The organism is Rubritalea marina DSM 17716 (assembly GCF_000378105.1).
Classification (GTDB): domain Bacteria; phylum Verrucomicrobiota; class Verrucomicrobiia; order Verrucomicrobiales; family Akkermansiaceae; genus Rubritalea; species Rubritalea marina.
Window position 1 is genome coordinate 56,954 of sequence record NZ_KB899255.1, and the last position, 57,671, is coordinate 114,624.

The window sequence follows — 57,671 nt, forward strand, 5'->3', positions numbered from 1 at the left end:
CGGCGTTGTGGCTGTTTGTTCCTGAAATTGCGGGCATCCCTTTGGGGCGCATTTCTGAGAGGCTTACTTGACAGATACCACCTATGGCGTAGCCGTGAACGATCTTTGGAGTGAATTGAGGCGGTAGTTGTTTGTCCATTATTTCCGGATCGATTCTAAAATTGAGAAGGATTCGGTGGTCAATGATGCCGGTAACTTCTTTTGCCATAGTTTTAGTAAAGATCTTAGGAATGCCTCATCGTCTACCAATGCGGTGGCTAAGGCTTGATTCTAGGTTGTTTTCTCCCTTAGTAGTTTCATTATTTGTTCACTTCGTCTTCGCGTACACTGGCATGAATTGCAGGATGGCGAGAACCGAGAGGATGAAGCCCAAGAGCTGCATGCTTGGGTAGGCTTTGCCAATGAGGAACATGCTCAGCAGCCCTGTCAGCTCGGCGAAGGCGAGGCCAATGATCATCACGGGAAGCTGCGCTGCGAGGCTGCTCTGGCGCGGGAGGATGAACCAACGGATGAAGGAAGCGATGATGATGCCACTCATGCAGATCGCTACCATGCCGCTGGAGACTGGAGAACTGGCCGGCCCTGTGTGGAAGCCCCCCACGATGAATGTCTGAAGGATGAAAAGGCCCGTAAGGATCGCAAACCAGATGATCCAGAGAGTGATGGCGGGCATGGGAGCTTGGGATTGTTGCATGTTGTTATTTGTTAGGTTGAGGCTAGCATAGAGAGATTCGCTCTGATGGAAAGGAAATCTTGAGCGTGCTCGCCTAGCTCCGATTTGTATTTTGGTATTCTTTGCTTATAGTGTTTTCATCTTATGAAGGCATATCTTTTCCTACTCGTTGCGATCCTCGCGGAGATCATTGGTACCTCTGCCCTGAAGGCCTCAGATGGCTTCACCAAGGTCGTGCCCTCATCGATTGTGTTGGTCGCCTTCAGCGTCGCATTTTATTTTTTATCGCTGAGTCTGCGCAGCATCCCAGTCGGGGTGGCCTATGCCATTTGGTCTGGAGTCGGGATTGTCTTAATTTCTATCGTCGGTTGGGTCGTCTTCAAGCAATCACTGGACCTTGCCGCCATGCTGGGTATCGGGCTCATCGTCGCTGGCGTTGTCGTGCTTAATTTCTTTTCCAAAGTGTCGACCCATTAGTCGGCTGCGCTTTTGGATGATCGTCGTAGCGGTACTTTGTTATTGTAATGGTCTTAGAGATGGGTGATTATGTTAGTTGATCGTCTATCTAACTCCCACATTATCTACTATGAGAAATTATACAATTTATGCTGGCTGCTTAGCCTCTGGCCTTATGCTGAGCGCTGTGAATGCTGCAGTTCTGGTAGCTGCCGATGGCCAGGACACGGCCTACACAGTCCTCACCAACGACCTGCTCGAAACTAATCTATCGAATGCGATCGATGCGCTCACGCCGAATGCTGGTGAGAATACAGCTGCAGGTGGTAATGACTTCACGGTGCTAGCCAATGGTGCTTTTGGTGATATTTCTACCGATGGTCGCTTTGAAAGTTACGTGATCCAAGATGGCGTGGTGACCTATGAACTTGATGTTAGTACCAACACGCTGGGCTACGACATTTCCTCCATTATCACATACGCAGGGTGGGCGGACAACAACCGCGGCACTCAAGCCTACACGGTCAGTTACTCCGTTGTTGGCGACTCTGGCTTCACAGACATCACTACGGTCAACAACACTCCCGATCTCTTTACCCAAGAAAGAACCACCATCACTGAAAACAGTACTGGTATTCTAGCAACGGGGGTGGATGCCGTGCGATTTACTTTTGGTACCCAACAGTTCTCCGGTGTGGGTTATAAAGAACTCGATGTGGTGGGCTCCGCCACTGTACCAGAACCAAGTTCTAGCGCCCTCATCGGGCTAGGTTCTCTAGCACTCCTTGCTCGTCGTAAGCGAAGCTAGAGACGGTAGGAAGTAGTAAGTTTTAGCAAACAAAGCCACGCTCGATAAGCGTGGCTTTTGTTGTTTTGTGAGCGTTTGTTAGCGTCAAAAGGCTCTAAAGGAGCCAAAGATACCAGCATGGGGTGAAGCGGGAGCGCCACCCCATGGAATAGATAAAGAAACAGCGAGAGCTGAAGGCTCGACAGATAGGCTAATCCCAAACGTATTTTTCATCCCATTCGATTCCATATTTTCTGAGAATTTTTCGATACTCATCTTGGAATGATTGTTGTCGGTGATGTTCCTCTTGCTTGTCGATGTAGCGAAGCAGAGCATCGAGATCTTTCGGGCTCAGCGAAAACGCTCCGTATCCCCGTTGCCATTGAAACTGTTTCAACGAGTTTGATTGCGACTTGAACCATTTTGAAGAACTAGATTTCAGTTCACGGATCAAGTCTGATACTGCCAAAGTGCGCGATAGCCGAACCGCTATGTGCACATGGTCATCGACCCCACCCACACGATAGCATTCACAATCGTGATGCCTCACGGATTGCGCTAGATAAGCATGTAGAGCCTCGCGATGTTCTGAACAAATCCATGGCCGACGCTCTTTGGTGCTAAAGATTACGTGAAGCAAGTTGTGCGAGAGAGATTGGGGCATTACTCCATCTTATCTCACGAGCTTTCAGCTCTCGATATTTATTTTCACCGGGATCATGGGGTGGCGCTAGCGCTTCACCCCATGCTGGTATCGGCCACACCTTTGGTGTGAGGGGGTAGGCTTGAGCCATGATTGTGTCTGGCATATTAAGTATCCATGATTTCATGCAAAGCTGCGGTTGTCATTAGAGATGTGAATATTGGTGAATTAAATGCTTGAGATGAATTTGTGAAAATAGTTATCTAACAAATAAATTTAATATCGATTCGCAATGCCTAAAAAAATTGAAATAGGAAAGACAAACTTCTCGGACTTGTATCAAATATTAAAGTTAGAAAGTGTTGAAGCATTAGACTCGAAGAAAGCGAGATTATTCCCAAGTGGTAATTCTGAGAATGAGGTCTCGACTACTTCCATTTTCTTAGCCTCATTAAGTGCTATCAAAGAGTACCGTGAGGAGTTATTTGGAGAAATTGGGATTTCTAGGCTTGGCGCAAGAAACGCTCAACTTCACGCTTACACTGAAGTTATTAGTGATACTAAGGAAGACCGTCCTGATGGATTACTTGTGATAACAAGTGGGAAGAATACTCCCATCATAGAGTGGGCTGGATTCGTTGAAGCTAAAGTGAAAGATAACCATCTTGATGCTGAGCAGGTTGAACGGTATTCGAACTTCGCAAGGGAGATAGGAATTAATGATATTATTACTGTTTCTAATCAGCTTAGTTCTAACCCAAAAGAGTCTCCTATTAGTCTGAAGAAAAGAAGTTTTAATCTCTATCATTGGTCATGGACCTATCTTAAGGTGACTGGATCTAGACTTATCCGGACTAATAAAGTGGAGGATGAAGATCATGTATATATTCTTAAAGAGCTCAGGCGCTATTTTGATAATCACAAGAACCTGAGTGGTTATGTCAACATGGGTAAGTATTGGAAAGATTCTGTAAATGCTATTCACGGATACTCTTCAGATCAAAAAATAGAATTTGATTTGTTAAATAAAATCACAGATTCGTATATACAGGAGGAGAAGGATATAAGTTTGCAACTCACAGATCGATCCCAATTCCATGTCGAATTGGTGAATTCTTCCAAAAGACGAGATGAGGTCGAGGAGAGCTTAAATAGTAAGAAATTAATTACATCTGAGTATATGGTGGATAAAGTTCGTAAAAACACTTTCACTATAGAAGTTGATTTCATCCGTCAAAAAGTCACTTGTACGACCACAGTGCAAATTGAGAAGGGAAAGGCAAAAGGGCAGACTTCCACTTTAATTAAGAAGTTTGAGGATATTGGAGCAACCTCTCATATTCTGATTAATGCTGTTTATTTGAGAAACAGATCTAAAGGTAATAATGTGCCGCTCTCTCAATTAATCGATGAACGCACTCAAGATGTGCCATATTCGGTTCTTGAGAAATCATATGGAGACACGGTGAAGCATTTTGAAATTAAAACTGAAGATCTACTTGGAAGGGACTTCCAGAGTGTGAAAAATTTCATCGTGAAATTAGAATCTTCGAGTAAGAGGTTTTTAGAGCAGGTAGTGGCAAATAAATAAGAGAGCTTCCAATTTTCAAACACTTCTAACTCCTCACTTTCCCGTTAGGGCTCCGGCGATGAATGGTGCGGTTTGTGACTTCTTGTATTTGGCGATTTGCTCGGGTTTGCCTTGGGCGACGATGGTGCCGCCTTGGTCGCCGGCTTCTGGTCCCATGTCGATGATGTAGTCGGCTTCGGCCATGATGGCGGTGTGGTGTTCGATGACGACGACGGTGTGGCCTTCATCGACGAGGCGGTGGAGGACGTCGATGAGCTTGACGATGTCGGTCTGGTGGAGGCCGATGGTGGGTTCCTCGATGAGGTAGAGGTTGTTGTGCTGGGGCTTGACGGCGGTGACGGACTTGCGGCCTTTGGTGAGTTCTGCCACGAGTTTGAGGCGCTGGGCTTCGCCGCCTGAGAGGGTGGGTGAGGCTTGGCCGAGCTGGAGGTAGCCGAGGCCGGTGTCTGCGAGTAGGCTGAGGGTGCGTTGCAGTTTTGGATGGTTCTTGAAGAACTCTGCGGCGGTGCTGATGTTCATCTGCAGCACTTCGCCGATGGTCTTGCCTTGGTAGAGGATCTCGAGGGTGGCGCGGTTGTAGCGCATTTGGTCGCAGCTGGTGCAGGGGACCCAGGTGGTGGGGAGGAAGTCCATTTCTAGCTTGATGCGGCCATTGCCTTTACACTCTGGGCACTGGCCCTCGTTGTTGTTGAAGCTGAAGCGCGACGCGGTGTAGCCGCGCATTCTGGCCTCGGGGACTTGGGCGAAGAGTTGGCGGATGGTGTCGAAGATTTTGACGTAGGTGGCTGGGCAGGAGCGCGAGGTTTTGCCGATTGGGCTCTGATCCACCTCAAAGCAATGCTTCAAGGTGTCGAAGTTTTGTGACTTGGCAAAGGTGTCTGAGTTGAGTTGCTTTTTCTTGGCATTGGCAAGCTCGAAGGCGTGCGGCAGGGTGCCGCGCATGAGTGAGGATTTACCACAGCCAGAGACACCAGTGATGGTGGTGAAGCGTCCGATCGGGATGCGCACGTCGATGTCCTTGAGGTTGTTGTAGCTACACTTGCTAAGCTTGAGCCAGGCGTCTTTGTCGCCGACCTTTGGTAGAGCACGTCGCTTGCCGCGCAGCGGGTGCTGGAGCGGGCTGGCGATCGCCTCGAGTGTGGGTGACTCTGGGAAGCTATTGGTCGCGCTGGTCTGGGTGCTCTCAGCACCGGGCAGGTTTGCCACGATGGTGCCTCCATTGACGCCGGCGCCGGGGCCGAGGTCGATGAGCTGGTCGGCGCGCTCGATGGTTTCCTCGTCGTGCTCGACGATGAGCAGGGAATTGCCACGTGAGCGCAGGGTCTCGAGGGTGTCGAGCAACTTGACGTTGTCGCGCGGGTGGAGACCGATGGTGGGCTCATCCAGCACGTAGAGCACGCCGGTGAGGTTCGAGCCAAGCTGGGCGGCGAGGCGGATGCGCTGGGATTCACCACCAGAGAGAGTGTCGGCGGAACGGTCGAGGGAGAGGTAGTTGAGGCCGACTTGTTCGAGGAAGTGCAGGCGCTGCACAATCTCTGGCAGGATGTCGCGGGCGATGATGCCATCGCGGCCTTCAAATTTCCAACCAGAGAGGAGCTCGGCAGCTTCTGTTACTGGGAGTTTGCTGACGTGGGCGATGTTGTGGTCGTGGAGGAAGACGAAGCGAGCATCGCGGTTGATGCGGTCGCCTTGGCAGTCTGGGCAGACTTGCATTTCGCTATCTTCATCATTGGCTGAATGTTGGATTTCCTCGGCAATCTCCGCTTCGGCGGCGGAGTTGAATTCGTTGTCCTTGCCGCGCTTTTTCTTACGTTTCTTCGGCGCGCTGGTGGCAATCATGCCGAAGCCGCGGCAGCTGGGGCACCACCCGCGAGCGGAGTTGAAGGAGAAGTGGTGTGGATCGAGCTCGGGGAACGAGCGCCCTGTAACGGGTGAAACTCTAGCGGTTGAGTAGGTTTCTAGGGCCCAATCGCCAGCTGCGCCCTCGACTGCTGTGCCGCACTGGCCTTTGCCCAAGCGCAGGGCTTGGTCGAGCTGCTCGTCGTCCGGCAACACCCCATCGCTGATGACGGCAAAAATATCGTGTTCTTTGTAGCGTGCGAGCGCCTGGAAGTCGGCGGTGGCGGTGAGTGTGCCATCGACTAATAATTGTTCGATGCCCTTGCGACCGGCGGCCTCGGCGACGTCGGTGTGGAAGCCTTTGCGGCCGCGAATCAATGGGGCGAGTAGGAGCCTGCGTTGCTTCGGCTTATGGCTTTCCTTGAGTTGCTCAAGAATGGCGTCGGAGGTCTGTGAGACCACGGGCTCGCCGGAGTCTGGGCAGTATTGGGTGCCAAGCTTGGCGTAGAGTAGGCGGAGGAAGTGGAAGATCTCGGTGACGGTGCCGACGGTGGATTTGCCGCCGCCGCGCGAGACCCGTTGCTCGATTGCCACTGTCGGTGGGAGGCCCTCGATCTTGTCGATCTCCGGTTTTTCGAGTTGTCCAGCGAACTGGCGAGCGTAGGGGGACATCGAGTCGAGGAAGCGACGCTGTCCTTCGGCAAAGATGATGTCGAAGGCTAGAGTGGATTTTCCTGAGCCTGAGAGGCCGGTTAGGACGACCATGGAATCGCGAGGGATGGAGAGGTCGATGTCCTTCAGGTTGTGCTCGCGTGCTCCACTAATGACGATGTTGTTAGAATGTGTTGGAGCCACTTTATAGCTTTCTTCGTCCTCTGCGACTTTGAGCGAAGTTTGGTTCAATCCGATGGCGTCCTCTTCTGCGAGTAGAGCCTTGGCAGTCTCGGTGTCGGATTTAAGGATTTGCTCAGGGGTGCCAGCGAAGGTGACTTGGCCGCCCTCTGAGCCCGCCTGTGGGCCCATTTCGATGAGGTGGTCGGCGTTGCGAATGACGTCGAGGTTGTGCTCGATCACCAAGAGAGAGTGGCCGGCATTGACGAGTGACTGGAACACGCCGAGAAGGCGTTCGATGTCGCGGAAGTGGAGTCCAGTGGTAGGTTCATCGAGGATGAGAAGCTTGCCCTGCGCTTCGACTTTACCGGTTTTGCTGAGCAGGCTGCAGAGTTTGATGCGCTGGGACTCACCACCTGATAGAGTATTGAGTGGCTGGCCGAGTCTGAGGTAGCCAAGGCCCACGTGGACCAGTGGTTGGAGTGTGGTGAGGACCTTGTTACAGAGGTTTTTTTCCTTACCTTTCGGTGCGTCATCGGCGGGTTTGAAGAAGGCGATCGCCTCGTTGATGGTGAAGTTGAGCACATCGGCGATCGATTTACCGCGCAGCTTGTAGTTGAGAGCGGCGTTGTGGTAGCGCTTGCCATCGCATTCTGGACAGGTGATGAAGAGGTCGCTCAGGAATTGCATCTCGACTTTTTCAAAGCCATTACCCCAGCAGCGGTTACAGCGTCCCTCGCCGGAGTTGAAGGAAAAGTATCCGGCTTTCTTGCCTGCGGCGTAGGCGTCCTCGCTGAGGGCGAAGAGCTCACGAATGGCATCGAAGGCGCCGGCGTAGACTGCCGGTGTGGAGCGCGGGGTCTTGGCTAGTGGGGATTGGTCGACGCGCTCGACACCGCTGATGTAGTCGGCGCCGGTGATTGATTTGATGAAGGCGGGGTCTTCGTCCTGCGGAATGAGGAAGGTTTTGAGTAAATTGCGGTAGATGACCTCATTGGCCATGGTGGATTTCCCTGAGCCTGAGACGCCGGTGAGGCAGGTGAAGCTGCCGATCGGGATCTTGATGTCTTGGTTAGAAATGTTGTGTTGGTGGGCACCTTTGATGATGAGGTGGCGCTTGGCCTTGCGGCGCTTCTTCGGCTGTTGGATTTTGCTAGAACCTGTGAGGTAGGGAAGGGTGCAGGACTCTGGGTTCTGTTTGAGGGTTTCCTCCGCTGCGGTTTGGGTCGCCGGGATCGGCCCTTGGTAGGAGATATTGCCACCGTGTTCGCCGGCTTCTGGCCCCATGTCGATGAGGTGGTCGGCGTGTTTCATGACTGCTTCTTCGTGCTCGACGACGACGACGGTGTTTCCTTTGTCGCGCAGCTGGTGCATGATTTTGACGAGGCGATGGATGTCGCGTGCGTGGAGGCCTACGGTGGGTTCATCTAGGACGAAGAGCGTGTTGGTGAGAGCAGCGCCTAGGCAGGTGGTGAGGTTGACACGCTCGATTTCGCCGCCAGAGAGGGTGCGTGCTGGGCGGTCGAGCGTGAGGTAGGAAAGTCCTACGTCGCAGAGATAGCCGAGGCGGCTGGTGATCTCGCTCAGGGCGTGTTTGAGGGAGTTTGACTGCTCCAATAAGTGTGAAGTGTGGAGTGAGGAGTGCGAAGTTTTGAGCTCGTCGAACCATTCTTTTAGCTCGCCTAGGGTGAGTTGCCAGAGATCGGGGAGCGATTTGTCATTGATTTTGAAGCAAGATGCCTCGGGCTTGAGGCGGGTGCCATTGCAGCTCTGGCAAGTGGTGTAGGCGCGGTAGCGCGAGAGGAAGACACGCACGTGCATTTTGTATGCCTTGCTTTCCATCCAGTCGAAGAAGCCTCGGACGCCGTACCATTTCCCTTGTTTCCAGAGCTTGTCGGCATTGCCTTTTTCGCCCTGCAGTACCCAGTCGCGGTCTTTTTGTGGCATGAGGTGCCAGGGTGTGTCGAGCGAGACGCTGCGCTCGTGCGCGGCGGTGATGAGGTCGCTTTTGCACTCGGCACCGCGCTCGCTTTCGAATGGTTTGATCACGCCTTCACGGATGGTGAGAGTCGGGTCTTGGATTGCCTTGTGCAGGTCGATGCCGATGACGCGACCAAAGCCACGGCATTCCGGGCAGGCACCGAGTGGGGAATTGAATGAGAACAGCGAGCTGCTAGGAGCGGGAAGTGAGAACCCGGTCTCTGGATTGTCCCACTTGTTGGAAAATTCTTTGATCTGCCCCTGATGGTGCTGCACCGAGCAATGGCCTTTGCCGAGGTGGAGCGCGGCCTCTAAGGCCTCGCTGAGGCGCTTTTGGTTGGAGGCGGTGACTTTGATGCGATCCTGGATAATGGTTGCTGAGGTGGCCCCCCAAGCACCGTCATCGGGGGCGTCGTCGGTTCGCATCACGGCTCCGTCGCGCAGGAGGCGGAGGTAGCCTTGTTGGTTGAGAAAGCTGGTGACCTCGGCGCTGGTTGCTTGTTCAGAGATCTGGATTGGGAAGAGAACGAGGATGTTTTCTCCTTCGCAATGCTCGAGCACCCAGCGGCTGATGGATTCTACGGTGTCGGGCTGGATTTGCTCGCCTGTCTCTGGGTCATAGGCGCTGGCGAGGAGTGGGTAGAGTGTCTTGAGAAAGTCGTTGAGCTCGGTCAGCGAGCCCACGGTCGAGCGCGTGGTGCGGATGCTATTCTTTTGCTCGATGGCGATTGCCGGCGGGATGTTGTCGATGTGGTCGACCACCGGCTTGTCCATGCGGTCGAGGAATTGGCGCACGTAGGGTGAGAAGGTCTCGACATAGCGGCGCTGCCCTTCGGCGTAGAGGGTGTGGAAGGCGAGGGAGGATTTGCCGGACCCTGAGGGGCCAGTGATCACGGTGAGCTGGTTGCTCGGGATTTTAAGGTCTAGGTTCTTGAGGTTGTGTTGCCGGGCCCCCTGGATGTTGATCGACGTTTTTTCCACGACGGAAGCTTAAGCGGGTATCATCTCAGTGTTAAGTTTTATGTGCGATGATTTTAAGGATATTCCTGAGAAGGTTTTCTTAAATGGGGAAGAGGCGCAAGACTGCTATATGGAATATCAAATCTAAAATTAAAAATACGTGCTGAGTTTTTGTTAGTGGAATTTTTTTTATCCCCAATTGAAGGTGTGAAGCAAAGTTGATCTTTAATGTTCAAATGACTATGTAATCCTAACACTGATAGGCATTGCAGCTTGCTTCATACTAAATATTAAACCAATCATATTGCACGCGAAGCACAACATGTGGTATTGTGAATAATTTGTTTATGCTATATGGGCAAAACTACGTTGACCAATTCTACTGCTAATCATAGTATGGTGATGTCCCGAGGGGAATAAACGAAAACCGCCTGACGTTGCAGCGTCAGGCGGTTTTAAAACATGTTTGTTATCTTCTTGAGGACATATAGTCCCGTACTAGGAAGAAGTATAAATACTGTAAACAAGCATACTGTGTATATGTATGAATACAGTGGGCTTCATCCCGGGTCAATTAAATTAAACCTGAGAACATCTACATGACAATTCAAGGAGATGGATACCCAGAAAATAGACCAGGATATAGGAAGGTATTCCGTAGATGGATTACCTGCCCTAAGACAGGTCGACGCATTTATCCTAAAGGTAAATGCTTTGTGTTTTGGGTTCCTGTAGAAGAAGATCCAAGATCGTAAACTAAGAGACATACTTCTTAATCACTCAAGTCACTCGTGTACACAGCGAGTGGCTTTTTTACTATCTACTCAGCCGCAGGTGGCTACAAATACGGAGAGAGGAGGCGAGCGGCGCCGTCGCGGAGCTTGACGAGGAGGGGGCGCTGGTAGAGCTGTTGGAGGGAGACCTCTTTGGAGCGCTCTAGCTTGGCCTCGGCAATCTTGAGGAGTTGGGTGGCGAGGGTGACGTCGTAGCATTCGAGGTTGTACTCGAAGTTGAGGCGCATGCTTCGGGCGTCCCAGTTGGTGGAGCCGATGAGTGACCAGATGCCATCGACGATCATGAGTTTGGTATGGTCGAAGGGGGCGGGGCTGACGCGGATGTTGCAGCCTTTTTTGATGAGGTGGCTGAGCTGCGGGGTGGCTGCCCAGTCCATGATACGGATGTTATTTTCCTCTGGTAGGAGGATGTCGACTTGGACGCCGCGCATGGCGCAGACGGCGAGTGCATCGAGGATGGAGTCGGAGGGGAGGAAGTAGGGGGTGATGATGGTGACGCGCTTTTGGGCGACGGCGAGTGCGCCGAGGATGATTTCGACGATTTTATCGAGGTCTTCATCGGGGCCATCGGGGACTCCCCGGCTGAAGACGGAGCCTTTGCGTTCGAGTTTGGGGAACCAATCTTTGCCCTTGAGTGCTTCGTCGGTGGTGAAGCCCCAGTCGATGGCGAAGGCTTCTTGGAGCTCGGCGACGACGGGGCCTTCTATTTTGAAGTGGAGGCAGGCTACCGGGAAGTCTGGATCGAGCTTGAGGCAATGGCCTTCGCGGATGTTGGTGCCTCCGGTGAAGCCGGTTGTGCCATCGACGACGAGGATTTTGCGGTGGTTTCGCAGGTTGGCAAAGACCATGGCAGCGGGATTGCGCGAGGGTAGGAATTCTGCGACGGTGACGCCAGCGGCGCGGAGGCGACTGACCATGCTGGGCTTGGAGTATCGCGCACCTACGCCGTCGATGAGGACGCGAACGATGATGCCGCGATCGTGGGCCTTTTTGAGGGCGGTGAGGAATTGTTCACCTGCGCGGTCACTGTCGAAGATGTAGCTATTGAGAGCCACGCTGACATTGGCCTCATCGATGGCGCGGATCATTTCGGGGTATGCTTCGTCGCCATTGATGAGGGGGGTGACTGCATTGCCAATGAAGAGAGATTTGCCCGTGAGCTTGGTGCCGAGCGAGACTAGGCCGGTGAAGTTTGCGTGATCGACTTGCGCTTGGTGGATGCGTTGGTGGTCTTGTGCATTGGGTTGGAGTTCACTATCGTGGTGCCAGCTGGTGGAGAGCCCGAGTGAGACCCCTTTGCGTTGGATGCGGTTGATCCCAAACATGAGGTAGGCGGCGGAGCCTAGGAAGGGGGAGAGCCAGGCGATGCCGATCCATGAGATGGAGGAAAGTGTCTCTTTTTTGCGCAAGAGCACGTGCACAGTGACCGCGCTAGCTCCTAGCACATGGATGCATGTGGCGAGGAATGGCCAGAGCGCTGCGAGTAATTGTTGGGCCTGGGTAACAATTTCCAAAACTAAGTTCTAACATACACCTGAGACTTGTTGTTTGGCAAGGTGATACGCGCATTGACTCTGGGCTTATTGCTGGGTGTTGGGTGGTGGTAGTAATTCACTGGGACCCCAGGGCCACTGACCGCGCCGCCATAGGAGTTTATCGCCCATGATGCGGCGTTGGAGGCGGCCTACGGCGCGCTTGGGGTCGACACCGGAGCGTAGGTTGGCGCGTTGGCTGGTGATCTTCCCTTGATCGTCGAGGTTGAGTTTCCAGATGAAGGGGGGGAGTTTGACGGTGCCTTCGTCGTTGAGAATGCCTTCGAAGCGCATGTCGACGAAGTAGATGCTTTCGCTGTCGTTCTGGTCTTGGAACACACGCCAATAGCCTTTGCTGAACCAGTCGAGGGTTTGGAAGCTTTTGTTTTCTAGGAACGGTTCGGCGAGCTTGTGTGGATTGCTGACGATTTCGACCTGGATCGGCTGGGTGTCGAAGTGGGACCAATAGGCGATGGCGTAGGCGTCTTTTCCTTGGTACTCGACCTTGGCGAGCATGCGCCAGAGGATGATGTTGGTGAGAGTCGGGGAAACTTCTAACTTATCAGCTTCGACCCCCTGAGCTTGGAGTGCCTCACGGAAGTGATGCTTTGCCATCGCCTGGCTGATAAAGCTGAGGGTGCTGTAGAAGCAAATCCAGATGGTGCTGGCCCAAACGATGCGGCTGCGCGCTAGGCTCTCACGTTTGAAGAAGAGGCAGAGGAGGCAACCTAGCAACATTGGGATGGTGAAAAAGAAGTCGATGATCGACATGTTGCTGAAGGCGAAGCGATTGTCCGAAAAGGGCTCGAAGATCTGGGTGCCGTAGCTGGTGAAGCAATCGATGAGGACGTGGGTAAACCATGCTAGCAATACGAATCCGGTAGTGCGTTTGAAGCTTACGCTTTTGTGGAGCTTGGCTAACAAGAGCCCAAAGAGCGGGCTCATGGTGAGCATGAGGAAGAGCGAGTGGGAGAGTCCGCGGTGGTTGCGCAGGCCCTCGATCGGGTCAAGCCACGGTGACATCAAGACGTCTAGGTCTGGCAGGGTGCCAAAGAAGAAGCCCCAGGCCATGCCTTTCCAGCCGATTTGGCGGCGCAGCACGAGCTCGCCACAGAGTGCACCTAGGGTCGCTTGAGTGATAGAATCCACAGGTTCAGACTATGCTTAGTATTTGGTGTTGTGGAAGAGGAAAATGCTATGGTGGATGGGCTGCGTTAGTTTTTGCGCGGGGATGCGTGGTGAATTGTGCTGACATCTTGGCGTGGATCTGAAAGCCTACAGGCATGCCAGATGCTCAACCACAATCGAACGATCCCTTGCACGGGGTGACCTTGGAAATGATGCTCAATGAGCTGGTGGATGCCTATGGCTGGGATGATATGGCGGCACGCATTCGCATCAATTGCTTTGCGAATGATCCGAGCGTGAAATCGAGCTTAAAGTTCTTGCGCAAGACGCCATGGGCGCGTGCGAAGGTGGAGGCGCTATACCGCCACTACCGATCAATTTCCTGATCCAGTGAGTTGGTCTTGTGAGACTTCTGCTAGTTCGGTAGCTGAGGTGCTTTCTTCGGAGTCTTCTTCGAGTGCTTCTGTTTCCTTTTCTTGAGCGAGCTCCGTAGGTTCTGGAGTTTCTTCTAGTGGGTCGACTTCATCCGCAGGGGTGCTTGGTTCGGCAGGTTGTATGGGGGCAACTGGCTCGGGCTTGTTCAGCGATTCGACAACGATGGCATTGAGCGAGAGGGCGTGCCATTTTTGCTGTGATTTGTTGCTGCTCTTGATGTGTACAATCAGCTCTTCTGGTTGCCCCGGTGAATGGCTTTTGAGGTCGACGCTGAGGCCGTAGGATTGAGTCGTGGCGGCGGCGTTGAAGCTTTTTTCAAAGAGTGGTTTTTGCTGGTGTGCTGAGAGGACCTGCAACGTGGTGTCACAGTGCCAGCTGGTGTAGTGGACGGTGAGTTTGACCTCATTATTCGGTGGGTGGATCGTGACTGGGATTGTCCATGCTAGGCTTGAGTTTTCGCCATGGATGCGTTGCTTTGGCTGGATTTGCCTGCGGGTCATGGTGTCGAAGAAGTTGAGATTCCCAGGCGGGTAGTGATCGACGTTGTGGTCGCCTTGGGTCGTGTAGCTGCCGATCCATGGTTGGCCGAGTGATGCGCTACTGGCGGTGATGCGAGGGGCGCTGTAGACTCGCCAATCGAGGTAATCCGCAGATTCGAGTCTGGTGAAGTCTTGTGGGTGGCCGTTGGAGGTGGCGACATTGTAGTGCACTTCGCTGTTGCTGATGCTAGGTGGGGGGCTGTCGGTTTTGTTGAGTGTTTTGGCGATGCTTGCTGGGGCTGTTTTGCCGAATAGTTCAGGCTTCTGGGAGTAGAGCAAGTAGGCGCCGCCGGCGAGTAGGCAGAGGATGATGAAGAGCGGGAGCTTCGCTCCGCTGCCTGCGTAGCTTGGTTTTGGGGTGCTGATGCCGTATTTGTTGAAGGCGCTCAGTGAAGCTTGTTTTTGAAGTTTGTAGGACTTCAGTGAGGCGTTGGGTTTGAGGCCAAGTTTGCTGGACGCTGAGTTTGATTGATTGAGGCTGAAGCGTTTGCCGAATGTGCCACCACCCGCTTTGAGAGTGACTTGGGCGCTGGGACTTTTGGCTGTTTTGCTTTTGGCTTGTTTTAGCGAGGGTGCTTCCTCTGCAATCTCATTTGTTATGGCTGAGCCACTGAGGAGTTCGGTGAGTGCTAGTGTGGCCTGCTGGATGCTGCTGGGGCGTTGCTCTGGAGCGGTGGATGTCATCATGCGCAACCATTCCACTAGGGCTGGATTGAGCTCAGGGCGGTAGTTGCTGATGGCAGGTAGTGCGCCATTGCTGTGGAGTTGGGTCGAGACCTCAACGCCGTGGAATGGGGACTCGACGCCATAGAGTAAGGAGGCGTATACGAGATGACCAATGCCGTAGCAATCGGTGCGTGTGTCGATCTTTTGGCCGAGGAAGTGCTCAGGGGCTAGGCTCTGGTAGTCGTAGATCTTGGTTGTGTCGAGTTGGTCTTTGAACAGGAATTTGGCAATCTTGGTGATGCCGAGGTCTCGAACGATAAAGTGCGGCCCTTCTGGTTTGTCGATGACCCAGACGGAATCGATACTGATCGATCCATGGACCATGCCTGCTTTGTGTGCTTCGCCGATGCCTCGGAGCACTTGTTGGATCATGACAAAGGCGTCGGACTCGCTGAGTTCTTTTTTATCGAGCCAGTCTGAGAGCTTTTGTGAGTGGAGAGTCTTTGGGGTGCGGGTGACGAGATACGGGCCCTCTTCATCGACGCCTGCATCGAGAAGGCGAAGTAGGTAAGGATTCTGAATTTTGAGCAGAATCTTGCATGTGCTGAGAAATTCGGGCTGCCACTGCGTTTCGAGAAGGTCGCAGTTATCCTGGTAAAATCTACGGATGGCGACCACGCGATCGGTGTCGGTATCAATAGCATTGTAGATGCCGCCAGTGGCGCCTTTCGCGATGAGCGACTTTATCTTGTACTTTGGGGGTGTCATTGATCAAGGGGGTGGGGTTCAATGTTGGGTGTCCCGTACCATCGCTGGTAAAGGAATGAGGTGATTTGAAGATGCTAACATGGAGTGGGGGAGAATCCAATGAGTTTCCTCAATAGATTAGCGCAAGCCTACCGCGTGTCTCACGCGATCGAGTACTTTTGCTGATTCTTCCCGAGCACGATCTGCGCCATGTTTGATGACTTCTTGAATATAATCGAGATTATTCTCAAGTTCTTCACGCTTAGCGCGTACGGATTCAAATTTATCCCAGTAGGCATCGAAGAGGGTTTGCTTGAAATGACCGTAGCCGAAGCCGCCAGCTTCGTGTTCTGCGATCATTTGGTTGACGGCTGTTTCATCGGCGAAGAGCTTGTAGAGTGCGATGACATTGGAGCCGTCCGTGGGCTTGGGGTCTTCGACTGGGGTGGAGTCGGTGACGATGCGCATGATGTTCTTGCGGATCGCTTTTTTGCCGCCGGTGAGTGGGATGGTGTTTTCGTAGCTTTTGCTCATTTTCTGTCCATCGATGCCAGGCACGACGGCGGTGTCCTCGCGGATCTGAGCGTCGGGGATGACGAGGGTGCCTTCGCCGAACTTGTCGTTGATTTTTTGAGCGAGGTCGCGAGTGACTTCGAGGTGTTGCTTTTGGTCTTTGCCCACGGGGACGAGATTGGCGTCGTAGAGCAAGATGTCTGCGGCCATGAGTGCCGGATAGGCGAAGAGTGCGTGGTTGGCAGAGAGGCCTCTCGCTACTTTGTCTTTGTAGGAATGACAGCGCTCGAGCAAGCCCATCGGGCAGACGGTGGAGAGAATCCAAGCGAGTTCGTTCACTTCAGGGATGTCGCTCTGGCGGAAGATTGTAGCCTTTTCGGGGTCGAGTCCGCAGGCGAGGAAGTCGATGGCGAGGTCCTGGACGTTGCTGCGCAGGGTGGCGGCATCGCTCATGGAGGTCATGGCGTGGTAGTCGGCAATGAAGTAGAAGGCGTCGCCTTGATCCTGGAGTTGGATTGCTGGCTGCATGGCGCCGAAGTAGTTGCCAATATGGAGTTTGCCGCTGGGCTGGAGGCCGGTGAGGATGCGCATGGTCGTAGGGATGTCTCGTTTGGTGGGTGCTGTCGTGTAGCGATACTCAGGAATTGCTCAAGAACAATTATTGTTGAGGGATCTGAGTTTGTGGCACTTGGGTGGGAGCCATTTGATTGTTGGCTGGTGCTGGGTTCGGTGTGGGAGCGTGGTCTTCACCGTACCATGGCTTGCCCTGGGCGCTATTGGCGACCCCGCTACCAAATGTTTTGATGTCGTTGCCCATACCATTGAAGGTGTTGCAAGAGGCTAGGCTTGCAGAGAGTGCAGTAAGGATGAGAAGTCGCATGTTCATGGGCGGGATGATGAGGCCGATTACCTATAGAATCAAGGATTTCTAGAAGCGTTGACGCATGAGAGAGTGGCGTTGCGCGCACGCAAATTCATCCGTGATTGGCATTTTATTGTTCTGGGTGGTTGTGCCGCGCGGTGATTCTCGTTAGTAGGTAGGATAGTTTATGGATGGACCGATCGAGCAAGCAAAAGCACAGTCAGGGATAGCCGGCGTGAGTCGGTATTCTGGCGGTAGCGATTTGGAGAAGCTCGGTGAGGAGGATCGCGTGCGCCGCTATACCGAGTACTACCTTGAGACTCGGCCAGCCTTGAAAGCTTATTTGCACGCGTATTTGGGGGCAAATGATGCGGCCATCGAAGATTGTATTCAAGAGACGGGTATTGTGGTCTGGAACAAGTGGGACGAAGCTTGGGATCTCGATGGCTTTCAAAAGTTTTCTTATGTGACGGCGCGCTTCAAGGCGTTGAGTTGGTTGAAAAAGCATAAGCCGGCGAAGCACATGACCTTGTCGCCCAGCGTGATGGATGGGCTGGCGGAGCGCTCCTCCGAGATGGGGAGAGATGATCGATTGGAGAGTTTGAAGTATTGCATGGAGAATTTGAGCCCGGAACACCGTCAGGTGCTCGAGGCGCGCTATGAAAAGGAGAGCAGCAAGGCGCTAAGCCAGCTAGCGGCGAAGATGGGGCGTTCGGTGGATGCCGTGTACAAGCAACTCGAACGCCTGCGCACGATCCTCAAAGATTGTGTGGACAAGCGCTCGCGTGAGCAGCAGAACTTGGAAGGAGGAGTGCATGAGTGATGATTTAGAAATCCAAGGGCCGGATGAGTCGCAGGTGACTGTGGAGTTGCGCGAGCTGGTTGATAAGTTTATCGACGGCCGCCTGAGCGAGCAGGAAAACCAATGCCTAGAGAAGCTTTTAGCGGAGGATGATGCGGCTATGGATTACTGCGCGCAGCGGATGCGCTTCCACGCCGAGATGGAGGAATGGATGTCGCCGGTGCGGGTCGAACTCACGCAGAAGCGCCACCTTGTGGTGGAGACCAAGAAGGGCTTGGCCACCGTATCCAAGGCGGTGAGTAATGTGGTGAAGGTGGAGAATACCAAGCACGGTAAAAGCATGGAGTTGCCACCGGGCTTGAAGTCGCCACAGCAGGTCATGCTCTATGCTCTTGGGCTCGGTGGTTTGGTCTTGGGGCTTGTGCTGGCGGCGATCTTTTTGCCAGGGGCCGGAGGCTCTGAAGAACCGCCGCGTTTGGCGTTCCGCAATGCTTCTTTCGAGGAGCTTAAGATCAAGGAAAATAGCCCTCCATTTATCTACACGATTCTCGATTGGCAGGATTACTTTCAATCAAGCGAGGTGCGAGTTTGCGATGTGAAGCGGGCCAGTGAAGGAGCTAAGCAAGCGCGCCACGGTGAATACGCGGCGCTGATGGCGGGAGGCTTCTTGACCCAACGCTTAGCTTATACTGATGGTTCCCCCTTCATGGCGCGTCCGGGGTTACGCCTCAACGTGTCTGGCTGGGCGATGCTGGAGTCTGCTGGGGAAAGCACAGAGTTTTCTGTAGCTTCACGCGTGGTGGTCAGTGCCTATCCGTCGATGGTCCAGGTCCAGCCAGACGTGAAGCGAGTGCGAGTGACCGATGCCACATGGCAGCCATTTGAGGTAGTGCTCACGTTGCCGAAAGAGCACTTGATGATGGCGCCCACGATTTTCCAGGCATCAGCAGCCGAAAAGCAACCATCGATTGTCGATGAAGTAGATATCACTGGCCTTCAACTAGCGATCTCGATCGACAACAAATCTATGGTGCCCCTGTTCCTCGATGATTTGAAAATCGAGGTTTTAACCGACGAGTGATTGTTGCCATTGACTAAAAATAATCATTTTGTGTCAGCAATCTGCGACTGTGGAAATAACTTAGTGAACAACGAAATGGTGGGGCATGGTCTCGCCGCTGGACACTATGAAGAAAAACCTTATTCAACAATGGATGCAACGCTCTGGCGTGGCACTGGCTGTGGCCATAGCCGTTTGCACGAGCACGGCTCAGGCGGAGACCAAGAAGATTTTGTTCCTAGCGGGCAAAAAGAGCCACGCCAATGGTGAGCACGAATTTGAGGCTGGATGTAAGATTCTTGCGAATGCCTTAAACGAAAGCGGGCTGGATGTGGAGGCCAAGGTTTTCCACCCAGGGTTCCCGAAGGATGAGTCGATTTTTGAGGGCGTGGATGCGTGCATCGTCTATGCCGATAAGGCTGGCCGCTTTGATGACGGCTACGCGGTGCTGGATAAGTACGTGAAGGGTGGGATGGGCATCATGTTCATGCACTATGGGGTGCACCCAAAGAAGGATGTGGGGGAGAAATACTTTTTACCGTGGATCGGTGGTTACATGGATGATGAAGAATCCGTGAATCCGAAATGGATTGCCGACCTCACACCCAACAAGAAGCATCCGGTCTCGAATGGACTGCCAGCAACATTCACAGTCTACGACGAATTTTACTACAACATGATCTTTGCGGATGGCAAACATGGTGATTGCTGTGGGGCTGCTGTGACCGGCATCCCAGAGCCAAAGCGCATGATTCGCTACATCAACATGTGGAATGAAAATGGTGAAAAGGGCTTTGGTAAACCACAGAAATTGATGTGGTACAAAGACACGCCGCTCGCTGACGGTGGGCGTGGGATCGGTTTTGTAGGTGGCCACTACCACCGCAACTGGGCAATCGATGAGTTCCGTAAAATGGTGTTGAACGCGATTCTGTGGACCGCGCGTGGCGAAGTGCCACGTGCTGGCGTGCCATCGAAGCCTGTGACATTGGCGCAGCTGAACGAAGGCTTGAAGTCTCCGATCGAGCTGCCCAGTGCGGCGCTCCTCCAGCAAAAGCCAATGGCCCTCCCAGACCTGAAGGAACGTGCCCGCCAAAAAGCGAAAAAAGACGCTGAGCGAGCAGCAACACACAAGGGGAGCCAGAAGAAGAGCGCGACAGCCGGCAAGGTTCTAGCGAAGTCTGGGGTGGTGAAGGGCACCGATAAAGTGCGCCACGTGGAAGTCTCTGCGGAGGTGAAGGGTAAGAAAAGCATCACACTCACCGCGGATAGCGTTGATCGTAACGCGTATGACTGGGTGAGCTGGGTGGCGATGAAGTTTGTGGCTGCTGACGGCAAGGCGATTGAAGTCAGTAAGAAAGATGTTTTAAGCTCAAAGGTCGGCTGGGGAACCCTAGGTTTTGATAAAAATGTGGGCGGTAAGCCCATCTCGCTCAGCGGGAAGAAGTTTGAGAAGGGATTCGGCGCGCATGCTGATGCCTCGATCGAGCTCAAGGTACCAGCCAACGCGGTGAAATTCATTGCCATCGCAGGTCTTGATGACGGTGGGGCGATTCGTGGCGGGAAGCCCACCCCAGCTTCGGCGCAGTTCTATATCTACGATGGTGCACCGAAGATGGTGGCTAAAAAGCCAGCTCAGAAGAAGCAAGGAGGGAAGGCGATTGTGGATCAGCCCGACCTCGTGCCAACTGAGTCATTTGCGACTCCTGAAGATGATAAGCTAGAAGTGACCGTGTGGGCGACCACCCCGCAGCTCTACAACCCGACGAACATGGATGTTGACCACAAAGGCCGCATCTGGGTGACCGAGGGAGTGAATTACCGCCGCGAAGGTGGTCGCCGCCCTGAAGGTGATCGGATTGTCGTCCTAGAAGATACCACTGGTGACGGAAAAGCGGATAAGTCGCACACCTTCCTACAAGATCCAGACCTAGCATGCCCGCTTGGGATTGCCGTATTTGATAACAAGGTGGTGGTGTCGCAGCCGCCGAACTTGTTGGTCTTCACTGATGTGAACCGAGATCTCAAGTTTGACCCAGCAGTGGATAAGCGCGAGGTGCTTTTGACTGGCTTCAATGCGCGCCAGCACGACCATTCATTACACTCCTTGACCGCGGGGCCAGACGGCAAATGGTACTTCAATAATGGCAACTGCGGAGCGGTATTCAAAGACAAGTCTGGCAAGGAATTCACACTCAATGGTTCCTACAAAGGAGGTGGCGGCGAATGGTATGTCGACAACAACCAAAAGGGCAAAGTATCTGATGATGGCTATGTCTGGACCGCAGGTGCTACGATTCGTATGAATCCAGATGGTAGTCATGCTGAGATTGTTGGGCACGGTTACCGCAATTCCTATGAACAGTCTGTGAACTCGCTCGGCGAGATATTCCAGAATGACAACGACGATTACGGTAGTTGTCGCAACTCCTATGTCCTCGAGTATGGCAGTGCTGGGTTTTTCACCCGTGACGGCAGTCTCAGCTGGCGTGCGGTTCAACGTCCAGGTCAAGACACGGGTCAGGCACACTGGCGTCAGGCAGACCCTGGCACCTTTGAGGCTGGTGATATCTATGGTCTGGGTTCACCTACGGGCAACGTGTTCTACGAAAATGGAGCTCTTGGCGCGCATTGGGTAGGCGCCTACTTTACAAGCGAAGCTGCGCGCAATACCATCTTTGGCTACAAGCCTAAGGTGCTGGGTGCGACTTACGAAATGAAGCGCTTCGATTTCCTCACCACCAACCTTAAGAAAGAATTTATTGGTGGTGATTCCATGAAGAAAATCAAGCGCCAGAGCGAAGCCAATGATAAGGGAATCCTGTTCCGTCCCTCTGATGTGGCTGTGGGTACCGATGGTGCGGTCTATGTGGCCGATTGGTTTGACGGTCGTGTGGGTGGTCATGCTACCATTGATGACACCTGTTCTGGTACGATTTACCGTATTGCGCCCAAGGGATTCAAGGCTGGGGCCCCAGCGCTAGATCTCGAGACGGTGTCCGGCCAGATTGCGGCACTCAAGTCCCCGGCGGTGAATGTTCGCCACCTTGGTTTTACCGGCCTCAAGGCTGCTGGCGCGGCGTCGCTCAAGCCAGTGCTGGAAGTCCTCAAGGACTCGAACGAGTTTGTCGCCGCACGTGCTATTTGGTTGCTTCCTTATCTAGGTGAAGAAGGCGTGCAGGCTTGTGAGGCTCTGTTGAAAGATGAGAACCCTAATTTCAGGATGGTGGCTTACCGTGCGCTTCGTCGCTCCGGGGCGGACATGGTTACCTTGGCTAAAGAACTGGCGAAGGATCCCAGCGCTGCAGTGCGCCGCGATGTGGCACTCTCGCTTCGCCATCTCGATGCTGAACAGGCATTGCCTGTCGTGGTCCAGCTCGTGCACGGCTATGACGCTAAGGATAAAAATTACCTCGAGGCGATTGGCTTAGGAGCTGCGAATAAAGAAAATGCTATTTGGCTAGGATTGAAGAAGTCGCTGGGGATGGATGATCCTCTCCAGTGGTCTGAGTCCTTTGTGAAAGTGACCTGGAGGTTGTGGCCGAGTGCTGCGGTCAAGGACTTGAAGGCGCGTGCAATGCATCAAGGATTGAGCCAGGAGGAGCGTGAGTTTGCCGTCGAGTCATTGGCATTCATCAACGATCAATCCGCAGCTGATGCTTTGTTGGCCGTCGCCCAGCAGTCGCAAGCGTTGAAGAAATCCAGCGTCTACTGGTTGCGCAAGAATGGGGCTGGAGCCTGGGCAAAGTTCGACGTCATGGGGATGCTTCGGGAAAGTGGCGTCTATGATCCATCGAAATTTGTGGTGAACTCGATCACTGTCCCAGAGCCGCCAAAGGAACCTAAGTTTCCAAGTGTGGCTGAAGTGATGAAGCTGGAGGGTGATGCCAAGCGTGGGGCTGTAGCGATCCAGCGATGTGTCATGTGTCATCAGGTCAATGGTGCTGGCCCCAATTACGGGCCTCAGCTGAAAGCGTGGGGGAGCACCCAGTCGCGCGAAGCGATCGTTAAAAGTATCGTGGAGCCATCCGCAGACATTGCACATGGCTTCAAAGGCAAAGAAATTATTCTGAAGGATAGCAAAGTGGTGCACGGGCTCGTCACCGCGGGAGATCCTATCTCGGTGATGTCGACTGGCGGTGTGAAGCAGGAGGTTCCGAAAGAACGTATCAAGTCAGAGAGGTGGATGAATCGCTCGCTCATGCTCTCCGCTGAGCAGCTCGGACTCAGCCCACAGGATGTTGCAGACATTGCGAGCTTCATGCAGCAATGGAAGTAGGCTTTGCATTCTCTTGAGTGCCGAGAGTGATTGTTTCGAATACCTTGTAGATATGCGATGCGCCTCTGGGGACGCGTTTTGGCCAACAAAAAAGCGAGCACCTGATAAGATGCTCGCTTTGATTTAGATTGGTGAGGAAGCTAGGTTGTTACGCCTAGGCTAGCTTTTCTTCTAGGAATCGGCCGACCCAGGCGATGTCGTACTTGCCTGACTTGAAGTCTGGGTGGTTGATGATTTCCAGCTGGAATGGGATCGTGGTTTTGATGCCGCGGATCATGAATTCCTGCAGCGCGCGGTTCATGCGTGCGATGGCGATTTCACGAGTCGAGCCAGTGCAGATGAGCTTGGCAATCATGGAATCGTAGTATGGTGGCACGGTGTAACCTGAGTAAACGTGGGTGTCTACGCGGACTCCTTTGCCACCTGGTGCGTACCAGAGGTCGATGGTGCCTGGGCTTGGTGCAAAATTGTTGTATGGGTCCTCAGCATTGATACGGCACTCGATAGACCAACCGCGAGGGGTGGCTTCGAGGACGTGATGAGAGAGCTCCATGCCAGCAGCCACACGGATTTGTTCCTTGATGAGCTCGCAGCCCATGACTTCTTCGGTCACTGGGTGCTCCACCTGGATTCGTGTGTTCATTTCCATGAAGTAGAAGTTCTCGCCGGAGGAATCGACGAGGTACTCGATCGTGCCAGCATTGAGGTAGCCGATGTTTTTGACGAGTGATACGGATGCTTCTGCCATGCGCTGACGGAGCTCTGGGCTCACGAGCGGCGATGGACATTCTTCGATGATTTTCTGGTTGCGGCGCTGCATCGAGCAATCGCGCTCGCCAAGCTGGATGGCATTGCCATGGGTGTCTCCGAAGACCTGGAACTCCACGTGGTGTGGGTTGAGGACCAACTTTTCAAGGTAACAATCGCCATTGCCGAAACAGGCGATCGCTTCTTGGGATGCTTGGTTGTAGAGGTCGACAAAGTCGTCTTCGCTGAAGGATGGGCGCATGCCGCGACCACCACCACCTGCTGTGGCTTTGATCATGACTGGGAAGCCGATCTCTTTGGCGAGTTGGAGGCCGTGGTTGGCATTTTCGAGAATGCCGTCGGAACCTGGGGTGACGGGGACACCGTTTTCGAGTGCCGTGGCACGCGCGGTATTCTTATCTCCCATGCGGCGGATGGTTTCCGCCTTTGGGCCGATGAAGGTGACGTCGCAGCTTTCGCAGATTTCTACGAAGCGAGCATTTTCAGAAAGGAACCCGTAACCTGGGTGGATGGCGTCTGCTTCAGTGATCTCAGCTGCCGCCATGATGCGGTCTGGCATGAGGTAGGAATCTTTGGATGGACCAGAGCCGATACAGACGGCTTCGTCTGCTAGTTGCACGTGCATGGAGTCGACGTCTGCCTCGGAGTAAACAGCCACAGATGTGACGCCTAGCTCGCGACATGCGCGGATGATTCGCAGGGCGATTTCGCCTCGGTTCGCTACAAGAACTTTCTTGAACATAGTGGTGGGTAGCTAAAGGGATTCAGCTAGATGAAAATGCTGGTTGGGAAGTGAGAAGCTAGGGGGTGGGGGCCCTAGCTTAGCGTTACTTGATGGTGAAGAGTGTGTCGCCAAACTGAACTGGTGTGGAGTCGTCCACGTGAATCGCGGAGATAGTACCAGATGTTTCAGCCTTGATTTCGTTCATGACCTTCATTGCCTCGATGATGCAGATGGTCTGGCCTTCGCTCACGGTGTCACCGACTTCGCAGAAGTTTGGTTCTTCAGGTGCTGGCTTGCGGTAAAAAGTACCGACCATCGGAGAGTTGAATGGCTCACCATCGGCTGCGGCAGGCGCTGCTTCAGCTGCGGGCGCTGCTGCGGCAGGTGCTGCTGGAACAGGAGCAGCGGCTACTGGGGCAGCAGCTACAGGAGCTGGCATCGCGGCGAATGCTGCTTGGATAGCGTCGGAGTCGAGGCCTTTTTTGAGCTTGAGGTTGAAGTCATCTTTTTCCAAGTGGAAGTAAGAGAGGTCGTGCTCGTCCATGAGCTCTACGATTTTGCGGATGTCGTTGTGGTCCACGATAGTTAGTTTGCTAGTTAGGTGAGATGCTGGCTCTCCATAGTTGTAGAGCAGCGTTGTTCGGGGCAGTGTACGTGTGTATGCTGGATAGCGTCAAGTACCGATGATAGATGGGGATGGTGCTTTCTGCTAGGAGGGTGGATTGGCCGTTACTCCATGAGGAAGAGCATCTCCATGGGGCTCCAGTTTTCGCCATCTTTAGCATCGGGTAAGCGGATTTGGCATGGGTCAGTTTCTTTCCACCAGCGTTGGGTTTCGGGATCGGCGGCAATGGCTTGCATGTCGCCCTCGAGGTCTTCTCCGTGGTGTTCGAAATAGTTGAAGAGGTAGGTCTTACCCTCGAGCTGGTGGCGGAAGATGATGAAGTTGTGAATGTTGGATGCTTGGAGGCGTGCGAGCACGCTGGGCCAGGCATGGGCATGCAGTTTGCGGTAGTAGGCTTCTTTCTCAGGGTGGAGCTGGATCACAGCTCCGAAGCGCTGAGTCGGCATGGCGGCGTGCTCGGCTGGGCTTGGGTTGCTCGGTCCATACTGTGGGCTGCTTGTCGGCTGGCTCATGGCTACTAGAATGGGAAGTTACTAGACTTCGAAGATGTTCTGCTTTCGTTCGGCCTGCGTAGTCCCAAGAGGTGTTCAGGTGATTGACGAGAGGAAGAATACCCGATCTTTGAGCCTTTTTTCATCATCGCTGCCGAGATTTCTTTACCTAGTTCATCGATGCTTCTACCTCGCAATAAATGTTCTTCCAACAGGTCAGCGTATTCATCATTACGTTTGGCAAGGAATGCAGATCGCCAGGCGTGCATCCATTGGATGAAGTGCTCTCCATTACCACTGCCATCAACGTGCATGAAATAATACACCAGAAGCATAGAAGAAGCATAATGGTGATATCTTAATGAGCGATTCCACTCAGGGTAGGAGAGATTAAGTACGTAGTTAGGTGGGCGGAAGTTGGCTTTTTTAACCTTATTTGCCACAGCTCTACCAGGATTGGTGAAGAGAAAGGTTCCCGAGCGGTAGGGCATCTGTGACATATATTCAGCAAAACCTTCATGGAACCAAGGAGGCATGCCAATCCAGTGGCTGGTAGCGTGGTGGGTGAGTTCGTGGATAAGAACACTGAAATCACGATTCTTGCCATCAAATACCCAATTGTTGTTTTTCTTAACAATTCCAAGTGAGCGAAAGGGGATGACGGTGAGGTTTCGGCGAGGAGAGAAGAAGCCTGCACTATTAGGCTGTCCACCCATATCTTTGTACTTTTTATGGGTGCTCACAAGAATCGCCTCGAAGCGAGGTTTATCTCCATGGGGGATGGTATCCATGGCTAAGGGGAGAGAGTTGATCGCCTCGACGATGGAGTCGAAAACGGCGACGCATTTCGAGACTGTGGCGTCGCTGATTTTTGCGTCGACAAAGAAGTCGAAGTGTTTGGTGCGGTAGAGGTGCGCCTTGTAGTTATCGTCGTATTTGATGTACTCAGCCTTTGGGGTGTTTTTGCCACGATATTGCGAAGGCCAAGAATAAGGAGGGGTGGGAGGTGCTGTGCCATGTGGATTGTTATCTAGCCACTCAGCTAGCTCTAATTGGTGCTCATCAGAGAGAAGTTTTGCCTCAAAGGTGACTTCCCTACCTCGTGCCTTTTTGAAGGTCACCATGGCGGTGTTCTTACCGTCTTTTTGTTCAGTTCGGATTTTTACGAAGCTTGCTTGGAGGCTTTGACCTTTTTGGTTGGTCCAGGCTCTGAGGCCGAGCACTTCATCGGCGGAGGCGGCGCACAAGCTCAGAGAGATCACGGATAGAAGGAGGAGTAGGCGTGAACGTTGCATCCCCTGGACTATGCCTGACTAACAGATAGTCTTGCAATCTTCAAATCAGAAGGTGTCGATGAGCGACTGGCTTAGCTTCATTGCAAGGAGTCCCAATGCCGTCAGGATCATGAGATTGCGGATGCGCATGCGGAGGGTCATGGGCGAAGCAAAACAGCCACACTCGAGAGTGATAAGGAGTTTTCGAGAGCGGCTGTAGAATGATTTTGAAGCGATCGTGTTAGTAGCTCGACTGAGCCATGGCATCGGGGTCGAAAGCGACACCCTTTTGGCGAGCAATCAGTTCTTCCACAATACGCACACCACTTGAGGTGCCAATGCGGGTGGCTCCAGCTTCGATCATGGCGATCGCTTCATCGAGGGTGCGCACGCCGCCGGAGGCTTTGACGCCCATCTCGGGTCCCACGGTCTTGCGCATGAGGGCAATGTGTTCGACGCTTGCGCCAGCGGTGCCAAAGCCAGTGGATGTCTTGACGAAGTCGGCGCCTTCTTCCTTGGCGATGTTGCAGACAGTGATGATGTCTGCCTCGTCGAGATAACATGTTTCAAAGATCACCTTGCTGATGACGCCAGAAGGCTTGCAGTGTTTGACCATGTTGCGGATTTCTTGTCGGATGATGTCAGTTTGGCCTGCTTTGAGGGCACGCACGTTGATCATAATGTCGATCTCTGTCGCACCTTTATCGATGGCGTCTTTGGTTTCAAAGTCTTTGACCGCAACGGTGTTTTGGCCGAGGGGGAAGCCGATGGCAGCGCCTACGCGGACTGGGCTGTCGCTGAGGAGTTCGGCGCAGCGTTCGACCTCAGCAGGGTTGATGGCGACCATGGCGAATTGGTACTTTTTCGCCTCGGCACAGAGTGTGTTGATCGGTTCGGGGCTACCGAATGGTTTGAGGTAGGTGTGGTCGATGATGGAGGCGACGGCCTCGGGGGTGAGTTCTGATGGATTTAGCATGGTCTTGGTGTGTTTAGATTGTGTGAAAGTTAGCTCCAGAAGCCGAGCATGTGGTCGTAGATTCGGTTGTATTCTTTTTGGCCCTTAGCATAGGTTTCGACCCATTCTGGATCTGGGGTGACGGTGTTTGAGGCTTGGCGGCGAGCGATCGCCTCGGCTCCGACATCGTCGATGAAGCCGGCCGCTTTTTCCCCGAGGAGGGCACATCCTTTGATGCCGGCCTCGGGTTCGGGTGAGATTTGCATGGGGAGATTGAGGACTGCAGCTTTAATGTTGTTCCAGAGTTGGTTGCGGGTGCCGCCCCCGACGCTCATGATGGTGGTGAGTTCGAGCCCACAGCTGCGGAAGATGCCTGCATCCTTGCCCATGGCGAAGGCGACTCCCTCCATCACTGAGCGGGTGAAATGGGCGGCGTTGTGTTCGGTGCTGATGCCGAAGTACCCACCTTTGGAATTGACGTTTTCGCTGCGGCGTTCACCGCGCATGTAGGGGAAAAAGAAGAGCCCGTCGCTTGCTGCTTCAACATCCTCGGCAGCTGCGATGAGTTGCTCGTAGGAGCATTCGCCATTCACAGAGCTCATCAGCTCCTTGCACCACTTCATGCTCATTCCACCGCAGTCTAGGATGGTGAAGGGTACCCAGCCGTCGACGATGTGGCGCATGTTTTGAATGGCTGGATCGATCACCGGTTCCGGGCTGTGACCAGCGAGCAGCGAGCTCGTGCCAGTGACGTCAGCCACCACGTCTTCGCCAATAATGCCGAAGCCTAGCATCGAGGCCGGGAAGTCACCTGCGCCGGCAACTACAGGGGTGCCCGTGGGGATGCCAGTGAGTTTCTGAGCTTCTGCTGTGACTGAACCGATCACATCGTAGGCATTGTGGAGTGGGGCGAACTTGGCGAGGTCGACACCGACTGCATCTGCTAATGGTTGGCTATAGTCCTGTGTGTTTGCGTCGTAGAGAAAGGAAAGTGAGGCCTCGGTGTGGTCGGCTGCCGCTACGCCGGTGAGCTTGAAGTTGATGTAGTCTTTGGGGACGAGGTACCAACGGGTGCGTTCGTAGGATTCAGGTCGGTGGTCTTTCTCCCAGCGCACCTTGAGTCCGGTCCAGGCCGGGTTTGCGGTGTTGGCTGCGAGCTGCATGAGTGCCTTTTCGTCATGTGCTGCGTGGAGGGCCTCAACTTGCTCGGCGCAGCGTTTGTCGCACCAGAGCTGAGCCCAGGGGGTGGTGAGTTCGCCTTCCGTGTCGATGCCTACTGGGCCGGCCATCTGGCCGCAGCACGAGACGGCTGCAAGTTGCTCAGGTAGCACGCCGGTGTCGCGCATCACTTGTTGGATGCATTGGCAGATTTCATCCCACCATTGATCGGGGCGTTGTTGCGCCCAGCCTTCATGTGGGGCCTCAAGTTCGTGAAGGGTCTGTGAGATGCCGAGGATTTCACCACCCTGACGCACGACTGCTGCACGCGAGCTTTGGGTGCCGAGGTCGATGGCTACAATGATGTTTTTCATGAATTGGGTGGGAGTGCTTTGGGGGGCTTAGTAATGAATCAGTGCTTTGATGACCTTACGATCAGCTACGGCTTGGTAGGCATCCATGATGTTTTCAAACGCAAATTCGTGGCTGATGAATTCATCGGCGTTGAGTTTGCCCTCGCGCACCCACTGGCAAAGTGGTTGTTGTGCGGTGCGTTCGCGGTGACGCGTTGGCCATTGGTGGATGAGGAGGTTGAAGTTGTATGGAGCCTTGTTTTTTTCCAGTGTGAGTTTTTCTGCTGCGATGACCCCGTATACTCCGATGGTGCCGCCCATCTTGATGAGTGGGAGTGCGCTGTTGATGATGTTCTCGTGGCCGACGGCATCGAGAACGACATCGAGTGGCTTGCCACGCAGTGCCGTGAGGTTTTTGAGGTCCTCTGAATCTGGGGTGAAGGTGGCGTCTGCGCCCATGGATTTGGCGAGTGCGTGTTTGGGTGGATTGGGATCGACCAAAGCCACGTAGGGCAGGCCCATGAGTTTGAGGAACTTGACGAAGGATAGCCCGACGGGGCCGCCACCAAAGATGAGCACGCTGTCTTCGGGGGTGATGTGGAAATCGCCAATGCCACCGTATACTTCACGCCAGGTGCAGAGCAGCGCCGCTTCTTTGGCTGAGATGTCGTCGTCCACGACATTTTGGATTTCATAGCATTCGTACCAACCATGGTCTTCGTCAGCCACGCCATCGGCAAGCATCGCCTCGTGGTCATTCACGAGGGTGAACTCGCTGAAGCCACCCCAACCGGAATGTAACTCGGGGTCCTGGAAGTCAAAGACTAAGCCACTGATAGCTCTTTGTCCGATGTGGAAGTTTTTCACCTTGTCGCCTACGGCTTCGATCAGTCCGGTACTCTCGTGGCCGAGTGCCAGTGGGTAGGTGTCGACTCCAGGGAAGCTGCCATGGACCAACTTGCTGTCTGTCATGTTGCAGAAATAGGCGGCATCAGTTCGCACTAATGCTTGGTAGGGGCCTGGGCTAGGTTTGTTGGTGGTGATGATTTCCACCTTGCCGGGCTCTTGCACCACGACTGCGCGCATTGTTTCCATTGCTTGAATGTGTCAGGTTTACTTAATCGACTCCATCGGGATCGAAGCGAGGGTGTGAGGCTTGTCGTGCTGGGTGTTGACTTTGTCTGGTCCTGTCACCATGTCGAAACAAGAAACGACAAGCTGGTCGCCAAAGACGATGGGTTCGCCAGGTTGGTCGAGTCCGCCTTGTGCGCCGTCACAGTCGTCATGTTCTGCGACGATTGAGAGGGATCCATCAGGGCGTACTTTGGTGACTCGGTTTGCTGAGAAGTCGGCCACGTAGATGTTGCTATTTGCGTCGATGCAGATGCCATCGATGGTGCGCATTTCGGGGCCCTTGGCAAAGAGACTGACTTGGTCGACCGAGTCGTCTTCTTTGAAGGTGATTTTGTGTAGGGTGCCGTCGCCAAAATTGCCAACATAGAGGTGGCCTTGTTTGTCAAAGACCAAGCCATCCAGTCCGTATTGGCAGTCGAGGTTGTGGGTCAGGAAGGATTGCAGCAGACTGGGGTCGCTGAGGTCGTTGTTCACCTTGATGTTGCGATCGGTTGCCTTAAAGCGATAGACTGCACTGGTGAGTTTGTCTCCTCCGACTTTGGGCAGTAAGCTCTGAGTCACGTAGAGGTGGCCCTTGTGGTACTTGATGCCATTGGGGTGGCTCATGCCGTGGGCGATGACTTCGTGGTTGATGAGTTTCCCGTCGCTGAACTTGAGTTTGAGGATGCGGCCTTCATTCTTGCCTTCTGGTGTGCCTAGCCAGCCTTGGTTGTCGGCCACGTAGAGAGAACCATCAGGGCCGGCATCAATACCCATCGGGGCAGCGCGGCCGGTCTTTTCTAGAATCGGGCATTCGGCAAGGACGCTGAGCTTGCGTTCTTGGTCGATCTTCACGATCAATGCTGGCTTGCTCGTGTCCGCGTAGTTCGGGCAGGTGAGGATCAAGTTGCCTGCGGCATCGAGGGTCATGCCATCGGGCGTGGGGCAGCTGCTTGGGAGCTCTAGAAAGAGCTGGGATTGTAGCGCTGCAGAAGATTCCTCGGGTTCGTTGGTGTCTGGGGTGGTTTGATCACAACTACTGAGGGTGATGCTGAGTGTGGCGAGTGGCAAGGTGAGCCAGTGTCTCCATCGATTTGACTGTTTCATAGGCAGGTTACGTGTTGTTTCTGCTAGAGCTTTCGGCAGCGTATTCGGTATTTTTGAGGGGGTGGGGTCGCCCGTGGGTATGTGGTTAAATACCTGATGGGCTGATGCGGTCGAGCTGAGGGATCGCTGCGAGCAGTGTCTTGGTGTAGTCTTGCTGCGGGTCCTTGAAGATCTCTTCTGCCGGGCCGTATTCGACGATTCGTCCCTTGTGCATCACTGCGATGTTGTCGGCCAAGTAGCGTACCACGCCTAGATCGTGAGTGATGAAAATCATGGTGAGGTTGAGATCGCGACGGAGGTCGAGCATGAGATTCAGGATCTGTGATTGGATCGAGACATCGAGTGCTGATACCGGCTCGTCGGCAATGATCAATTTTGGTTCGGGGGCGAGCGCGCGGGCAATGGCGATGCGCTGGCGCTGGCCGCCAGAGAATTCATGCGGATACTTGTGGGTGAACGCGGGGTCGAGGCCGCAGCGTTGCATGAGTGCGTCGACCTTTTGGTTGAGGGTCGCTTTGTCCTGCTTAAGTTTTGGGTGTCGCTGGGTGATTGCCTCGGCCAGTGTGGTGAAGACGGTCATGCGCGGGTTGAGTGATGCGTATGGGTCTTGGAAGATCATTTGGAAGTCCAGGCGATGCGCGCGCACTTCTTTTTTGTTCAAGTCCGTGAGCTCCAAACCTTCTAGGCTGATGCTGCCGCTGGTGGCGGGAATCAGCTGCATGATCGTGCGCGATAAGGTGGACTTGCCACAGCCTGACTCGCCAACCAATCCGAGGATTTCGCCTTGTTGGATACTCAGAGACACATCGCTGACCGCCTTGATCGAGTCGACCTGACGCTGAAAGAGTAGTCCCTTTCTGACTGGGAAGTGGGTGGTGACTTCGCGAAGTTCTAACATGGTGCTGTGTCTGCGGCGTGATTGCTTCGCCCAGCATTAATAGAAAAGCCGAAGGCTGGAAAGGATGATTGAAGGTAAATACGCCTGAGTGCTGGTCTTGGCGAATGCCCAGTTGTTGCTGTGTTGGCTGGGAAGGTCGGTGATGTTTTGCCAGAGAGACCGATGTTGCTGGCGGGATCGCATTAGATTTTGATCAACCGCTTGCCTGCGACGACCTGGCGGCCGAGCATGTTTTCGTATCGTGCGATGTATTCTGCGGCGGTGTTGTGATGGTTGAAGAACTCATCGCTTTCGCGCATGATGCGGCGGATGGCGGTGTTCTTTTGTTCATCATCCCACTTGTAGAACTTGATGGCTTCATCGATTGCCCAGCGCAGGCCGTCTGGGTTGTAGTGTTCGAAGCGGAAGCCATTGCCTAGCTTGCCATCGTAGTGCATGTGATGCACGGTGTCGTGGATGCCGCCTGTGTCGTGTACGACCGGGATGCAACCGTATTTAGGAGCCACCATTTGCGGCAGTCCGCAAGGCTCGAAGCGCGATGGCATGAGCATGAAGTCGGAGCCGGCGTAACCGAGGCGTGATAGGGATTCATCGAAGTCGGAGACAGCGACTTTTCCTTGGAGGCCGTGTTGGTTGGAAATGTCTTTGAAGTGCTGGGAGAAGGCGCCACTGGCAATGATCGCGATTTGAAGACCTTCCTGATGGTAGTCTGCCACGGTCTGGTACATGATGTCTGCAAGCAACTGGCAGCCTTTTTGCATAGGGTCAAGGCGTGATGGCCAGAACAGAATGGGGGCATCGGGGTCAATGTTTAGACCAAGTGCTGCTTGGAGTTTGGCTTTGTTGAGGGCTTTTCCTTCGACGAATGAATCGGCGTCAAAGTGGTGTTCGATGTGCGGGTCTGCGTATGGCTTGAGCGATTCATCTGGTGCGTTGAGGATCCCACTTGCGCAGCCAGCGTAGAGTTTGTTTGCAAGTTCGTTACGGATCGAGTCGGGCACGAAATCATGCCTTCCCTCGACGACTTCGTAGAGGAAGGTCGTGCTTACTGAATTGACGTGGTCGGATGCAAAGATGCCAGTGGCTAAGAGATCGACGTGGTTGTCGTAGCGTGCGTGTTCAAAATTGTCTGGTCGGTTTGCAAAGTAGAGATGGCTCCAGAAGTCTTCGACATCGATTCCTTTGTTTTCGATGTGATCCATGGTCAAACGCTCGGAGTGGATGTTGTGGCAGGTGAAGAGTGATTTGATGCCAAGTCGTTTGGCTGCTGCTGGGATTAACCCGGTCATCCAGTCATTGCAGTGGATGAGATCTGGCTGAACTCTAGGGATGATGTTGTTGATGACTTCCCGCTGGAACGCTAAGGCGGTGTCGTGATTTTGCGCTGAATCGTAGACTCTGCTGCGGTGATAGAAAATGCGGTCCTGAGCCAAGTGAATGCGGTTCTCAGGAAGTGCTTGGCTGACGCGATCAAGCTGCCGATCGAAGAGCTCCTTCATGTCGGTGTGGAACATCTTGCGGTAGTTTGGAATCGCCACATGCACGTCAGCTCCTTGTTCGTATAGCGCCTTGACTAGAGAAGCTGAGACGTCTGCCATGCCACCTGCTTTAGCACTCATCCGTTGGGCCAAGTTGCCCATCCCCTCTGGCAGGTAAGTGATCTCTGGTGTGACGATTAAGATGCGTGGGGTTTGAACGGATGAGGGTGGTACAGTCATATCGAATATAGGCTATTTATCAGATTTATTGGAGGACTACAAATAGAGAAATGACACGATTGCTTTTGAATTTTCGGCATTTTGGAGCGTTTGAGTCATAACAAATATGGTGTTAGCCTGTTAGGTTGCTTGTGTGTGGTGGGAGGATGAGGTGGGGAATTGATAGATCATGAGCACAAGACATGCCATGGTGCTTCACTGGTTGCTCTGAGATGGTGTCATGTTTGATCGTAGGGGCAATGCTGGCAATGTTACAAAAGGATAATATTTCGACGGGATTTTAGGGTGACAAAGGGTGCGAGATGTTCAGTATGGCGGTGCACATCATCCATTATGCAGACACATCCATTTATCTCAGAAACGTTTCACATTCCATGGTCGCAACTCAGCCCTGAGCATGTGGAAGCGGATATCAAGCGGGCATTGGCCGTGGCCGAGGAGCGGCTGGAGGCGATTCGCCAGCAAGACCTTGGGGCATTGACCTACGAAAATAGCTTTGGGGCACTAGAGCTGGCGGCTGAGGAATTGGAGCGTGGCTGGGGGCGTCTGAGTCATCTGGATTCGGTGGATGATAATCCGGCGCAGCGCGAGGCGATGAACAAGATGCTACCGGAGGTGACAGCATTTTCCTCTAAAATTCCATTAGATTCTGCGATTTGGAAGGTGCTCAAGGCCTATGCTGAGTCTGGGGCTGTGTCGGAGCAATCCGAGGTGCGTCAGCGCTTCATTGAAGAAACTTGTGCGGACTTCCGTCTCTCTGGTGCGGACTTGGCGGATGACACCAAGGCGGCGATCGCCGAGATCGATGCGGCATTGTCGCAGAAGACTAAAAAATTTTCAGAGAACGTGTTGGACTCCACCAATGCTTGGGACCTCGTGATTCACGAGGAAGAGCGCTTGGCGGGCTTGCCGGAAATGGTGAAAGAAGCGGCGCGGGTGGATGCGCTGGCACAAGGCCACGGCTCAGAAGACGAGCCGAAGTGGCGCTTCAGCCTACAGCATCCATCGATGGCACCGGTGCTTCAGTATGCGGAAGATGATGCGCTGCGCCGCGAGGTGTGGCTTGCGAGTGGCGGCGTGGGCCGCGATGGGGGCTACGACAACTCAGAGCTGATTTGGGAGATTCTCGAGCTGCGCCAGAAGAAGGCCGAGCTGCTCGGATTCGATTCTTTCTGTGACCTGATTTTGCAACGTCGCATGGCGAAGCGTGGGGCGGCTGCGCTGCATTTTGTGGAAGACTTGCACGATCGCATTGAAGATCAGTTCCAGCAGGAATGCGCCACCTTACAAAGCTACAAGGCGCAGAAGACAGGCGCTGCAGACGAGCCGCTTTCACCGTGGGAGGTGAGCTTCTGGGCTGAGAAACAACGTAAGGAACTCTATGATTTTGACGATGAATTGCTGCGCCCCTACTTCCCGGTAGACAAGGTGATGGCTGGCATGTTCGACATCGTGACCACGCTCTTCGGTGTGCGTATCGAGGAAGTGCCGACCTGCTTTGGCCAGGCCGAAGAGGGTAAGGTAGAAGTCTGGGCAGAGGACTGCCAGTTCTACGATGTGCTCGATGCCAGCAATGGCGAGAAACTCGGTTCCTTCTACGCGGATTGGCACCCACGCCCGACCAAGCGCGGCGGTGCCTGGATGAATTCGCTAGAGACTGGCGACCGCGAAGTCGGTGGCTCACGCAGCCCGCACCTCGGCCTGATGGTGGGCAACATGACCAAGCCACTGAATGGTAAGCAAGCCTTGCTAGACCACCGCGAGGTGGAGACGATCTTTCACGAATTTGGCCACCTGCTGCACCATCTCCTCAGCGAGGTGGAGGTGAAATCACTGGCTGGAACTAACGTGCCATGGGACTTCGTGGAGCTGCCATCGCAGATCATGGAGAACTTCTGCTGGGACCGCGAGTCGCTCAACCAATTTGCGCGCCACCACGAGACCGATGCGGTGATCCCAGACGAGCTCTTCGACAAGATGGTGGCGGCGAAGAACTACATGAGTGCCACCGCCTGCATGCGCCAGCTGTCCTTTGGGAAGCTCGACCTCGAGCTACACCTCAAGGGAGCTGAGTACAAGAGCCTGGGCCTCGACGGAGCGGACAAGGCGATCCTGCAAGGGTATAAGATTCCGACAAGCGAGTCGGCGCCTACGATTGCGCGTCGCTTCTCGCACCTCTTCTCCAGCCCAGTTGCCTATGCCTCTGGCTACTATTCATACAAATGGGCCGAGGTGCTCGATGCCGATGCCTTCACCAAGTTCAAGGAGGCTGGCGTGCTCGACCCTGCGACCGGCCGTGCCTTCCGCGATGAAGTCCTTGCGCGCGGTAATTCGCGCCCGGTGGATGAATCATTCCGCGCCTTCATGGGCCGCGACCCAGACCTCCAGGCACTCCTTGTGAGATCGGGATTGGTAATGAGGAGTTAGAAATTAGAAATTAGGAGTGAGTGCTGGAGCCGACCGAGTTTGGCGGCTCCTCACTTTCCGGGTGGCTCGAGCTCAACCCAGCCGGATGCGTCGGAGACACATCCCTGCCAGCTTCGCGTGAGGCGGTGTTCTCAATGATTCGCTTGATGTGTAGCTTTGGCTCTGTCTCGCATGAGAGTGCCTTTGAAGAGTAGCCAAATGCCAGCTGGAATGCACACGACTAGCGAACTGGTGAAAGTGACACCCCACCAAACCATGGCTCCTTGTGGAACTAGGTCATTAGGTGTTGCCCATAAACCGATCAATGCATCCGAGAAGATGAATAGTATGATCGGAGTAGTAAGGAGCAGAATTCCAATTGAAAGCAAAAGGTTGATGGTGAATTTTTGCATCTTATTGGAGATTGGTGGAAGGTGATTCACTTGGTGTGATCTGTTAATCATAACAGTTAAATTTTGATCCTCAATGCCAAGGTTTGGTGTGTCTATGGCAGGGTCGGATCTCCCCCGACTTGTCGGGGTGAATGGTCATTCACGAGCCGATCGGTGGAGGCGGCTCCTCACTTTCTGGGTGGCTCGAGCTCAACCCAGCCGGATGCGTCGGAGACACATCCCTGCCAGCTTCGCGTGAGGCGGAGCAGGAGAGGGAGCTCTCAGCTGTTCATTTGATCTGTTGGTAGAGTGCGTCAGCGATCTTTTGGTGATCGCCTAATTGTAGGCCTTCTTCGTAGCGATTTTTGAACTCTTTGAGATCACTTTCAGCCTTTTCCAAGGCTTTCTCAGGGCCATACTCTTGGATCATGGATTGGTAGCTGAGAGCATTGATACCAGTCCATAATGCTTGGTGGTCTGATTCACTCACAGCCTGAGAGGCAAGGGTATGGATTTCATCCATGAGGTCGCTTAGTTCTTCCTCAGAGAGATCCACAGAGTTTGTTGGCTGGCTCTCTGCGAGGTGCCAACCAGCCGCGAGCCCTAGCAGAAGTGTGATGACGGGGATGATGAATTTCATTGATTTGGGAGTTTTTTGCCGAGCTAACTAGTAGCCTTTCTACTGGCTACTAACTACTTTCTACTCAGAATCCTCCAGCCTCAACAGCACTCGGTGTTCCTTGAGGGAATCGAGGTGTTGCTCTGGGTCGAAGGTGGCGGCGTCGAATTCTCTGACGCGAGCGCGCGTGTTTTCGAGTTTGCTCTTGGCGCGTACGAAGCGGCGGACGTCTTCGTTCGAGCTGAGCTTTAGCTCAGGCACCATGGCGTTGTTGCCGTCTTCGTCTTTGGCGACCATGACGAAGTAGGAAGAATTGCAGTGCTTGATTTCGCCGGTCTGGATGTTCTCTGAGGTGACGCGGATGCCGACGGTCATGGAGGTGCGGCCGACGTAGTTGACGCGAGCTTTGAGGGTGAGAAGTTCGCCGACGCTCACTGGGTTTTTGAAGTCTACCTTGTTGATCGAGGCGGTGACACAATACTTCCCGGAGAATTTTGAGGCTGCTGCAAAAGCGATTTGGTCCATCAGGTTGAGGATGTAGCCGCCGTGGATTTTGCCACTAAAGTTGGAGTGTGAGGGCAACATCAATTCGGTGAGTGTGACGCTGGATTCTTCGGGATCTTTGACCATATTTAGCATACTAGGTGAGTGTTTTGAGTGGGAAGATCTTAAGGGAGTAGAAGGTGAAAGCAAGGTGATTGTGTGCTGGGTGCTTTGGTGGCCGTTTTGACTTGGAACTTGTGCTAGAAGTGCCTGTTAGCTAGCTTGTTTGGCATGAAGAAATTAGCTGCGCATTGGCAGATTATCATTGCATTGGGTTTGGCTGTGTCGCTGGGAGTGATCTTTCGTAATTTCACGCTGCAGAATGGGGTGGAGTCGTCCGTGGGGGCATTTGCAAGTCGCGCCGCCAACGTGAGCACCTTCATCGGCCAGATGTTCATGAATGCGCTGAAGATGATCATTGTGCCTTTGATCGTGAGTTCGATCATCTCTGGGATCGCTTCGATGGGTGGGGTGAAAGGCTTTGGGCGCTTGGGCGCGAAGACCGTGGGCGTCTATATGCTGACTTCCTTGTTCGCGATCTTGGTGGGGCTGATGGTGGTGAACTTGATCCAGCCAGGCTTGGTAGATGGCCAGCCAAACCAAGAGATTAAGGCGGCCTTTGATCGCTCGGCCGAGGAGGCGAGTGCGAGCTCGTTGGAGAAGGTGGAGACGGCCGGGACGCGCAAGGCCACCGATTATTTTGATTTTTTCAAAAAGCTATTCCCTCCAAACATTTTTGCAGCGGCATCGGACAATGGACAGATGTTGGGAGTGATTGTGTTTAGTATTCTTTTTGGGGTGGCGATGACGCGCCTTGCTGAGAAGCAAGTGAGTACGCTGCGCGAGATGATTCAGGGCTTGAATGATGTGATGATATTGATCACAGAGTGGATCATGAAGATGGCGCCAGTGGGTGTGTTTGCCTTGATGTTTCCGGTGGTGATGAAATCTGGAGCTCAGATTTTTATCGAGTTAGGGAGCTACTTTGCGACGGTGCTCAGTGCGCTGGCGATCCACTTTTTCGTAAGTTTGCCGTTGTTGTTGTATTTTGTAGGCAGAGTGAACCCTTTGGCACATTTCAAGGCGATGCGCACCGCTGTGCTCACGGCTTTTTCGACAGCGAGTTCTTCGGCGACCTTGCCGGTGACGATGCGCTGTGTGCAGGAAAATGCGGGGGTGAGTAAGCGCACCTCGAGCTTCACCCTGCCGCTAGGGGCTACGGTAAATATGGATGGTACTGCCTTGTATGAATGTGTGGCTGTGATTTTTGTGGCTCAGGTGATGGGGGTTGAGATGCCGATCACTGCGCAGTTTGTGGTTGTGGTGGCGGCCTTGCTGACCAGCATTGGGGTGGCTGGAGTGCCATCTGCGAGCTTGGTAGCGATCTTACTCATTCTCAAGAATTCGAACATCGATGGTGCGGAGACTGCGGTGGTGGCCTTGCTCAGTGTTGACCGTTTGCTGGACATGTCGCGTACGGCGGTGAATGTCTTTGGTGATAGTTGTGCGGCGGTGATTGTGGCTTCTAGCGAAGGCGAGCGGGTGTTGGAGAAAAGTTAGCAATTGGGCACGCGCCGTGCTGAAGTGCGCGTGATCCTATGCGAGTACCACCTGAGCTTTTGATTGCTTTGAATCAGCTGAATGTTGCGGCGTTTGAACCGAGTGTGATGGGGATGCCCTTGCTCTGGGTTTTGGTGCTTTCTGCTTTTTTTATTGGGGTGGCGAAGGCGGGGTTTTCTGGGGTGTCCTACATCTCGGTGTTCTTGCTTGCGGAGGCGTTTGGGGCGAAAGAATCGATCGGGGTGGCACTGCCAATGTTGATCACCGGGGATCTCATTGTGTACCCGGCCTATCGTAAGTATGGGGATTGGCGTAGCGTGTGGCAGTTCATGTGGCCCGCCTTGATTGGGCTTGCCGTTGCGGTGTATTTGCTGACGGTGTTCTCGAATGAGTCGATGCGTGTGGCGATCGGTCTGGTGATTGTCAGCATGGTGCTGATGCAGCTCATGAAGAAGTTCTTTCCTGAGAATTTCGACAGGCTAGCGCACTCGAAAGCCTTTGGCATCTCGGCGGGAGTGAGTGGGGGCTTGGCTACGATGCTGGCGAATGCCGCGGGGCCGATCATGCAATTGTTCTTACTCTCTCGAAATGTGTCGAAGCTCGACATTATTGGCGTGGGGGCTCGCTTCTTTTTGATCATTAATTTGATCAAGCTTCCTTTGAATGCGGGTTTGGACTTGATGACCTGGGAGACCTTGCGGTGGAATCTTTACATGATTCCGGTGGTGGCGCTGGGGGTCTGGCTTGGCAAGAAGGTGCTTCGCAAGGTGCCACAAAAGGCCTTTGAGGTGTTGGTGGTGACTTTCGCACTGATCGCCGGGGTGAAGCTACTCGTTGCCTGAACCTGCTTGGTAGGCGTCGAGTGCAAGCTGAATACCCTTTGCCTTGTGCAGCGTTTCTTGGAATTCGGCTGCTGGCTCTGAGTCCGCTACGATGCCAGCGCCTACGTGGTAGTGGATTTTATCGTGGTCGCGTACGATGGTGCGGATTGCGATGTTGAACTGGCTGGAGCCATTAAAGCCAAGGTAGCCGATGGCGCCGGTGTAGACTCCGCGAGTGACGGGCTCGAGTTCTTCGATGATTTCCATGGCGCGCTTTTTAGGTGCGCCAGTGATCGAGCCGCCCGGGTAGCAGGACTGCAGCGCCTGCAGGTGGCTTGTGCCCTCGCGCAGTGTGCCGCTGACGGTGGAAACGAGGTGGTGGACTTGCTGGTAGGGTTCGAGCTTGAGGATCTCGTCGACCTTGACCGAGCCGAACTCGCAGACGGTGCCGAGGTCATTGCGCAGCAGGTCGGTGATCATGATGAGTTCCGAGATTTCTTTTTCAGAATGCTGAAGCTCGTGGGCGCTGGCGGCGTCTTGCTTGGGGTCTTGGAAGCGTGGTCGTGTTCCTTTGATCGGGCGGGTTTCGATCGATTGATTGTGGAGTTTGAGAAAGGTCTCTGGAGAGGAAGAAAGGATCTCGTGGTTGTCGAGATTGAGGTAGGCCGCGTGGGGGGCGGGTGAGAGTTCGCGCAGTTGTTGGTAGAGGGTGAAAAGCTTGCTATTGTTTGAGGGCATAGTCTGTGCAGAGAACTTTTGTGAGAGGTTCACCTGATAGATGTCGCCAGCGGCTATGTAGTCGGCAATGCGCCCCACCTTGGCCATGTACTCAGTCTTGCTAATGGAGGGGGTGAAGGGACCAAAGCCCAGTGCGCTGGGGGATGAGTGTTCGGTTTCTAGCTGTGTGGATAGGGCGCCAGATTCAAACCATTGTTGGTCGCTGTGGCGGTAGACGAGCATCTCGTGGTAGGCGCCAAAGCAATAGTTGCCCTCGTACTCGACCCAACCGCAGAGCCCTCCGTGGGGGAGAGGGTGGTCGCTTTGTGCGTGCTCTTGGAGGTGGCTTTCTAGCTCGGAGGTGTCGCTGATGTGACCTCGAAAAACCTTGCGAGGGCGGGCTGTGATGATGCTTAGTGCTCCACCTCGATCCGATTGGATGTTTCCGGCGCTATCGAAGAAGACGAGCCCATCTAGGTGCTGTAAGGCGTGGGCCACAGCGATGGGTGAGTGCTTCAGTGAGATGGCTTGGAGGCGGCTAGGCATAGTCGGGCGATGGCAATATCTGTAGGTGGTTCTGTGTCCTTCTCAAGCGAATTGTGCGTTGCGCAGGCGTGTCATGTTTTTCTTTGGAATTGAAAATCGGTTCTTTTCATCGGTGGGAGGACTTCGCACATTAGTGCCGTTCATGGCACACTCGAGCAGTAGAATTCGCAGTAAGAGACCCAGCGCGTATCAGGTGGCTTGGGGGCTATTTGCGTGTCTCGCGGTGAGCCAGTTGATTGCGATTGGCTCTGCAATTGCGGTGCGCAGCGGGGAGGTGCGCGAGGTCGTGCGCTACGTGCGCGAGGATCCAATCGTGATTTCTGTGCCGGCGGCTCCAGAGGCGCGTGCGCCCCGTGAGGGCGAGGCGATTGCACCTCGTAGTCTTGAGCAATTGATGCTGGCATACGGAGAGGACGCGTCTGTCACTATGGAGCTGGGCCAGGCGCCGCAAGTGAGTTTGCCAGAGCAGAATGTCAAGGGTTTGAGCCAAGCAAGGCCAGCCAACGAAGAGGCCGCCATTGCACGTTCTGATGTGCGCAAGCTTGTCGAGGAGGCGGAGGCGGCGCGCAAGCGTGGCGATGCGATTCAGGCCTTGATCTTGCTTGATGACGCAGCGGCGCTCAGTGAAGAGGAACCGTTGGTGTGGTGGCGGAAAGCGGAGGTTTTTGAAGTGATGGGGCAATGGGAACGCGCGGCAGATTGCTACGAGCGCCTGTTCATTCAGGGGCCAGACATCGGGATATACTATCACAATGCGGCTTACAAGTTATCCAATGGTATCGAGCCGGAGTCTTCTAAGAATGACCAATTTGCCCTTGGGCATATTATGAAGCGCCTGAGTCATGATGGCATGCAGGTGCAGCTGCGCGTGCCCGTGAAGTTGTTGAACCAGGAGCGATTTGATCCCGAAGACATCCACTTGATTGTCCACCACTATGATTTGGTGGATAAGCATCGCGTCGAGCCGGTACCTGAGTCACGGGCTGATCAGATGAATGAGCGTTGGGTCTACGCTCCGGTGGATTGGAGTTCGGGTGAAGAGATTGCGGAAGCGAATTATACGGTGGCTGAGATGAGTGCTTCGGAGTCCCATTTGTTTGGACAACGGAGTTATTTTGGCTACGTGGTCGAGCTCTATTATCAAAATGAATTGGTAGATCAGCAGGCAAACCCACGTAAGCTTCATTCAATACACGCAAAGCAACAAGTAACTCCTAGTTATGGCTTGCCATTTGACGGGGAGCTGCCACCAATGAACGAAGGCAACCCCCTACTACCTAACTTGCCTAGTGAGTATTGATAGACGAGATGGAGACTACGTTTCAGAGAGTGCTTAAAGTCGGCGATCAGGTAGGTGATTATCTATTTGAAGGCCTACTGATAGACGGCGAAGACATGAACACCTGGAAGGCTAAGCAGATTTCTGTGAGCCGCGGAGTGATCATCGATAGTCTGAACCTCCCTGGAGCCACGGATCAAGATGTCATCAATACCTTCCTCGATGATGTGCGCGCTAAGGCAAAAGTCGACCACCCATTGATTGGTTCGGTATTTGAAGCATTCCATGAGTCGCCGCATTGTTTCTACGCTCGAGAGCGCCTGCAGGGCACCAATCTTCAGGTTTCGATGGATACGAAGAAGCAATGGCTGCCGAAGCAAATGATTCGCATCATTGCTCAGTTGGCTGAGGCGAATTACTTTTTTGAGCGCCGCCAGGTGGCGACTCTTCCCATCCTACCGGAGCATATTTTCATTGGAGACGACTTGCTGACCCGCGTGATTAACATGGCGGTGGGAGGTGAGTACAGTGCCGAGGTGGGGCTCGAAGACCGCATTAGCATCGCTACTGCATTGAAACCGATGCTGAAGACAGGTGAACAGGGGGCGACTCGTGTGCGTTCCTTGCTCGACCACATGTGTGATCTTGAGCGCGAGGTGCCAGTGACTTGGAGGCAGGTGCTGGAGCTTTCGCGTCAGGTGGAGGCGGACCTTTCATATGCGAGTACCGAGCAGGTGCCGCAGTCCGATACGGTGAAGCTGGAGCGCCGCCGGAAGCAACAAGAGGTCATTGCGATGATTTCTGTGGTGTTCATCGTGTTTTGCGTTTTGGTAGGTTTGAGCCAGATGATTGAACCAGAAAAGCGCAGTGTCGCACGTGATTTAAGCCAGATGCTGCAAATCGATGCTGGCGAGGTTGAGGGGCTCGATGGTGATACCGTGGATGTGGAGACTTTCTGGATCGATTCGCACGAAGTCACGATTGCCGAGTACGCCAAGTTTCTGGAAGTGATGGAGATGTTTGATGAGCGTCAGCGTTCTGTCTACCAGCACGAGAACCAGCCAAGCTCGAAGGTCAGCCACATTCCTGATGACTGGGAAGCGATGCACTCGGCAGCCAAGCTCAATGGTGAGTGGAATGGTCTGGTGATGGATTTGAATTGTCCGGTGGTGGGTATCGATTGGTGGGACGCGTACGCCTACTGTAATCATATTCGCAAGCGACTCCCTAGTGTTGATGAATGGCGCTTGATCGTGGGGGTGAAGAAGGAGGGTGAAACCATGCAGAAAGCGTCACCGTGGGGGCAGGTGGATGCGAGTCAAGTTGATGTCACGCCACCTGGGCTGCATGGAATGGCTGGCAATGTTTCGGAGTGGGCGGCAGCACCTGCAAAAGATCCAGCAAGCCCAGTAAAGCCTGAGATGTGGATGCTTCTCGGTGGTGCTTACGATAAAGTGGCCAGTGATGCTTCGACTATCGAGTGGATTGATCTCTCGGGGACTGAGCTTGAAGATGGCCGCAACTTACGCCGTAGCAACGTGGGCTTCCGTGCGGTGAGCGATCGTGCACCACGACTGTAGAATCTCGGCTCGGAGTTTGACATTGGGGGCAAATTATCAGAATGATACCCAAGCATCATGACTCGTATACTCTTTCTTATCAGTATTGTCCTTGTCAGCGTCTCTAGCTGTCTGGAAGCCCAAATCAGTCTGGGCGTGAAGACCAACCGTCGACAATACATCAGCTACGAGCCGATTCAGGTGACCGTTTCGATAGCGAACCAGTCTGGCGGGCCGATGGTGTTGAAAAACAGCCGAGGGGCTCCTTGGGTAGAGTTTGTGGTGCGCAACCAGAGTGGTAAGGCCATCAGTAAACTACGTGAAGCAAACTACAGTGGTACCACGATTCCCACGGCAGAGCGCGTGAAATCATCCTTCACTCTCAACAATACCTTCGACCTTTCAGAGCCTGGTAATTATTCAGTCCATGCGATTGTTCGCACCCCCAATCAGGGTCCTGGCGAGGGCTCGCGTTCGCAGTCCGTGTTCTTCACGGTGAATCGCGGCGTGGTCAATTGGAGCACCAAGGTAGGCGTGCCGGGAGTGGCTGGCGATCAGCGTGAGTACAAGCTTCTGAAGAGTTCGGGCGATGGCCCGCCGAAGCTCTATGTGCAGGTGGAAGACGTGCGCAGAGGGCATATGCTGGCCTGTTATTCATTGGGTTCTGTTTTATCATTCCGCGAGGCGAACAAAGCGGTTGATCGTCAGAACAATCTGCACGTGCTCTTCATGGCTTCCCCAGAGCTCTACTGTCACACGGTGGTGAATACCTCGGGGAAGACCACCCAGCGTCGCTACCATAAGAGTGTGGGGACCACGAATCCTTTTCTTTATACTGGCAACGGCGGTCAAGTAGTAGTAGCCAATTCCCAGCCGTATGATCCTACGAAGGAAGCTGAGGAACGCAGTAAGTTCCACAAGCTGTCCGAGGTGCCTAATGGCTTTTCCCAGTAATGGATTGAGTACTTCTATCATCGACATGACCATCACAACGAACTTCAACAAAGCAACGCTGGAGACTGTCTCTCTGGCGAAAATTGGCAACCCGCTGCGAGGCGAGTCTCTCAAGACTTCTAAGGACCTTTGCCAATTTGGTGAAGAGGATAAAGAGATTCTGACTTTGGCTTTCTTGAAGCCATTCAAGAATCTTGAGCGTTATCACTTTCATCACACATCAGACCTTAGCCTGCACGAGATGCACTGCTATGCGAATACGATCTTTGATCAAGACGAACGCTTCCTCACGTATTCTAGAAAAATTGCGAGACACTTATACGATAAGACCAAGCACCCGAATATCAAGTCAGGCGACCTTTGTATCGCGCTGATCCGTGGGGTGCAAATCAATGGTGAGATCTGTGATGCCATCAGCGTGGTCAAGTCGGAGAGCCTCACCCCATTTCTTGAGATTTCAGACCAGGATGGGGACCTGCAGCTCACGACACACAATGGGATTTACCCAGATAAGATCGACAAAGGTTGCTTGATCGTGGACTACGATAAAGATGGTGGCTACCTAGTTTACACTTTTGACAAAGGTGGTTCAGAAACCAACTTTTGGGTGCGTGATTTCCTTGGTGCGCGGGCGCGCAAGGACGACGAATACCGCACCAAGCAATATGCTTCCATGTGCACCTCATTCGCTGATGAAGGCCTGCCCGAGGAAATGCCTCTCGAGCAAAAGTATCGCGTCGCAAATGACGCCATTCAGTACATGAGTGAGGCTGAGACCTTTGATGAAAAGCACTTCCACGATGAGGTGTTGCGCGAGCCTGAGATCATCGAACAATTCACTCAATACAAGGACAACTACAAAGACGAAGATGGTGAGCCAATCGCCACCGAGTTTGCTATCGATAAGGTGGCTGCCAAGAAGGCTGGCTCCAAGATCAAAGGCAACCTCAAGCTCGATACTGGTGTGGTGATGAAATTCACTCCAGACTTCGCAGAGCGCGAGAGCGATATCCTTGAGCGGGGTTACGACGAGAAGATGGAAATGAAGTACATCAAAGTCTTCTACCACGAAGAATTGTGATCAGGCCTTGAGCCATGCTCATAAAAAAGCTCTGCGGTGAATCACCGTAGAGCTTTTTGTTTCTCAGAGAGAGTAGCCGGGGGGCTGTGAGTGTGTGCTATTTCTTGCTGATGTCGTCTTCGGGCTTGTACTCAAAGACGCGCACGCCAGGTGCGTCGGTCACGTAGTTCCAGAGCCAGTGGATAAACACGCTGAGCTTGGAGCGGAAGTCTACAAGGAAGAGGATGTGAATGAATAGCCAAGCAAACCAAGCGATGATGCCTTTGAGTTGGATCTTGCCGAACTCGACCACTGCATGTGAGCGACCGACAATCGCCATGGCGCCCTTATCCCAGTATACGAAACCGGGGCGCTCAGCGTTTTCTTGGCCAGGAACCGCTTCCTTAACCAGGAGCTTACCAATGAAGCGACCCATTTGTGAGGCTGCCGGAGCAACACCCGGGACGGGTACGCCATTGGCATCTTTCATGAATGTCACGTCGCCAGCTACAAAGATGTCACGGTGACCAGGGAGGCTGAGGCATGCATCCGGTGTTACTTTGCCCGCGCGGTTGGTCTCGACGGGGAGTTTGCTGACGATGCTTTCGGCTTCGACGCCGGCTGCCCAGAGGATGGAGCCAGCTTCGATCACGGTGTCTTTGGTGATGACTTTGCCTGCTTCGATGTCAGTTACCATCGTGCTCGTACGTACTTCCACGCCGAGCTTCTCAAGGCGCTTCTGTGTGTAGGCTGAGCTTTCTTCTTCATAAGGGGGAAGAAGGCGTGGGCCGGCTTCGATCAGAATAACCTTAAGTTGTGAGGTGTCGATGCGGCGGAAGTTGCGCTTCATGGAGCGCTGGATGAGCTCGACGAATGCACCTGAGAGTTCTACCCCAGTTGGGCCACCACCTACGATAGCGATGGTCATGAGGCGGCGGCGTTCCTCTGGGTCGTTACTGATTTCAGCTGTCTCGAGATTCTTGAGGACGCGCTCACGGATTTCGTGTGCTTCGGCGAGTGTCTTCATGCCGATGGTGTGCTCAGCCCAGTGGTCGTTACCAAAGTAGCCAGTCTTGGCTCCTGCTGCTACTACGAGGGTGTCGAAGTCGTATGTGTTGCCAGAGCGGCCGGTGAGAGATTTGGCTTCGGAGTCAACGTTGAGAACTTCATCCATGAGAACCGTGACGTTGTCGGCTTCGTCTAGAATGCTACGAAGGGAGCGTGCGATATCGTGAGATGGAAGGGTAGCGGTAGCTACTTGATATAGCAGCGGCTGGAACAAGTGGTGGTTTGTTCGATCAATCAGGGTAACTTCAAAGGTCGGCTTGTTTGCGAGTTGCTTCGCGCACTCCAAGCCGGCGAAACCTCCACCGATGATGACTACTTTTTTGACTGCAATGTCTGCCATGCGCTGGGCTTAGTCTGATTCGACGAAGGACACAAGTAAGACTTTGTGAAAAATTTCACAAAGTCTATTTTACTGGCTTCATTAGCCCTGATTTTCATGGGTTTCACGCTGAGATTATTTTGGACAAGACCCATGGATTCCCTTAGTTTCATGGGATTGAAGCACGGTGATTGTTGCTCAAAGCAAGAAAATTGTGAAAAAAGCAAGATCATTCAATACAGATTAATCACAATCCGATATGTTAAAGCTGTCTTGATGGAATAGGCATCACTCAATAAAGCACTCCCCCCGTGATTTAGACAGAGTGAGCTCATCAAAGACTTAGGCACAACATAAGGCGGTGATGATCCCCCACAATGCTTCGGCATTGCCATTGGTCATCCCCCTGCAGCACAAAATCCCCGATACGCCGTTTGGTGGACTGGTTTTCTCCCCAGTTCGTCCACCAAGCGGCGCTCCCTTTCCCGCGGACGCCACGATTGATGGCGTCATTTTTTTTGTTCAATGGTGAAGGCTCCAGGGGTGGGCGAGTGCTGCGATTATCGTTGACATCGAGTGAGTCAGGTATTAACACCGCGATCCACCTCTGCCGCTGGTGTTTGATCTCACAATCTACCGGCCAATGGATATTGGTACATCAAGGGCAGGGAGTATCTAATTAGAAACGTCTGATAAAGCATCTTTGGGCGAGGTCTAACTTCCAAACAAACAACAACATGGCTATTAATACAGTAAAAGCTACTGAGCGTGCACGCACTGGCTCAGGAGCATTGAATGCAATGCGTCGTGAAGGTTTCGTTCCAGCCGTAGTATACGGTGCTAGCGAAAACCAGAACGTGAAAGTAAACGCGAAAGAATTCCGCGACATGCTCAACGCATCCCCATCTTCACAGATTCTTTTGAACCTCGAAGTTGAAGGCGGTAAAACACAACGTGTGTTCATCCAGGACCTTCAGTTCGACGCAATCACAGGTGCGATTCTTCATGCCGATTTCCTTGCGGTGACTGACAATACAGTTCTTACAGCGAAGCTTCCTGTAGTACTTCAGGGCGAGCCTGCGGGCATCAAGCTCGGTGGTGCTCTTGAGCAGTTGGTACACTCTACCAAGGTGAAGGCGCTTCCGAATGATCTTCCAGAAACAATCGAAGCTGACGTTACAGGGCTCGGTCTTGCAGAGTCTCTCACCATTGGTGATATCGACTTCCCTGCAGGTGTGACCCCGACACTCGATGGCAGAGTTCTTGTTGCACTCGTAGCAATGACACGTGCAGCTAAGTCCGCAGGCGCAGGTACTGCTGAGTAATCCCATTTCTTGACGTTTCAATCGCATTGCAATTTTAACTATCCATTGCATTGGCAATCAAATTAGTCATTGGCCTCGGTAACCCCGGTAGAAAGTATGAAGGCACCCGCCATAACGTGGGTTTCGATGTGCTGGACCATCTGGCAGACCGAGCTGGGGCTGAGTTTGTGAACCATCTGAAATGGAAAGCGCACATTGCGAAGCACCCACAAGCCATGCTGATGAAGCCGCAGACGTTCATGAACGAAAGTGGTCGTGCAGCTGGAGCCGCGATGCGGTTCTACAAGTGGCAGCCGGAGGAAGTCCTCGTTGTTTATGACGACGTGGCCATCCCGGCAGGTGATCTTCGCTTTCGCATGAGTGGATCAGCGGCTGGCCACAATGGCCTCAAGTCATTGATCTCTCATCTGGGGAGCGACAAGTTCCCGCGCTTGAAGGTAGGAATTGGCGGAGCCAAACCTGGCGAAATGGTTGGACACGTTCTCGGGAAGTTCTCTCCTGACGAGCAGCCGATCATCGAAAACGCACTTGCAAGAGCAGCTGATGCTGTGCAGCTTGCGTTAGTCAATGGAGTGGAAGCCGCAGCCAATGTGCACAACGTCAAAAACAACATTTAACAATTAAAATTATGAGCAGAAAATACGAAGGTCTCGTCGTTCTCGACACCAAAGGTAAAGAAGGTTCCGTTGACGAGTTCGTTAGCGAAGTAGGTAAAGTCATCGAAGCAAACGGCGCAACACTCGACGAAGTGAAGCAGCTTGGTCGTAAGACATTTGCATACAACGCACGCCAGATCGAAGGCGGCGTATACGTAAACTACTTCTTCAATGCTGGTCCAGAAGCGATCGAAGACATCAAAGAGGCACTTGACCTCGTAGAAGGTATCTACCTTCAACAATACCGTCGTCTCGGCTAATTCGGTTAGGCAGCACGCCTAATAGAATTCGCTTAGCACGAATGATTTCATCACCACTCGGCTTTTCTATTGTCGAGTGGTGATTTTCTTTTTAGAGTGCGCCTCAAGATGTCTAGTTTAAATAAAGTAATGCTCATGGGCAATGTGACCCGTGATATCGAGGTTCGCTACACTCCTAAGGGCACAGCTGTGGCCGACGTAGGCCTCGCTTGTAATCGCCGCGTCAAGCAAGGCGAGGAATGGGTGGACGAAACCACCTTTGTGGATGTCACCGTGTGGGGTCGCACAGCGGAGCTCGCAGGACAGTACCTTGCCAAGGGCCGTCCAGTGTTCTTTGAAGGACGTCTTCAGCTAGACACCTGGCAGGACCAGCAAAGCGGCCAAAAGCGCAGCCGTCTCAAAGTCGTGGCTGACAACATGCAATTCATCGGTGGTGGCCAAGGTGGTGGTGGTCAGCAAGGTGGCGGTCAGCAATACCAGCAGCAGGCACCGCAGCAGCAAGCACCGCAGCAGCAAGCAGCTCCGCCACAGCAGGCTCCTAGTGGAGGCTCACCAGCGAGTGGCTTCGACAACATGGACGATGACGATGACATTCCATTTTAAGCAAGCAGAGCACAGGCTCTGATTGAATCACGACCTCAGTACCGCATTGCGTGGTTGCTGGGGTTCTTTTTTGTAGGTGCTGCGCTGCGGAGTTTGTCTGACATGAAGCGAGGGTCGATTTCGCCAGTTCATCCTGATGCCATCCCACTTTCCCCTTGTCAGTGGGGGGGGACTCATCCACAACTCTGGGCATGAACAAACCAGTCCGCACTCGCTTTGCACCGTCGCCTACGGGCTACCTTCACGTTGGTGGTGCTCGTACCGCTCTCTTCAATTACCTTTTCGCGCGCAAGCACGGCGGTAGCTTCATCCTCCGGGTGGAAGATACCGATAAAGAGCGCAATACGGATGAAGCGCGTGAGGCCATTTTCCAAGGACTTAGTTGGCTGGGAATGGACTGGGACGAGGGTCCCGGCAAAGGCGGTGATTGTGGTCCGTACAACCAATCTGAGCGTCAGGAGATCTACGACAGCTACTTTGAGAAGTTGGTGGCAGCGAATCGCGTGTACGCAGATGATGGCGCCTATCGTTTTCGCTTTGAACGCAAGCCGATCACCATGCACGACCTAGTCTGTGGTGAAGTCACAGTCGATTACACTGATGAATCGATCAATCCGGACATGGTGGTGAAGCGTTCTGATGGGACTTTCACCTTTCACTTTGTCAATGTGGTGGATGACATCGAGATGGGCATGACGCATGTGTTGCGTGGTGAAGATCATCTGATGAACACGCCAAAGCACCTGCAGCTTTTTGAGGCATTTGGTGTCGAAGCGCCAGCGTACGCGCACATCCCACTCATCCTTAACATGGACGGCTCTAAGATGTCCAAGCGGGATCAAGGAGCAGCCATCGCTGAGTATGCAACGCAAGGCTACAGCTCTGAGGCGGTGTTTAACTTTCTCGCCTTACTCGGTTGGTCGCCGAAGGATGAAAGCGAGATCTTCAGCCCTGATGAGTTGATCGAGAAGTTTACGATTGAGTCGATTAACCGCGCCCCAGGGAAATTTGATATCGAGAAGTGTGGCTGGGTGAATCAACAGCACTTGGCCAAACTTAGTGCAGAAGAATTCGCCGCTGCCGCCGCGCCGTATGTGGCTGAAGCTGGTATCGAAGTGGATGATAAGTACATTGCGATTGCTGGCTCTATTCAAGAAAAGGTGCGCCTCCTCACCGAGGTTCCTGAGATGATTGGCTTTTTCTACAACGCGGATTATCCCTTCTCTGATGATGCGCTTGCCAAGGTTCAGAAGAATGAGGCAGCTGCAGAGCTTTTGAATCAGCTGGCTGAAGCGCTAGAAGGTCTCGGCGATTGGGCAGAAGCAAAAGCTAGCATTGGTGCCACCGCCAAGGCGAATGGTGCGAAACCAGGACAACTCATGTTTCCGACTCGGGTGGCTCTCACTGGGGCTGCAGGAGGGCCTGACCTCGGAGCAATTCTAGAGATTCTCGGCCAAAACGAATCAGTGCGCCGGATTCGCCGTGCAGTCGCAGCACTGCGTTGATCCTAGCTGAGGATGGATTTCGGGATGGATAAAATTCCAATTGTTGCTCTGTGTGGATTTCTAGGGTCGGGTAAGACGACTCTATTGAGGAACTGGCGTGATGATATGCAGCTGGCTGACGCCGCTTGGGTCGTGCATGATTTGAGTGAGTCAGGTGTGGATGCGCGGCTGCTTTCTGATGAAGAACGTCATCTTGATCCGGGTAGCTTGACTGGCCGTGTGGCGGCGTTGCACGGGAGCCATGCTGGTGAGAGTTTGCACCGCTCGCTCGGGGTGGCTTTGGGGGAAATAGCAGAGCTCGAACCGAAGCCGAGCTACCTGATGTGCGAAAGCACTGGGGCGGCCCGCCCGTGGCCATTGATTAAGGCACTGACGCAAGACAGTCGTTATGTCTTACGCCATTTTATCGTAACCGTAGATGCGCTGAACTTGCATCGTGATTTTGCCAATGGAGATGTGTTGCTTGGTGGTGGTGATCCGTTGAAGGATCTTTCGCTGCAGCGTGCAGCAGCAGTGCTAGCAGAGCAGGTGGCGATGGCCTCGGTGTTGGTGTTGACGAAGGTGGATACGATCCCGAAAGAAGTACTGGATCGGCAGGTACGCAACTTACAGCAGATGCAACCCTACGCAACGGTAGCGCTTTCGGCTCAGGCTGGTTTAAGCTTGAGCCATCTCGAACAGGTGCCTGCTCCTAGTTTGTTGGCATTGTCTGAGCGAGCCAAGCAACTGGGCTTGGACCATGCTGAGGAAGCGATAGCGAGTGATCTAGAAGCCGTGGTCCTGAGTGGGCGTCGCCCGTTCCACCCCGAGAGGTTGCATAGCGTCTGTCAGAATCAACTGGGTACAGGATTGTATCGAACGAAAGGGTTGATTTGGTTGGTGTCACGGCCAGGGCACGCCTTGCTGTGGCAACAGGCGGGTAGCCAAATCTCGCTTGAGCTGTCGGGCTTGTGGCGTGCAGAGATCGCCAGCAGCGACGAGAAGCTCCTCCCAGAGGAGCGAGAGCACTTAGAGGCTCTTTTAGAGAGTGAAGACCCAGTGTTTGGTGATCGCCGCTATGAGCTAACGGTGATAGGATCCGAGCCCGATCGGTCGGCATTTCTGGAAGCTCTCGAATGGGCATTGTGCAGCGATGAGGAAGTCACTGCTTGGAAAGCAGGCGAAAGCTTCGCCGACCCATGGCCCACAATCAAAGAAGCGTAGTCGACTTAAATAAGGGGTAAAGTCGTTTGTAGGTAGAGGCAATTGCCGACAGCTTTGAGGCCTTCATCCCCCGCGCTAAGGAGGAGGAAGCGACCTGTGTCATAGCGTGTGCCGTCGGTGCCGCTGAGTTCTCCTTCGACGATGGTTACCAGCGAAAACTTGCTAGGATCAGGGTTCTTTACCACGTCCCCAATACCAATCCGGTGGCGTTCGACTCGGTAATATGGGCAATCTACCAGCAACGAACCCTGAGCTTCAGTCATGCTCGGCTCCACATCATCGAAGTCGATACAACGCATCGATTCTTCAACGTGGAGGTCACGAGGTTTGCCATCAAGGCCAACGCGACCCCAATCGTAGACGCGGTACGTGGTGTCAGAATTTTGTTGGATTTCGTAGATGAGGATGCCGGCGCCAATGGCATGCAATCGGCCTGAGGGGATCTGGATGAAGTCGCCAGTTTTTGGCGTGATGCGGTGCACCATATCCTCTGAGCTACCATCTCTGATTGCTTGTTCGAAGGATTCTGCGGTGGTTCCTTTGCGAACCCCCACGTAGATGGAGGCGTCTGGGTCAGCGTGGGCAATGTACCACATTTCGGTTTTGGGCTCACCACCCATCTCCGCTGCGATCTCTTCTGGCGGGTGCACCTGGATTGAAAGGTCGTCTTGAGCATCCAAGATCTTCAAGAGAAGAGGAAAGCGCTCCATGGTGTAACCAGACCCAAAGATTTCCTCGCGGTGATCGTGCCATAGCTCGTTTAAGCTCATGCCCTCGTGTGGGCCGCTACGCACTAAAGAAGGCGCCTCTTCACGTGCTGAAATTTCCCAAGATTCGCCATAAGGTTTCCCATTGTTAGGAAGGCGGCGACCATATTTGGTTTCCAGCTGCCTTCCTCCCCATACGCGTTCTTGATAGACGGGATTGAATGTGATGACTGCCATGGCTTGATTGGTAGTGGTGGTGTTTCGGGGAGCTTAAAAAAGCGAGTACCTAGAAGTAGCATCGATGTGCCTTGTTGGAAACGTAAATCTAGCTGCTAGGTTAAATAATTAGATAGGAAACCTTAATGGTTGAGAGCACGGAGAAGTTGATAAATGTTAGGCTGCTCAACACTACTTCTAGCAGCTGCTAGAATGTATTTGTAGAATCTCTACTTCCCAATCGACGAGGATAGGTTAGTTTGATCCCCATCAGAGCTATGGATGCATCACAATTGACAGATTCAGAGAAAGAGCAGTTGGCAGCATGGGCTGCCGCTGGGGACCAACTTCAGGAATTGCAGCAGAAGATCCAGTCGGAGCTGGGTCACAACATCACCTACTTGGACACGCGTTTTTTGGTGCTCGACTTGGGCATTGAATTATTGACTGAAGCGCAGCCGGAGGAGCAAGCACAAGAGGATTCAGCACCAGTGCGTGTGCCCACGGGCTTTGTCGATGCTAGCGTCGACACGGTGGAGCGCCCAGGAGCGTTGAAGAGTGGCTCGGTGACCTTTAGTGATGGTGAGCCGGCCGTATGGATTATCGATCAATCTGGGCGCCTGTCCCTAGACCCTGAGACTCCTGGTTATCAGCCGAACGAGGAAGATATGATTAAGTTTCAGGAAAAGCTTCGCGATCTTCTTACATAGAAAGAATACGGTATTCTAATTGGTCGTTAGAGTTTGCTAGGATCTCAGGGATTCTTGAGCTTGGAGGTTTAGCTTGAGCCTGGGGAATTGGCTCAGATTGGGGTCTTTACGCAATGTGATTTTAGCAAGTTCTCCAGCTTGTTGGATCAAGGCGAGGTCGCTCAGGAATTCTGGGAATTGAAGGTTCGAGAGGCCACTTTGTTGGGTGCTGAGTACATTGCCGGGGCCACGCAGGCGGAGGTCTTCTTCGGCGATGTGGAATCCGTCGTCACTGTCGGCAAGGATTTGCAATTTTTCGAGCCCATCTGGGCTTTTGCCGTCGCTGTGGAGGATGCAGTAGGACTTGTGCTCACCGCGGCCGACTCGTCCTCGTAGTTGGTGAAGTTGCGAGAGACCAAAGCGATCAGCGTAGTAGATGACCATGATATTGGCATTGGGTACGTCGATGCCGACCTCGATGACGGTGGTGGCGACGAGCACATCGATGTCGTGCTTGGAGAAGCGCTCCATGACGGCGTCTTTATCTTCGCCACTGAGCTTGCCGTGGAGGAGCCCTACTTCATGTTTTTTGAAGCGTTTTTGCCATTTTTCGAAGGCGCTGCTTGCGGATTCGATCTTCGTTGTTTCTGAGTCTTCCACGAGTGGGTAGACGATGTAGGCTTGGCGTCCTTGCTGGAGGTTTTGCTGGATGAATTTGGTGATGTCGGAGACTTTTGCTTTTGGGCGTAGACCGGTAACGATTTTGCCGCGATTGGCTGGGCGCTCAGTGAGCACGGAGACGTCGAGGTCGCCGTAGAGTGTCATGGTGAGGGTGCGTGGGATGGGGGTGGCGGTCATGACCAAGACATCGGGAGCATTGCCTGCGTTGATGAGTTTGCTGCGTTGCTCCACACCAAACTTGTGTTGTTCGTCGATGATGACGAGCCCCAAGTTTTGCAGATGGTCCTCGGCGAAGAGAAGGGCGTGGGTGCCGATGAGCAGGCTGCTTTTCGCGTCGTGGTGGTTTGATTTGCGCTGGGATCCCGTGAGGAGTTCGATGTGGATGTCGAGACCATCGAGCCACTTGTTGAAAGAGTGATAATGTTGCTCGGCAAGGATCTGAGTAGGCGCCATGAGGGCGACTTGGACACCGCTCTCGATGGCCAAGAGGGCGGCACACATGGCGACAAAGGTTTTGCCGGCGCCGACATCACCTTGCAGAAGCCGGTGCATCGGGCGTGGACTGCGCATGTCGTGGATGATCTCTTTGACGCATTGTTTTTGTGAGTTGGTGAGATCGAAAGGCAGCTGGTGGTAGAACTGGGTGAGTAGTTGGGTTTTCTTGCCGAGTGAGTGTCCGGCTTGTTGGGCATAGTTCTCCTTGCGCCATTGGACTTGTAGCTGGATCTTAAAGAACTCATCGAGAGCGAAGTGGCGGCGCGCAGTTTTACTGGCAGTCAGGGCCCTGGGGCAATGGATGTCTTTGAGTGCTTGGTGGTGGCTGTAGTCTGGGTCGAGGTGATCGAGGCTTGTGAGGCCCGAGGGGTCAATCTGTTCTAGCAGCTGGTAGATGTGCTCCCGCAGTTTCTTCTGGTGGATGCCGGCAATGTTACGATAGACTGGCACGATGCGGTCGACGTGGATGTGGTTTTGATCGCCTTCTTCGATGATTTCGAACTCTGGATGATCAATGACGAGACGCCCAGCGTGTTCTTTTACCTTACCGAAGAAGACAATTTCGTGGCCAACCGCGAGCATCTTAGTGATGTAGGGCATGTTGAACCAACGGAGGGTGATCGAGCCGCCATCGATGCTATTGCTGATGGCTACCTTGACTTCCTGTGGGGCTCGGCGACCATGGAAGCTAGGGTTCTTGGAGTCGATGACGGTGCCTTGTAGGCAGATTTGGCTTCCGGCGGAATCAATGTTTAGGCCGCCGAATTGGCGTCGGTCTTCGTAGCGCTTGGGGAAGTGGTGGAGCAATTGATCGACGCTGTGGATTTGCGCGGTGTCGAGCGCGATCAATTCCTTGCTGAGGAACTGGCCGAGGCTTTCGAGGTTCGCACTGACATCGATCATGGGAAGTGGTGGAATTAGTCAGTGCGGTGGGCGCGCACATCTTGGATAACGATCTGTAGGGTCGTTCTGCCGCGGAAGGTATTGCGGTCGATGGTGTAGGCGATGTCCCAAGGTGGGTCTGGGAGGTCGCGCTCGCCACCACTGAAGAAGATGGCATCGCGCTCGCTGATGCCTTGGCGGAGGTAGAATTTGAGGTGATTGTTTTTGAGAACCCGCGGGGCTTCAGTGAGCCAGATGTTGCGGCTCATGAAGACGGGCTGGGGGTTTTGACTGCCGAAGGGTTG

The 57,671-nt window shown here is 53.5% G+C and carries 47 protein-coding genes (2 of these 47 running past the window's edge); 21 read left to right on the plus strand and 26 right to left on the minus strand.

Going from position 1 to position 57,671, the window contains the following annotated elements:
* Together F454_RS0108465 and F454_RS0108470 are read right to left on the minus strand one after the other, a co-directional pair.
* Positions 1-208, minus strand: the 5' end (the start) of a protein-coding gene (locus F454_RS0108465; protein ID WP_018970217.1) for a DUF2071 domain-containing protein. It extends 509 nt beyond the left edge of the window; 208 of the gene's 717 nt are visible here — the first part of the coding sequence; the start codon lies at positions 206-208; the stop codon falls past the left edge of the window.
* Positions 209-307: 99 nt separating this feature from the next.
* On the minus strand, positions 308-694 hold the full coding sequence (locus tag F454_RS0108470; protein ID WP_018970218.1) for a hypothetical protein: 387 nt from the start codon (positions 692-694) through the stop codon (positions 308-310).
* A 123-nt stretch (positions 695-817) separates the two neighbouring features.
* On the opposite strand from F454_RS0108470, the gene F454_RS0108475 reads away from it, so the two are divergent.
* Both F454_RS0108475 and F454_RS0108480 read left to right on the plus strand, forming a co-directional pair.
* A complete protein-coding gene (locus F454_RS0108475) occupies positions 818-1,150 on the plus strand; it encodes a DMT family transporter (protein ID WP_018970219.1) in 333 nt (110 codons plus the stop codon).
* A 109-nt stretch (positions 1,151-1,259) separates the two neighbouring features.
* Positions 1,260-1,937: a PEP-CTERM sorting domain-containing protein gene (locus F454_RS0108480; protein ID WP_083912945.1), complete on the plus strand. Its 678-nt coding sequence runs from the start codon at positions 1,260-1,262 to the stop codon at positions 1,935-1,937.
* A gap of 190 nt (positions 1,938-2,127) precedes the next feature.
* Here F454_RS0108480 and tnpA read toward each other — a convergent pair whose 3' ends face one another.
* Entirely contained in the window at positions 2,128-2,580 is a 453-nt protein-coding gene (gene tnpA, locus F454_RS0108485; protein ID WP_018970221.1) for an IS200/IS605 family transposase, read from the minus strand.
* Between the two features lie 271 nt (positions 2,581-2,851).
* On the opposite strand from tnpA, the gene F454_RS0108490 reads away from it, so the two are divergent.
* Positions 2,852-4,150: a hypothetical protein gene (locus tag F454_RS0108490; RefSeq protein WP_018970222.1), complete on the plus strand. Its 1,299-nt coding sequence runs from the start codon at positions 2,852-2,854 to the stop codon at positions 4,148-4,150.
* Between the two features lie 33 nt (positions 4,151-4,183).
* On the opposite strand, the gene uvrA is transcribed toward F454_RS0108490, so the two are convergent.
* The 3 genes from uvrA to F454_RS0108510 all read right to left on the minus strand — a co-directional run bounded on the left by uvrA (position 4,184) and on the right by F454_RS0108510 (position 13,235).
* A complete protein-coding gene (gene uvrA, locus F454_RS0108495) occupies positions 4,184-9,781 on the minus strand; it encodes an excinuclease ABC subunit UvrA (protein ID WP_018970223.1) in 5,598 nt (1,865 codons plus the stop codon).
* A gap of 817 nt (positions 9,782-10,598) precedes the next feature.
* Positions 10,599-12,068, minus strand: a complete 1,470-nt coding sequence (locus tag F454_RS0108505) for a phospholipase D-like domain-containing protein (protein WP_018970224.1) — start codon at positions 12,066-12,068, stop codon at positions 10,599-10,601.
* 66 nt (positions 12,069-12,134) lie between these two features.
* On the minus strand, positions 12,135-13,235 hold the full coding sequence (locus F454_RS0108510; protein WP_018970225.1) for a metal-dependent hydrolase: 1,101 nt from the start codon (positions 13,233-13,235) through the stop codon (positions 12,135-12,137).
* Positions 13,236-13,369: 134 nt separating this feature from the next.
* Here F454_RS0108510 and F454_RS0108515 point away from each other — a divergent pair, with 134 nt between their 5' ends.
* The gene (locus F454_RS0108515) at positions 13,370-13,600 is read left to right on the plus strand and encodes a VF530 family protein (RefSeq protein WP_018970226.1); all 231 of its coding nucleotides are present in this window, start codon (positions 13,370-13,372) and stop codon (positions 13,598-13,600) included.
* Here the strand turns inward: F454_RS0108515 and F454_RS0108520 are convergent.
* From F454_RS0108520 to F454_RS16580, 3 genes are all read right to left on the minus strand, one after another.
* Positions 13,589-15,622 (minus strand): protein kinase domain-containing protein, encoded by a 2,034-nt coding sequence (locus F454_RS0108520; protein WP_018970227.1) that lies wholly within the window; start codon positions 15,620-15,622, stop codon positions 13,589-13,591. The two genes, F454_RS0108515 and F454_RS0108520, sit on opposite strands and share 12 nt — an antisense overlap.
* A 117-nt stretch (positions 15,623-15,739) precedes the next feature.
* Positions 15,740-16,705 (minus strand): tryptophan--tRNA ligase, encoded by a 966-nt coding sequence (gene trpS / locus F454_RS0108525; protein WP_018970228.1) that lies wholly within the window; start codon positions 16,703-16,705, stop codon positions 15,740-15,742.
* 67 nt (positions 16,706-16,772) lie between these two features.
* Positions 16,773-16,994 carry a hypothetical protein gene (locus F454_RS16580; RefSeq protein ID WP_205619010.1) on the minus strand — a complete coding sequence of 74 codons (222 nt, stop codon included), beginning with the start codon at positions 16,992-16,994 and terminating at the stop codon, positions 16,773-16,775.
* A gap of 169 nt (positions 16,995-17,163) precedes the next feature.
* Here F454_RS16580 and F454_RS0108535 point away from each other — a divergent pair, with 169 nt between their 5' ends.
* From F454_RS0108535 to F454_RS0108545, 3 genes are all read left to right on the plus strand, one after another.
* On the plus strand, positions 17,164-17,799 hold the full coding sequence (locus F454_RS0108535) for a sigma-70 family RNA polymerase sigma factor (RefSeq protein ID WP_018970230.1): 636 nt from the start codon (positions 17,164-17,166) through the stop codon (positions 17,797-17,799).
* Positions 17,792-18,859 (plus strand): hypothetical protein, encoded by a 1,068-nt coding sequence (locus tag F454_RS0108540; protein WP_018970231.1) that lies wholly within the window; start codon positions 17,792-17,794, stop codon positions 18,857-18,859. Before F454_RS0108535 ends, F454_RS0108540 begins: the two co-directional genes overlap by 8 nt.
* A gap of 106 nt (positions 18,860-18,965) precedes the next feature.
* Complete coding sequence (locus F454_RS0108545) at positions 18,966-23,117, plus strand: PVC-type heme-binding CxxCH protein (protein ID WP_018970232.1); 4,152 nt, start codon at positions 18,966-18,968, stop codon at positions 23,115-23,117.
* Between the two features lie 154 nt (positions 23,118-23,271).
* Here F454_RS0108545 and accC read toward each other — a convergent pair whose 3' ends face one another.
* From accC to F454_RS0108600, 10 genes are all read right to left on the minus strand, one after another.
* Positions 23,272-24,627, minus strand: coding sequence for an acetyl-CoA carboxylase biotin carboxylase subunit (gene accC / locus F454_RS0108550; RefSeq protein WP_018970233.1), 1,356 nt, complete (start codon positions 24,625-24,627; stop codon positions 23,272-23,274).
* A gap of 85 nt (positions 24,628-24,712) precedes the next feature.
* A complete protein-coding gene (accB, locus tag F454_RS0108555) occupies positions 24,713-25,189 on the minus strand; it encodes an acetyl-CoA carboxylase biotin carboxyl carrier protein (RefSeq protein ID WP_018970234.1) in 477 nt (158 codons plus the stop codon).
* Positions 25,190-25,338: 149 nt separating this feature from the next.
* Positions 25,339-25,746 carry an L-rhamnose mutarotase gene (locus tag F454_RS0108560; protein ID WP_018970235.1) on the minus strand — a complete coding sequence of 136 codons (408 nt, stop codon included), beginning with the start codon at positions 25,744-25,746 and terminating at the stop codon, positions 25,339-25,341.
* Positions 25,747-25,751: 5 nt separating this feature from the next.
* Positions 25,752-27,020, minus strand: coding sequence for a hypothetical protein (locus F454_RS0108565; protein WP_018970236.1), 1,269 nt, complete (start codon positions 27,018-27,020; stop codon positions 25,752-25,754).
* 220 nt (positions 27,021-27,240) lie between these two features.
* Positions 27,241-27,975, minus strand: coding sequence for a deoxyribose-phosphate aldolase (deoC, locus tag F454_RS0108575; protein ID WP_018970238.1), 735 nt, complete (start codon positions 27,973-27,975; stop codon positions 27,241-27,243).
* Positions 27,976-28,004: 29 nt separating this feature from the next.
* Positions 28,005-29,486, minus strand: coding sequence for a xylulokinase (locus tag F454_RS0108580; protein WP_018970239.1), 1,482 nt, complete (start codon positions 29,484-29,486; stop codon positions 28,005-28,007).
* Between the two features lie 27 nt (positions 29,487-29,513).
* On the minus strand, positions 29,514-30,560 hold the full coding sequence (locus F454_RS0108585) for a zinc-dependent alcohol dehydrogenase (RefSeq protein ID WP_018970240.1): 1,047 nt from the start codon (positions 30,558-30,560) through the stop codon (positions 29,514-29,516).
* A gap of 18 nt (positions 30,561-30,578) precedes the next feature.
* Entirely contained in the window at positions 30,579-31,685 is a 1,107-nt protein-coding gene (locus tag F454_RS0108590; protein WP_018970241.1) for an SMP-30/gluconolactonase/LRE family protein, read from the minus strand.
* Positions 31,686-31,770: 85 nt separating this feature from the next.
* A complete protein-coding gene (locus tag F454_RS14700) occupies positions 31,771-32,583 on the minus strand; it encodes an ATP-binding cassette domain-containing protein (RefSeq protein ID WP_018970242.1) in 813 nt (270 codons plus the stop codon).
* A 182-nt stretch (positions 32,584-32,765) separates the two neighbouring features.
* On the minus strand, positions 32,766-34,301 hold the full coding sequence (locus tag F454_RS0108600; RefSeq protein ID WP_018970243.1) for a glycogen synthase: 1,536 nt from the start codon (positions 34,299-34,301) through the stop codon (positions 32,766-32,768).
* 333 nt (positions 34,302-34,634) lie between these two features.
* On the opposite strand from F454_RS0108600, the gene F454_RS0108605 reads away from it, so the two are divergent.
* Complete coding sequence (locus tag F454_RS0108605) at positions 34,635-36,728, plus strand: M3 family metallopeptidase (protein ID WP_018970244.1); 2,094 nt, start codon at positions 34,635-34,637, stop codon at positions 36,726-36,728.
* 660 nt (positions 36,729-37,388) lie between these two features.
* Here the strand turns inward: F454_RS0108605 and F454_RS0108615 are convergent.
* Positions 37,389-37,739, minus strand: a complete 351-nt coding sequence (locus F454_RS0108615) for a hypothetical protein (RefSeq protein ID WP_018970246.1) — start codon at positions 37,737-37,739, stop codon at positions 37,389-37,391.
* A gap of 60 nt (positions 37,740-37,799) precedes the next feature.
* Positions 37,800-38,348, minus strand: a complete 549-nt coding sequence (locus F454_RS0108620) for an acyl-CoA thioesterase (RefSeq protein WP_018970247.1) — start codon at positions 38,346-38,348, stop codon at positions 37,800-37,802.
* Between the two features lie 144 nt (positions 38,349-38,492).
* Between F454_RS0108620 and F454_RS0108625 the strand changes: the two genes are divergently transcribed.
* Together F454_RS0108625 and F454_RS0108630 are read left to right on the plus strand one after the other, a co-directional pair.
* Positions 38,493-39,821 (plus strand): dicarboxylate/amino acid:cation symporter, encoded by a 1,329-nt coding sequence (locus F454_RS0108625; protein ID WP_018970248.1) that lies wholly within the window; start codon positions 38,493-38,495, stop codon positions 39,819-39,821.
* A 38-nt stretch (positions 39,822-39,859) separates the two neighbouring features.
* Complete coding sequence (locus F454_RS0108630; RefSeq protein WP_083912946.1) at positions 39,860-40,663, plus strand: sulfite exporter TauE/SafE family protein; 804 nt, start codon at positions 39,860-39,862, stop codon at positions 40,661-40,663.
* Here the strand turns inward: F454_RS0108630 and pabB are convergent.
* Positions 40,649-41,905, minus strand: coding sequence for an aminodeoxychorismate synthase component I (gene pabB, locus F454_RS14705; RefSeq protein ID WP_018970250.1), 1,257 nt, complete (start codon positions 41,903-41,905; stop codon positions 40,649-40,651). The genes F454_RS0108630 and pabB overlap by 15 nt on opposite strands.
* Before the next feature lie 142 nt (positions 41,906-42,047).
* On the opposite strand from pabB, the gene F454_RS0108640 reads away from it, so the two are divergent.
* The 4 genes from F454_RS0108640 to F454_RS0108655 are packed head-to-tail and all read left to right on the plus strand — an operon-like array spanning position 42,048 to position 46,778.
* Positions 42,048-43,205, plus strand: coding sequence for a tetratricopeptide repeat protein (locus F454_RS0108640; protein WP_156817213.1), 1,158 nt, complete (start codon positions 42,048-42,050; stop codon positions 43,203-43,205).
* Between the two features lie 8 nt (positions 43,206-43,213).
* The gene (locus F454_RS0108645) at positions 43,214-44,764 is read left to right on the plus strand and encodes an SUMF1/EgtB/PvdO family nonheme iron enzyme (protein WP_018970252.1); all 1,551 of its coding nucleotides are present in this window, start codon (positions 43,214-43,216) and stop codon (positions 44,762-44,764) included.
* 57 nt (positions 44,765-44,821) lie between these two features.
* Entirely contained in the window at positions 44,822-45,697 is an 876-nt protein-coding gene (locus F454_RS0108650; protein WP_018970253.1) for a hypothetical protein, read from the plus strand.
* Positions 45,698-45,722: 25 nt separating this feature from the next.
* Positions 45,723-46,778 carry a nucleoid-associated protein gene (locus tag F454_RS0108655; RefSeq protein ID WP_169334351.1) on the plus strand — a complete coding sequence of 352 codons (1,056 nt, stop codon included), beginning with the start codon at positions 45,723-45,725 and terminating at the stop codon, positions 46,776-46,778.
* A 97-nt stretch (positions 46,779-46,875) separates the two neighbouring features.
* On the opposite strand, the gene F454_RS0108660 is transcribed toward F454_RS0108655, so the two are convergent.
* The gene (locus F454_RS0108660) at positions 46,876-48,165 is read right to left on the minus strand and encodes an NAD(P)/FAD-dependent oxidoreductase (protein WP_018970255.1); all 1,290 of its coding nucleotides are present in this window, start codon (positions 48,163-48,165) and stop codon (positions 46,876-46,878) included.
* Between the two features lie 716 nt (positions 48,166-48,881).
* On the opposite strand from F454_RS0108660, the gene F454_RS0108665 reads away from it, so the two are divergent.
* The 6 genes from F454_RS0108665 (at position 48,882) to F454_RS15770 (ending at position 53,696) form a co-directional block, all read left to right on the plus strand.
* Positions 48,882-49,469 carry a 50S ribosomal protein L25 gene (locus F454_RS0108665; RefSeq protein WP_018970256.1) on the plus strand — a complete coding sequence of 196 codons (588 nt, stop codon included), beginning with the start codon at positions 48,882-48,884 and terminating at the stop codon, positions 49,467-49,469.
* 50 nt (positions 49,470-49,519) lie between these two features.
* A complete protein-coding gene (pth, locus tag F454_RS0108670; protein WP_018970257.1) occupies positions 49,520-50,086 on the plus strand; it encodes an aminoacyl-tRNA hydrolase in 567 nt (188 codons plus the stop codon).
* An 11-nt stretch (positions 50,087-50,097) separates the two neighbouring features.
* Positions 50,098-50,385, plus strand: a complete 288-nt coding sequence (locus F454_RS0108675; RefSeq protein WP_018970258.1) for a 30S ribosomal protein S6 — start codon at positions 50,098-50,100, stop codon at positions 50,383-50,385.
* A gap of 108 nt (positions 50,386-50,493) precedes the next feature.
* A complete protein-coding gene (locus F454_RS0108680) occupies positions 50,494-50,988 on the plus strand; it encodes a single-stranded DNA-binding protein (RefSeq protein WP_018970259.1) in 495 nt (164 codons plus the stop codon).
* A 191-nt stretch (positions 50,989-51,179) separates the two neighbouring features.
* Entirely contained in the window at positions 51,180-52,493 is a 1,314-nt protein-coding gene (locus F454_RS0108685) for a glutamate--tRNA ligase (RefSeq protein ID WP_018970260.1), read from the plus strand.
* 24 nt (positions 52,494-52,517) lie between these two features.
* Positions 52,518-53,696, plus strand: coding sequence for a CobW family GTP-binding protein (locus F454_RS15770; protein ID WP_169334352.1), 1,179 nt, complete (start codon positions 52,518-52,520; stop codon positions 53,694-53,696).
* Positions 53,697-53,701: 5 nt separating this feature from the next.
* On the opposite strand, the gene F454_RS0108695 is transcribed toward F454_RS15770, so the two are convergent.
* Positions 53,702-54,640: a type I phosphomannose isomerase catalytic subunit gene (locus tag F454_RS0108695; RefSeq protein WP_018970262.1), complete on the minus strand. Its 939-nt coding sequence runs from the start codon at positions 54,638-54,640 to the stop codon at positions 53,702-53,704.
* 257 nt (positions 54,641-54,897) lie between these two features.
* Between F454_RS0108695 and F454_RS0108700 the strand changes: the two genes are divergently transcribed.
* Positions 54,898-55,329: a hypothetical protein gene (locus tag F454_RS0108700; protein ID WP_018970263.1), complete on the plus strand. Its 432-nt coding sequence runs from the start codon at positions 54,898-54,900 to the stop codon at positions 55,327-55,329.
* A 36-nt stretch (positions 55,330-55,365) separates the two neighbouring features.
* On the opposite strand, the gene recG is transcribed toward F454_RS0108700, so the two are convergent.
* The gene (gene recG / locus F454_RS0108705) at positions 55,366-57,387 is read right to left on the minus strand and encodes an ATP-dependent DNA helicase RecG (RefSeq protein WP_018970264.1); all 2,022 of its coding nucleotides are present in this window, start codon (positions 57,385-57,387) and stop codon (positions 55,366-55,368) included.
* A 14-nt stretch (positions 57,388-57,401) separates the two neighbouring features.
* Positions 57,402-57,671: the end of a single-stranded-DNA-specific exonuclease RecJ gene (gene recJ, locus F454_RS0108710; RefSeq protein ID WP_018970265.1), read on the minus strand. 1,428 nt of this gene lie beyond the right edge of the window; 270 of the gene's 1,698 nt are visible here — the last part of the coding sequence; its start codon lies beyond the right edge, outside the window; it ends in the stop codon at positions 57,402-57,404.

What these genes read in the sequence shown, in the direction of transcription:
- F454_RS0108470 (WP_018970218.1), bottom strand. Translation starts at nt 694, where the DNA reads ATGCAACAATCCCAAGCTCCCATGCCCGCCATCACTCTCTGGATCATC.
- F454_RS0108475 (WP_018970219.1), top strand. Translation starts at nt 818, where the DNA reads ATGAAGGCATATCTTTTCCTACTCGTTGCGATCCTCGCGGAGATCATT.
- F454_RS0108480 (WP_083912945.1), top strand. Translation starts at nt 1,260, where the DNA reads ATGAGAAATTATACAATTTATGCTGGCTGCTTAGCCTCTGGCCTTATG.
- tnpA (WP_018970221.1), bottom strand. Translation starts at nt 2,580, where the DNA reads ATGCCCCAATCTCTCTCGCACAACTTGCTTCACGTAATCTTTAGCACC.
- F454_RS0108490 (WP_018970222.1), top strand. Translation starts at nt 2,852, where the DNA reads ATGCCTAAAAAAATTGAAATAGGAAAGACAAACTTCTCGGACTTGTAT.
- F454_RS0108515 (WP_018970226.1), top strand. Translation starts at nt 13,370, where the DNA reads ATGCCAGATGCTCAACCACAATCGAACGATCCCTTGCACGGGGTGACC.
- F454_RS0108520 (WP_018970227.1), bottom strand. Translation starts at nt 15,622, where the DNA reads ATGACACCCCCAAAGTACAAGATAAAGTCGCTCATCGCGAAAGGCGCC.
- trpS (WP_018970228.1), bottom strand. Translation starts at nt 16,705, where the DNA reads ATGCGCATCCTCACCGGCCTCCAGCCCAGCGGCAAACTCCATATTGGC.
- F454_RS16580 (WP_205619010.1), bottom strand. Translation starts at nt 16,994, where the DNA reads ATGCGACTTCTCATCCTTACTGCACTCTCTGCAAGCCTAGCCTCTTGC.
- F454_RS0108535 (WP_018970230.1), top strand. Translation starts at nt 17,164, where the DNA reads ATGGATGGACCGATCGAGCAAGCAAAAGCACAGTCAGGGATAGCCGGC.
- F454_RS0108540 (WP_018970231.1), top strand. Translation starts at nt 17,792, where the DNA reads ATGAGTGATGATTTAGAAATCCAAGGGCCGGATGAGTCGCAGGTGACT.
- F454_RS0108545 (WP_018970232.1), top strand. Translation starts at nt 18,966, where the DNA reads ATGAAGAAAAACCTTATTCAACAATGGATGCAACGCTCTGGCGTGGCA.
- accC (WP_018970233.1), bottom strand. Translation starts at nt 24,627, where the DNA reads ATGTTCAAGAAAGTTCTTGTAGCGAACCGAGGCGAAATCGCCCTGCGA.
- F454_RS0108560 (WP_018970235.1), bottom strand. Translation starts at nt 25,746, where the DNA reads ATGAGCCAGCCGACAAGCAGCCCACAGTATGGACCGAGCAACCCAAGC.
- F454_RS0108565 (WP_018970236.1), bottom strand. Translation starts at nt 27,020, where the DNA reads ATGCAACGTTCACGCCTACTCCTCCTTCTATCCGTGATCTCTCTGAGC.
- deoC (WP_018970238.1), bottom strand. Translation starts at nt 27,975, where the DNA reads ATGCTAAATCCATCAGAACTCACCCCCGAGGCCGTCGCCTCCATCATC.
- F454_RS0108580 (WP_018970239.1), bottom strand. Translation starts at nt 29,486, where the DNA reads ATGAAAAACATCATTGTAGCCATCGACCTCGGCACCCAAAGCTCGCGT.
- F454_RS0108585 (WP_018970240.1), bottom strand. Translation starts at nt 30,560, where the DNA reads ATGGAAACAATGCGCGCAGTCGTGGTGCAAGAGCCCGGCAAGGTGGAA.
- F454_RS0108590 (WP_018970241.1), bottom strand. Translation starts at nt 31,685, where the DNA reads ATGAAACAGTCAAATCGATGGAGACACTGGCTCACCTTGCCACTCGCC.
- F454_RS14700 (WP_018970242.1), bottom strand. Translation starts at nt 32,583, where the DNA reads ATGTTAGAACTTCGCGAAGTCACCACCCACTTCCCAGTCAGAAAGGGA.
- F454_RS0108600 (WP_018970243.1), bottom strand. Translation starts at nt 34,301, where the DNA reads ATGACTGTACCACCCTCATCCGTTCAAACCCCACGCATCTTAATCGTC.
- F454_RS0108605 (WP_018970244.1), top strand. Translation starts at nt 34,635, where the DNA reads ATGCAGACACATCCATTTATCTCAGAAACGTTTCACATTCCATGGTCG.
- F454_RS0108615 (WP_018970246.1), bottom strand. Translation starts at nt 37,739, where the DNA reads ATGAAATTCATCATCCCCGTCATCACACTTCTGCTAGGGCTCGCGGCT.
- F454_RS0108620 (WP_018970247.1), bottom strand. Translation starts at nt 38,348, where the DNA reads ATGGTCAAAGATCCCGAAGAATCCAGCGTCACACTCACCGAATTGATG.
- F454_RS0108625 (WP_018970248.1), top strand. Translation starts at nt 38,493, where the DNA reads ATGAAGAAATTAGCTGCGCATTGGCAGATTATCATTGCATTGGGTTTG.
- F454_RS0108630 (WP_083912946.1), top strand. Translation starts at nt 39,860, where the DNA reads ATGCGAGTACCACCTGAGCTTTTGATTGCTTTGAATCAGCTGAATGTT.
- pabB (WP_018970250.1), bottom strand. Translation starts at nt 41,905, where the DNA reads ATGCCTAGCCGCCTCCAAGCCATCTCACTGAAGCACTCACCCATCGCT.
- F454_RS0108640 (WP_156817213.1), top strand. Translation starts at nt 42,048, where the DNA reads ATGGCACACTCGAGCAGTAGAATTCGCAGTAAGAGACCCAGCGCGTAT.
- F454_RS0108645 (WP_018970252.1), top strand. Translation starts at nt 43,214, where the DNA reads ATGGAGACTACGTTTCAGAGAGTGCTTAAAGTCGGCGATCAGGTAGGT.
- F454_RS0108650 (WP_018970253.1), top strand. Translation starts at nt 44,822, where the DNA reads ATGACTCGTATACTCTTTCTTATCAGTATTGTCCTTGTCAGCGTCTCT.
- F454_RS0108655 (WP_169334351.1), top strand. Translation starts at nt 45,723, where the DNA reads ATGACCATCACAACGAACTTCAACAAAGCAACGCTGGAGACTGTCTCT.
- F454_RS0108660 (WP_018970255.1), bottom strand. Translation starts at nt 48,165, where the DNA reads ATGGCAGACATTGCAGTCAAAAAAGTAGTCATCATCGGTGGAGGTTTC.
- F454_RS0108665 (WP_018970256.1), top strand. Translation starts at nt 48,882, where the DNA reads ATGGCTATTAATACAGTAAAAGCTACTGAGCGTGCACGCACTGGCTCA.
- F454_RS0108675 (WP_018970258.1), top strand. Translation starts at nt 50,098, where the DNA reads ATGAGCAGAAAATACGAAGGTCTCGTCGTTCTCGACACCAAAGGTAAA.
- F454_RS0108680 (WP_018970259.1), top strand. Translation starts at nt 50,494, where the DNA reads ATGTCTAGTTTAAATAAAGTAATGCTCATGGGCAATGTGACCCGTGAT.
- F454_RS0108685 (WP_018970260.1), top strand. Translation starts at nt 51,180, where the DNA reads ATGAACAAACCAGTCCGCACTCGCTTTGCACCGTCGCCTACGGGCTAC.
- F454_RS15770 (WP_169334352.1), top strand. Translation starts at nt 52,518, where the DNA reads ATGGATAAAATTCCAATTGTTGCTCTGTGTGGATTTCTAGGGTCGGGT.
- F454_RS0108695 (WP_018970262.1), bottom strand. Translation starts at nt 54,640, where the DNA reads ATGGCAGTCATCACATTCAATCCCGTCTATCAAGAACGCGTATGGGGA.
- F454_RS0108700 (WP_018970263.1), top strand. Translation starts at nt 54,898, where the DNA reads ATGGATGCATCACAATTGACAGATTCAGAGAAAGAGCAGTTGGCAGCA.
- recG (WP_018970264.1), bottom strand. Translation starts at nt 57,387, where the DNA reads ATGATCGATGTCAGTGCGAACCTCGAAAGCCTCGGCCAGTTCCTCAGC.